This is a genomic window from Halocatena pleomorpha (genome assembly GCF_003862495.1).
GTDB lineage: Archaea > Halobacteriota > Halobacteria > Halobacteriales > Haloarculaceae > Halocatena > Halocatena pleomorpha.
On the sequence record NZ_RRCH01000004.1, the window covers coordinates 1 to 55,557 of the forward strand.

General features: G+C 59.4%; 60 protein-coding genes (1 of these 60 only partly in view). 32 read left to right on the forward strand and 28 right to left on the reverse strand.

Translation table 11 applies throughout. The features are described 5' to 3' along the window. The first annotated feature begins 250 nt into the window (after positions 1 to 250). The gene (locus tag EIK79_RS03355) at positions 251 to 619 is read left to right on the forward strand and encodes a hypothetical protein (RefSeq protein ID WP_124953734.1); all 369 of its coding nucleotides are present in this window, start codon (positions 251 to 253) and stop codon (positions 617 to 619) included. A gap of 145 nt (positions 620 to 764) precedes the next feature. On the opposite strand, the gene EIK79_RS03360 is transcribed toward EIK79_RS03355, so the two are convergent. Then, positions 765 to 1,397 (reverse strand): rubrerythrin family protein, encoded by a 633-nt coding sequence (locus EIK79_RS03360; protein ID WP_124953735.1) that lies wholly within the window; start codon positions 1,395 to 1,397, stop codon positions 765 to 767. An 80-nt stretch (positions 1,398 to 1,477) separates the two neighbouring features. Here EIK79_RS03360 and EIK79_RS03365 point away from each other — a divergent pair, with 80 nt between their 5' ends. After that, positions 1,478 to 1,924 carry a DUF6789 family protein gene (locus EIK79_RS03365; protein WP_233737916.1) on the forward strand — a complete coding sequence of 149 codons (447 nt, stop codon included), beginning with the start codon at positions 1,478 to 1,480 and terminating at the stop codon, positions 1,922 to 1,924. A gap of 150 nt (positions 1,925 to 2,074) precedes the next feature. Then, on the forward strand, positions 2,075 to 3,838 hold the full coding sequence (locus EIK79_RS03370; RefSeq protein WP_124953736.1) for a cbb3-type cytochrome c oxidase subunit I: 1,764 nt from the start codon (positions 2,075 to 2,077) through the stop codon (positions 3,836 to 3,838). A 21-nt stretch (positions 3,839 to 3,859) separates the two neighbouring features. Here EIK79_RS03370 and EIK79_RS03375 read toward each other — a convergent pair whose 3' ends face one another. Genes EIK79_RS03375 through EIK79_RS03390 form a run of 4 tightly spaced genes read right to left on the reverse strand, consistent with a single transcriptional unit; the run spans position 3,860 to position 6,964 of the window. Continuing rightward, the gene (locus EIK79_RS03375) at positions 3,860 to 4,663 is read right to left on the reverse strand and encodes a class I SAM-dependent methyltransferase (RefSeq protein WP_124953737.1); all 804 of its coding nucleotides are present in this window, start codon (positions 4,661 to 4,663) and stop codon (positions 3,860 to 3,862) included. Positions 4,664 to 4,667: 4 nt separating this feature from the next. Continuing rightward, positions 4,668 to 5,498: a deoxyribonuclease IV gene (locus tag EIK79_RS03380; protein ID WP_124953738.1), complete on the reverse strand. Its 831-nt coding sequence runs from the start codon at positions 5,496 to 5,498 to the stop codon at positions 4,668 to 4,670. A gap of 50 nt (positions 5,499 to 5,548) precedes the next feature. Beyond that, positions 5,549 to 6,367: a lipoate--protein ligase family protein gene (locus tag EIK79_RS03385; RefSeq protein ID WP_124953739.1), complete on the reverse strand. Its 819-nt coding sequence runs from the start codon at positions 6,365 to 6,367 to the stop codon at positions 5,549 to 5,551. 51 nt (positions 6,368 to 6,418) lie between these two features. Next, complete coding sequence (locus EIK79_RS03390; protein WP_124953740.1) at positions 6,419 to 6,964, reverse strand: hypothetical protein; 546 nt, start codon at positions 6,962 to 6,964, stop codon at positions 6,419 to 6,421. 180 nt (positions 6,965 to 7,144) lie between these two features. Between EIK79_RS03390 and EIK79_RS03395 the strand changes: the two genes are divergently transcribed. Both EIK79_RS03395 and EIK79_RS03400 read left to right on the forward strand, forming a co-directional pair. Then, on the forward strand, positions 7,145 to 7,768 hold the full coding sequence (locus tag EIK79_RS03395; protein WP_124953741.1) for an Ntn hydrolase family protein: 624 nt from the start codon (positions 7,145 to 7,147) through the stop codon (positions 7,766 to 7,768). Further along, positions 7,768 to 8,466: an archaeal proteasome endopeptidase complex subunit alpha gene (locus EIK79_RS03400; protein WP_124953742.1), complete on the forward strand. Its 699-nt coding sequence runs from the start codon at positions 7,768 to 7,770 to the stop codon at positions 8,464 to 8,466. The genes EIK79_RS03395 and EIK79_RS03400 overlap by 1 nt, the downstream gene beginning before the upstream one ends. 11 nt (positions 8,467 to 8,477) lie before the next feature. On the opposite strand, the gene EIK79_RS03405 is transcribed toward EIK79_RS03400, so the two are convergent. From EIK79_RS03405 to EIK79_RS03420, 4 genes are all read right to left on the reverse strand, one after another. Next, positions 8,478 to 9,338 (reverse strand): DUF7351 domain-containing protein, encoded by an 861-nt coding sequence (locus EIK79_RS03405; RefSeq protein WP_124953743.1) that lies wholly within the window; start codon positions 9,336 to 9,338, stop codon positions 8,478 to 8,480. A gap of 143 nt (positions 9,339 to 9,481) precedes the next feature. Beyond that, a complete protein-coding gene (locus EIK79_RS03410; protein WP_124953744.1) occupies positions 9,482 to 10,075 on the reverse strand; it encodes a DJ-1/PfpI family protein in 594 nt (197 codons plus the stop codon). Between the two features lie 308 nt (positions 10,076 to 10,383). Then, a complete protein-coding gene (locus tag EIK79_RS03415) occupies positions 10,384 to 11,544 on the reverse strand; it encodes a hypothetical protein (protein WP_233737919.1) in 1,161 nt (386 codons plus the stop codon). A gap of 411 nt (positions 11,545 to 11,955) precedes the next feature. After that, positions 11,956 to 12,222, reverse strand: a complete 267-nt coding sequence (locus EIK79_RS03420; protein WP_124953745.1) for a hypothetical protein — start codon at positions 12,220 to 12,222, stop codon at positions 11,956 to 11,958. Positions 12,223 to 12,619: 397 nt separating this feature from the next. Between EIK79_RS03420 and EIK79_RS03425 the strand changes: the two genes are divergently transcribed. From EIK79_RS03425 to EIK79_RS03435, 3 genes are all read left to right on the forward strand, one after another. Continuing rightward, positions 12,620 to 13,993, forward strand: a complete 1,374-nt coding sequence (locus EIK79_RS03425) for a geranylgeranyl reductase family protein (RefSeq protein WP_124953746.1) — start codon at positions 12,620 to 12,622, stop codon at positions 13,991 to 13,993. Positions 13,994 to 14,112: 119 nt separating this feature from the next. After that, a complete protein-coding gene (locus EIK79_RS03430; RefSeq protein WP_233737920.1) occupies positions 14,113 to 14,952 on the forward strand; it encodes an aldo/keto reductase in 840 nt (279 codons plus the stop codon). A 40-nt stretch (positions 14,953 to 14,992) separates the two neighbouring features. Next, the gene (locus EIK79_RS03435; RefSeq protein ID WP_124953747.1) at positions 14,993 to 15,178 is read left to right on the forward strand and encodes a DUF7333 family protein; all 186 of its coding nucleotides are present in this window, start codon (positions 14,993 to 14,995) and stop codon (positions 15,176 to 15,178) included. 10 nt (positions 15,179 to 15,188) lie between these two features. Here EIK79_RS03435 and EIK79_RS03440 read toward each other — a convergent pair whose 3' ends face one another. Next, complete coding sequence (locus tag EIK79_RS03440; RefSeq protein ID WP_124953748.1) at positions 15,189 to 17,027, reverse strand: IucA/IucC family protein; 1,839 nt, start codon at positions 17,025 to 17,027, stop codon at positions 15,189 to 15,191. Positions 17,028 to 17,209: 182 nt separating this feature from the next. On the opposite strand from EIK79_RS03440, the gene glnA2 reads away from it, so the two are divergent. Next, entirely contained in the window at positions 17,210 to 18,541 is a 1,332-nt protein-coding gene (gene glnA2, locus EIK79_RS03445; RefSeq protein WP_124953749.1) for a gamma-glutamylputrescine synthetase, read from the forward strand. A gap of 21 nt (positions 18,542 to 18,562) precedes the next feature. Here the strand turns inward: glnA2 and EIK79_RS03450 are convergent, their stop codons facing one another. Further along, on the reverse strand, positions 18,563 to 18,742 hold the full coding sequence (locus EIK79_RS03450) for a hypothetical protein (RefSeq protein ID WP_124953750.1): 180 nt from the start codon (positions 18,740 to 18,742) through the stop codon (positions 18,563 to 18,565). Between the two features lie 130 nt (positions 18,743 to 18,872). Here EIK79_RS03450 and EIK79_RS03455 point away from each other — a divergent pair, with 130 nt between their 5' ends. Genes EIK79_RS03455 through EIK79_RS03465 form a run of 3 tightly spaced genes read left to right on the forward strand, consistent with a single transcriptional unit; the run spans position 18,873 to position 20,506 of the window. Next, entirely contained in the window at positions 18,873 to 19,367 is a 495-nt protein-coding gene (locus tag EIK79_RS03455; protein ID WP_124953751.1) for a PUA domain-containing protein, read from the forward strand. Between the two features lie 39 nt (positions 19,368 to 19,406). Further along, positions 19,407 to 19,784, forward strand: a complete 378-nt coding sequence (locus tag EIK79_RS03460; RefSeq protein ID WP_124953752.1) for a nascent polypeptide-associated complex protein — start codon at positions 19,407 to 19,409, stop codon at positions 19,782 to 19,784. Beyond that, positions 19,781 to 20,506 (forward strand): tRNA (adenine-N1)-methyltransferase, encoded by a 726-nt coding sequence (locus EIK79_RS03465; protein ID WP_124953753.1) that lies wholly within the window; start codon positions 19,781 to 19,783, stop codon positions 20,504 to 20,506. Before EIK79_RS03460 ends, EIK79_RS03465 begins: the two co-directional genes overlap by 4 nt. Before the next feature lie 40 nt (positions 20,507 to 20,546). Here EIK79_RS03465 and hmgA read toward each other — a convergent pair whose 3' ends face one another. Further along, a complete protein-coding gene (gene hmgA / locus EIK79_RS03470) occupies positions 20,547 to 21,758 on the reverse strand; it encodes a hydroxymethylglutaryl-CoA reductase (NADPH) (protein ID WP_124953754.1) in 1,212 nt (403 codons plus the stop codon). Positions 21,759 to 21,782: 24 nt separating this feature from the next. After that, positions 21,783 to 22,313: a GbsR/MarR family transcriptional regulator gene (locus tag EIK79_RS03475; protein ID WP_124953755.1), complete on the reverse strand. Its 531-nt coding sequence runs from the start codon at positions 22,311 to 22,313 to the stop codon at positions 21,783 to 21,785. 67 nt (positions 22,314 to 22,380) lie between these two features. Here EIK79_RS03475 and EIK79_RS03480 point away from each other — a divergent pair, with 67 nt between their 5' ends. Continuing rightward, entirely contained in the window at positions 22,381 to 22,956 is a 576-nt protein-coding gene (locus EIK79_RS03480; protein ID WP_185715493.1) for a methyltransferase family protein, read from the forward strand. 272 nt (positions 22,957 to 23,228) lie between these two features. Then, positions 23,229 to 24,764: an amidohydrolase gene (locus EIK79_RS03485; RefSeq protein WP_124953757.1), complete on the forward strand. Its 1,536-nt coding sequence runs from the start codon at positions 23,229 to 23,231 to the stop codon at positions 24,762 to 24,764. An 11-nt stretch (positions 24,765 to 24,775) separates the two neighbouring features. Here the strand turns inward: EIK79_RS03485 and hepT are convergent, their stop codons facing one another. From hepT to EIK79_RS17905, 3 genes are read right to left on the reverse strand one after another with little or no spacing between them, the layout of a single operon-like run. Continuing rightward, positions 24,776 to 25,198, reverse strand: coding sequence for a type VII toxin-antitoxin system HepT family RNase toxin (hepT, locus tag EIK79_RS03490; protein WP_124953758.1), 423 nt, complete (start codon positions 25,196 to 25,198; stop codon positions 24,776 to 24,778). Then, positions 25,199 to 25,633 carry a type VII toxin-antitoxin system MntA family adenylyltransferase antitoxin gene (mntA, locus tag EIK79_RS03495; RefSeq protein WP_124953759.1) on the reverse strand — a complete coding sequence of 145 codons (435 nt, stop codon included), beginning with the start codon at positions 25,631 to 25,633 and terminating at the stop codon, positions 25,199 to 25,201. Positions 25,634 to 25,665: 32 nt separating this feature from the next. Further along, complete coding sequence (locus tag EIK79_RS17905; protein WP_185715494.1) at positions 25,666 to 25,833, reverse strand: hypothetical protein; 168 nt, start codon at positions 25,831 to 25,833, stop codon at positions 25,666 to 25,668. A 170-nt stretch (positions 25,834 to 26,003) separates the two neighbouring features. On the opposite strand from EIK79_RS17905, the gene EIK79_RS03500 reads away from it, so the two are divergent. The 7 genes from EIK79_RS03500 (at position 26,004) to EIK79_RS03530 (ending at position 33,537) form a co-directional block, all read left to right on the forward strand. Next, positions 26,004 to 26,429, forward strand: coding sequence for a hypothetical protein (locus EIK79_RS03500; RefSeq protein WP_124953760.1), 426 nt, complete (start codon positions 26,004 to 26,006; stop codon positions 26,427 to 26,429). 311 nt (positions 26,430 to 26,740) lie between these two features. Beyond that, positions 26,741 to 27,877, forward strand: a complete 1,137-nt coding sequence (nadA, locus tag EIK79_RS03505) for a quinolinate synthase NadA (protein ID WP_124953761.1) — start codon at positions 26,741 to 26,743, stop codon at positions 27,875 to 27,877. A gap of 6 nt (positions 27,878 to 27,883) precedes the next feature. Beyond that, entirely contained in the window at positions 27,884 to 29,380 is a 1,497-nt protein-coding gene (locus tag EIK79_RS03510) for an L-aspartate oxidase (RefSeq protein ID WP_124953762.1), read from the forward strand. Continuing rightward, positions 29,370 to 30,185, forward strand: coding sequence for a carboxylating nicotinate-nucleotide diphosphorylase (gene nadC / locus EIK79_RS03515; RefSeq protein WP_124953763.1), 816 nt, complete (start codon positions 29,370 to 29,372; stop codon positions 30,183 to 30,185). The genes EIK79_RS03510 and nadC overlap by 11 nt, the downstream gene beginning before the upstream one ends. An 88-nt stretch (positions 30,186 to 30,273) precedes the next feature. Continuing rightward, positions 30,274 to 31,509, forward strand: coding sequence for a potassium channel family protein (locus EIK79_RS03520; protein WP_124953764.1), 1,236 nt, complete (start codon positions 30,274 to 30,276; stop codon positions 31,507 to 31,509). Positions 31,510 to 31,564: 55 nt separating this feature from the next. Continuing rightward, positions 31,565 to 32,029 (forward strand): VanZ family protein, encoded by a 465-nt coding sequence (locus tag EIK79_RS03525; protein WP_124953765.1) that lies wholly within the window; start codon positions 31,565 to 31,567, stop codon positions 32,027 to 32,029. A gap of 122 nt (positions 32,030 to 32,151) precedes the next feature. Next, a complete protein-coding gene (locus EIK79_RS03530) occupies positions 32,152 to 33,537 on the forward strand; it encodes a bifunctional metallophosphatase/5'-nucleotidase (protein ID WP_124953766.1) in 1,386 nt (461 codons plus the stop codon). A gap of 6 nt (positions 33,538 to 33,543) precedes the next feature. Here the strand turns inward: EIK79_RS03530 and EIK79_RS03535 are convergent, their stop codons facing one another. Beyond that, positions 33,544 to 33,837: a DUF7536 family protein gene (locus tag EIK79_RS03535; RefSeq protein ID WP_233737921.1), complete on the reverse strand. Its 294-nt coding sequence runs from the start codon at positions 33,835 to 33,837 to the stop codon at positions 33,544 to 33,546. A gap of 136 nt (positions 33,838 to 33,973) precedes the next feature. Here EIK79_RS03535 and EIK79_RS03540 point away from each other — a divergent pair, with 136 nt between their 5' ends. Together EIK79_RS03540 and EIK79_RS03545 are read left to right on the forward strand one after the other, a co-directional pair. Continuing rightward, positions 33,974 to 34,930 (forward strand): succinylglutamate desuccinylase/aspartoacylase family protein, encoded by a 957-nt coding sequence (locus EIK79_RS03540; protein WP_124953767.1) that lies wholly within the window; start codon positions 33,974 to 33,976, stop codon positions 34,928 to 34,930. Next, positions 34,920 to 36,035 (forward strand): pyridoxal-phosphate dependent enzyme, encoded by a 1,116-nt coding sequence (locus tag EIK79_RS03545; RefSeq protein ID WP_124953768.1) that lies wholly within the window; start codon positions 34,920 to 34,922, stop codon positions 36,033 to 36,035. Before EIK79_RS03540 ends, EIK79_RS03545 begins: the two co-directional genes overlap by 11 nt. A 72-nt stretch (positions 36,036 to 36,107) precedes the next feature. Here EIK79_RS03545 and EIK79_RS03550 read toward each other — a convergent pair whose 3' ends face one another. From EIK79_RS03550 to EIK79_RS03560, 3 genes are all read right to left on the reverse strand, one after another. Beyond that, entirely contained in the window at positions 36,108 to 36,635 is a 528-nt protein-coding gene (locus EIK79_RS03550) for a hypothetical protein (protein WP_233737922.1), read from the reverse strand. Beyond that, on the reverse strand, positions 36,604 to 36,906 hold the full coding sequence (locus tag EIK79_RS03555) for a CopG family transcriptional regulator (protein WP_124953769.1): 303 nt from the start codon (positions 36,904 to 36,906) through the stop codon (positions 36,604 to 36,606). Before EIK79_RS03555 ends, EIK79_RS03550 begins: the two co-directional genes overlap by 32 nt. A gap of 78 nt (positions 36,907 to 36,984) precedes the next feature. Further along, positions 36,985 to 38,346, reverse strand: coding sequence for a tRNA(Ile)(2)-agmatinylcytidine synthase (locus EIK79_RS03560; protein ID WP_124953770.1), 1,362 nt, complete (start codon positions 38,344 to 38,346; stop codon positions 36,985 to 36,987). A 105-nt stretch (positions 38,347 to 38,451) separates the two neighbouring features. Here EIK79_RS03560 and EIK79_RS03565 point away from each other — a divergent pair, with 105 nt between their 5' ends. After that, positions 38,452 to 39,402, forward strand: coding sequence for a transcriptional regulator (locus EIK79_RS03565; RefSeq protein ID WP_124953771.1), 951 nt, complete (start codon positions 38,452 to 38,454; stop codon positions 39,400 to 39,402). On the opposite strand, the gene EIK79_RS03570 is transcribed toward EIK79_RS03565, so the two are convergent. Then, on the reverse strand, positions 39,403 to 40,386 hold the full coding sequence (locus EIK79_RS03570; protein WP_124953772.1) for a MinD/ParA family ATP-binding protein: 984 nt from the start codon (positions 40,384 to 40,386) through the stop codon (positions 39,403 to 39,405). Positions 40,387 to 40,468: 82 nt separating this feature from the next. Between EIK79_RS03570 and prf1 the strand changes: the two genes are divergently transcribed. After that, the gene (gene prf1 / locus EIK79_RS03575; protein ID WP_124953773.1) at positions 40,469 to 41,713 is read left to right on the forward strand and encodes a peptide chain release factor aRF-1; all 1,245 of its coding nucleotides are present in this window, start codon (positions 40,469 to 40,471) and stop codon (positions 41,711 to 41,713) included. Between the two features lie 138 nt (positions 41,714 to 41,851). Here the strand turns inward: prf1 and fer are convergent, their stop codons facing one another. Beyond that, the gene (gene fer, locus EIK79_RS03580; protein ID WP_124953774.1) at positions 41,852 to 42,241 is read right to left on the reverse strand and encodes a ferredoxin Fer; all 390 of its coding nucleotides are present in this window, start codon (positions 42,239 to 42,241) and stop codon (positions 41,852 to 41,854) included. Positions 42,242 to 43,039: 798 nt separating this feature from the next. Between fer and hisA the strand changes: the two genes are divergently transcribed. The 3 genes from hisA (at position 43,040) to EIK79_RS03595 (ending at position 45,270) form a co-directional block, all read left to right on the forward strand. Then, on the forward strand, positions 43,040 to 43,762 hold the full coding sequence (gene hisA, locus EIK79_RS03585) for a 1-(5-phosphoribosyl)-5-[(5-phosphoribosylamino)methylideneamino]imidazole-4-carboxamide isomerase (protein ID WP_124953775.1): 723 nt from the start codon (positions 43,040 to 43,042) through the stop codon (positions 43,760 to 43,762). A 90-nt stretch (positions 43,763 to 43,852) separates the two neighbouring features. Then, a complete protein-coding gene (locus EIK79_RS03590) occupies positions 43,853 to 44,809 on the forward strand; it encodes a ferritin family protein (RefSeq protein WP_124953776.1) in 957 nt (318 codons plus the stop codon). A gap of 65 nt (positions 44,810 to 44,874) precedes the next feature. Continuing rightward, positions 44,875 to 45,270, forward strand: a complete 396-nt coding sequence (locus tag EIK79_RS03595) for a hypothetical protein (protein WP_124953777.1) — start codon at positions 44,875 to 44,877, stop codon at positions 45,268 to 45,270. A 58-nt stretch (positions 45,271 to 45,328) separates the two neighbouring features. Here EIK79_RS03595 and EIK79_RS03600 read toward each other — a convergent pair whose 3' ends face one another. From EIK79_RS03600 to gatB, 5 genes are all read right to left on the reverse strand, one after another. Next, positions 45,329 to 45,748 carry a Rieske (2Fe-2S) protein gene (locus tag EIK79_RS03600; RefSeq protein ID WP_124953778.1) on the reverse strand — a complete coding sequence of 140 codons (420 nt, stop codon included), beginning with the start codon at positions 45,746 to 45,748 and terminating at the stop codon, positions 45,329 to 45,331. A gap of 158 nt (positions 45,749 to 45,906) precedes the next feature. Continuing rightward, positions 45,907 to 48,387 (reverse strand): DNA topoisomerase I, encoded by a 2,481-nt coding sequence (locus EIK79_RS03605; protein ID WP_124953779.1) that lies wholly within the window; start codon positions 48,385 to 48,387, stop codon positions 45,907 to 45,909. Positions 48,388 to 48,537: 150 nt separating this feature from the next. Further along, positions 48,538 to 50,061, reverse strand: a complete 1,524-nt coding sequence (locus tag EIK79_RS03610) for a S8 family serine peptidase (RefSeq protein WP_124953780.1) — start codon at positions 50,059 to 50,061, stop codon at positions 48,538 to 48,540. Between the two features lie 129 nt (positions 50,062 to 50,190). After that, entirely contained in the window at positions 50,191 to 50,817 is a 627-nt protein-coding gene (locus EIK79_RS03615; RefSeq protein ID WP_124953781.1) for an ArsR/SmtB family transcription factor, read from the reverse strand. 67 nt (positions 50,818 to 50,884) lie between these two features. After that, positions 50,885 to 52,357 (reverse strand): Asp-tRNA(Asn)/Glu-tRNA(Gln) amidotransferase subunit GatB, encoded by a 1,473-nt coding sequence (gene gatB, locus EIK79_RS03620; RefSeq protein ID WP_221621672.1) that lies wholly within the window; start codon positions 52,355 to 52,357, stop codon positions 50,885 to 50,887. Positions 52,358 to 53,192: 835 nt separating this feature from the next. On the opposite strand from gatB, the gene EIK79_RS18390 reads away from it, so the two are divergent. The 3 genes from EIK79_RS18390 to EIK79_RS03630 all read left to right on the forward strand — a co-directional run bounded on the left by EIK79_RS18390 (position 53,193) and on the right by EIK79_RS03630 (position 54,365). Next, complete coding sequence (locus EIK79_RS18390) at positions 53,193 to 53,354, forward strand: hypothetical protein (protein WP_221621673.1); 162 nt, start codon at positions 53,193 to 53,195, stop codon at positions 53,352 to 53,354. A 106-nt stretch (positions 53,355 to 53,460) separates the two neighbouring features. Continuing rightward, positions 53,461 to 53,799, forward strand: a complete 339-nt coding sequence (locus tag EIK79_RS03625; protein WP_124953782.1) for a hypothetical protein — start codon at positions 53,461 to 53,463, stop codon at positions 53,797 to 53,799. Positions 53,800 to 54,050: 251 nt separating this feature from the next. Then, the gene (locus tag EIK79_RS03630; protein ID WP_124953783.1) at positions 54,051 to 54,365 is read left to right on the forward strand and encodes a hypothetical protein; all 315 of its coding nucleotides are present in this window, start codon (positions 54,051 to 54,053) and stop codon (positions 54,363 to 54,365) included. Between the two features lie 188 nt (positions 54,366 to 54,553). Here EIK79_RS03630 and EIK79_RS03635 read toward each other — a convergent pair whose 3' ends face one another. Further along, positions 54,554 to 54,802, reverse strand: a complete 249-nt coding sequence (locus EIK79_RS03635) for a hypothetical protein (RefSeq protein WP_124953784.1) — start codon at positions 54,800 to 54,802, stop codon at positions 54,554 to 54,556. A gap of 143 nt (positions 54,803 to 54,945) precedes the next feature. On the opposite strand from EIK79_RS03635, the gene EIK79_RS03640 reads away from it, so the two are divergent. Further along, positions 54,946 to 55,557: the beginning of a heavy metal translocating P-type ATPase gene (locus tag EIK79_RS03640; RefSeq protein WP_124953785.1), read on the forward strand. Its footprint extends 1,677 nt past the window's final position; only the first 612 of its 2,289 coding nucleotides appear in the window; its start codon is at positions 54,946 to 54,948; its stop codon lies off the right edge, out of view.

Genomic DNA, 55,557 nt, shown 5'->3' on the forward strand with positions numbered 1-55,557 from the left:
GGGGGGAAGGAAATGACGTTGCCAGTGTTTCAGTTCTGGGACCGGCTGGGCGAATCGGTGAACATCTCGACGGTCGAGGATCGAGGCCGGATTTCGAAGGCTGAGCTGTACTACGTGATGGACGTAGGGAACGGTGTGTGGTGTCGCCAGAAGCCGAAGGCTTCTGGCTGCTAACCAGAATCTCCGATTCTGGTGATGTAAGCCCTGTCGGAGTACGGGCTGTGCGCACGCCAGCCAGATCGAAGAGATCTTGGCGACAGCCGGGCTTGGCCGGTCACAGACGGACTACGACGATTTGCCCAGCATTGCGAACGTCACACGGTATGAGGCAACGGGCGAGCTGGTCGTCACGGGCTGGTTCGACAATGGCGGGCGCGTCCGCTACCATGAGCAGCGCGATGGGACCGTCGTCCAGTCGGTGTACACCCCTGAAAACGATCGAGAGCCAACCGAGGTGACCGAACAGCCCGACGCAACGAGTGCCCCAGCCGCGCTGGTCGCACTGTTGGCGGAGTACTGCCACTATCGCCAGCGTGGTGACTTGGACGGATTACGGGCGTGTTATCCCGACGTGGCTCGTGTCGTGGACAAAGCGCCAGTCGTCCACGCCGACGACTGAGAACAACAGAGTCGGTGGAGGCGGTCGCGGTGCGGGGGCGGAGCGGGCAAGGTCATTCCCCGCGAGCGTCAGCGAGCGGCCTTTTTTGGTCCAGATTTTTTGCGTGAGGGTGGCGCAGCCACCCGAACGGAAAAAAGGTGGTGGTTCAGCAGACAGGCTTGGGATTCACGCCCATCGATTCGAGCTGGTCGGTGTACTCCTCGTAGGCGGTTTGAATCGCGCCCGAAGCGGCCTCTCGTGCCTGCTCTCGTTCCTCGTCGGTCTCACAGTACGCCTCTATGAGCGTGCCCGCCCGGTCGAGTTGTTCTTCGAGATCCGATTTCAGCTCCCGGAACGTCCCCGCAGTCTGGGGATCAGCCTGCCCGACGAAAAACGCAGTCACCTGTTCTTTGGATTTCTCCGCGGCGATCGTTCGTCCCACGAAGGCACCGATTCGTTCGACTGTCTCCTCTCGGTCGCGGAGATACGACTGGATCGCCGGAACAGTTCCGTCGAAATCGTCGTCGGGATCGTCAAGCAGTCCGCTGACCGTCTCATAATGATCCTGTTCTTCGCTCGCGCTGTCAGCGAACGCCTCAGCGGCCCTCCCGCTTTCGGCGTCGCGCCACGATTCGAACGTCTCCATCGCGGCGTGTTCGGCCGTCGCAACCGCACGGAGCACCGTCTCCGGTTCGAGTTCCCCCGCCGTGTCGGCGTACAACGCCTTCGAGGAACCCAGCCGCGACAGCGCGGTTTTGTTTCGATCTCGAACAGTCTCGATAAACGCCGAACCTGTCATACGACTCTCTACTTGGGCGTGTGATTTGTACCCTCTGGCACGCGCCACTCGTCTACCGCCGATCGGAAGTCAGTCTTTTGATGGCGGCCGTCGTTTTTCACTTCGACATGAACCGTCCGTCCAGTGCCGTTGCCGGTGGCGTCGCCGGTACGGCCATCTTGTCGTTGCTAATGATCTTGACCGAGGTACAAACACGGAGCCAGATCCGGATCTTCGACGTGATCGCCCGGTTTGTCGGACTGCCCGGCCACGCGGTCATCGGGTTCGTGCTGTTTGTGGCCGCCGGTGTGTTCGCGTGGCCGCTGTTATTCGTCGCACTAGAACCGTACATCCCAGGCGGTCCCGATCCCGCCCAGCGGGGGATCGTGCTCGCGGCCGTACTCTGGATCGTGTTCGTCATCACCGGTCGCGGATCCATCGGCTGGCCGCTCGTGATCGTGTACGCCGGACTGACCCTGATAGCGCATCTCGCGTACGGGTTCACTCTCGGCGCGGTGTACGCCCATTTCCGGAAACCTTCCACCTAAATACCGGTAGCCATCTGTTTTGTGCTATTCAATAGAACATTCACCACCATTCCTGTAGTGAATAATAATACGAAAAATCATCAATAACACCGATACCACCCACCTATTTCTATCGTGGAGACGTATCCTCCGGCACTGATTTCACCACATATGTTACCGACAGTTCCTTTCTCAGGTCTCGTACTCGTCGGTGGACTGCTACTCGCCGTCGCCGTGGTGTTCACCCTCCGGAACGGGTGGCCACCGACGCTTGCACTCCCGGACGGAGGGCATTTTGTCGGCGGCGAGGAAGCCGAACAACTGGAGACTGAGAAGCCTGGCGGCGTGTTCCGATGGTTCACCACCGTTGATCACAAGGACATCGGACTCCTGTACATCGTGTTTGCGACGGCGACCGCCCTCTGGGGTGGGACTGACGCGATGATGATCCGGACAGAGCTGTTGACATCGACGGCAGGACCGTGGGACCCAGTGACGTACAACGCCCTGTTCACCACCCACGGATTAACGATGTTGCTGTTTTTCGTCACACCGGCGTTTTTCGGGGTCGGGAACTACTTTCTCCCGTTGTTGCTCGGTGCGGACGACATGGCTTACCCCCGAATCAACGCGATCGCGTTCTGGGTCCTGCCACCGGCGTATCTACTCGTCCGTGCGGGACTCATCACTGAGGTGGTAGCGAAAGCGTTCGCAGCCATTGACATCCAACTCACGTCGTTGTTCGCACTCACGCCACCGGCAACGGGTTGGACGATGTACGCGCCGCTGTCGGTAGAGATGGTGAATCCACAGATCGATCTGCTGTTGCTCGGATTGCACCTGAGCGGGATCGCCACTACCCTCGGAGCGATCAACTTCCTCGTCACGATCTTCACCGAACGCGCTGCGGACGTCACATGGGCCAGACTCGACATCTTCTCGTGGACGATGCTCACGACCAGCGGTCTTATTCTGTTCGCGTTTCCGCTGCTGGGCAGCGCGCTGATCATGTTGTTGTTGGATCGGAATTTCGGAACGACGTTTTTCGTCGTCGACGGCGGTGGGCCGTTGCTCTGGCAACATCTGTTTTGGTTCTTCGGTCATCCTGAAGTGTACATTCTCGTGTTACCGGCGTTTGGGCTAGTGAGTCTCATCCTCCCGAAGTTCTCGGGGCGGAAACTGTTCGGCTTCAAGTTCATCGTCTACTCGACGCTGGCTATCGGCGTGCTTTCCTTTGGCGTGTGGGCACACCACATGTTCACGACAGGAATTGATCCCCGTGTCCGACTGAGTTTCATGGCGGTATCGTTGGCGATCGCCATTCCGAGCGCCGTGAAAACGTTCAACTGGATGACAACGATGTGGGACGGCCACGTTCGACTCACTGCGCCGATGTTGTTCTGTGTCGCCGGGGTTGGGATGTTCATCATCGGCGGCGTGACGGGGGTGTTTCTCGCGTCGATCCCGGTCGATATGCTTGTGCACGACACCTACTACGTGGTCGGTCATTTCCACTTCATCGTGATGGGGATCATAACGTTCGCGGCCTTCTCTGCGAGCTACTACTGGTATCCTATCCTCACCGGTCGGATGTACGACACGCTGCTGGCGAAAGTCCACGCGTGGCTCAGCATCGTCGGGGTGATCACCACGTTCGGTCCGATGCTCATCATCGGAATGGATGGGATGCCCCGCCGGTATGCCACCTATCCCTCGAAATTCGTAGAACTTCAACAAGTCGCCTCCGTCGGTGCGTTCATCCTGTTCACTGGCGTCATCCTATGGCTGTACAACATGATCCAGTCCTATCGCATCGGTCCGGTTGTGTTGGACGCTGATGTCTGGAATCTGAAACCGATCGACCAGTTCACGCCCGAATGGCAGTGGTTCGAAGAGCGTCTCGAAGAGCGCAGACAGAGGTTCCGGAACGAGTAGTCACGCTCAGCATCGCTCAGTCTACGTTATTTTTCCGACAGTGACGTAGAACGGAATCGTCTCTTGCCGTCGATACGTACCGTTTTGCATTGCATCGATGATCAACCGTCCCATCTCCCGCCACGAAGCCCGGAACGCGTCGTATTCGTCCGGACTCATGCCGCCAGCGAGCAACGTCTCCCGTTGCTGTGCGATCTGTGACCCGGTCGCTTTCCGCTTTGCGGCCTCGATCGCGTGTTGATCGTACGGTGGTTCGATCGTCTTCACGTGGTCGTACCGTTGCGTGTGAACGTCGGTCACTTCTCGTCCCGGTTGGCCGTGGCTCCGGAGGAGTTCAGGAACGGTTCCGAGCGTCACGTCGGTTTGTACACCTTGGATGTAGTGCGAACGTGCTTGTGTAGCCAGTTCACGTTCGAGGGACACCGTCGATTCGACGGTGACGGCGCTGTTGTCCGGTTCGATCGCGGCTACGAGATCCGTCGAACACCGAACGAACTCCGCGACTGCGCGGCTGGGATCGGGAAGGTTGATCAACAGCGCTTGACAGACCACGAGATCAGCGGTTCTCGGTTCGAATGGGAGAGCGGTCGCGTCAGCGCGCACTGCCGGCACGGTCGTCTCTTCGAGGAGTTTGCGATCCCGATCGACGCCGATGACCGTTCCGTCCGTTTCCTCCGACAGCACTGCCGACAACTCGCCCGTTCCACACCCTACGTCGAGGATCAGCTCCCGGTCGTCGAGCGAGAGCGGAGCCAGTGCTTCTCGCGAGCGATCCCACATACCGCGTCGTGTTTCTTCGAGATAGTCGGCGGAAAAGCGGCGCACGGTCTTACGTTCTGAATTCTCTGACTCGGTCGATGTTCCATCCGAACCCTTTCCCGTTCTCGGAAGGGGTTTCGAGCACGAACGGCAGGGATCGAAGTTCTGGATGGTTGACGATCGCCCGCATTCCTTCCTCTCCGATCTGTCCTTCTCCGATGTGGGCGTGTTCGTCCTTGTTCGTGCCACACTCGTGTTTCGAATCGTTGAGATGGATACACCGCAGGTGTTCGAGTCCGACGATGTCATCGAACGCCGCAACGGTCTCGTTCACGCCGTTTTCAGTCGAGAGATCGTATCCCGCTGCGAACGTGTGGGCCGTATCCAGACAGACATCCAGCTCCTGTTTCGAGCGGTCGAGAACAGCAGCAAGGTGTTCGAACTCTCCGCCCAGTTTCGTCCCACTACCCGCGTCGCTCTCGATGAGCACCGTCACATCGTCGGGAATCTCTAGTTCGTCAAGCGCGCTCGCGGCGTTGTCGAGTCCGTTTTCGACACCCGCTCCGGTGTGAGCACCCAGATGCACGTTCACGAACTCGATATCGAGCGTCTGTGCCGCATCGATCTCCTGTTGTAAACTGTCAATCGACTTCGCGCGGAGATCCGCTTTTGGTGTGCACAGATTCACGAGATAGGACGTGTGAATGACCCACGGTCCCGCGAGCTGTTCGGCAGTTCCGTTTTGGAACCGGGTCGCCTCTTCCGTGCCGATGTTTGGATCCTGCCACACCTGCGGAGAGTGAGTAAAGATCTGTCCGCAGTTACCACCGACGTCGAGTTGGTTCGTGACCGCGTTGTCGACGCCGCCAGCGATAGAGACGTGTGCTCCGATTCGTGCCATACTCGTGCTTTCAGGCCGGTGAGGATAGGGCTTTGGAGTTCGAGAGATCGCTACGCGATGGGATCCGTGGCGTTTTGGTTCCACATCTCAGCACCGAACTTTTCGGTGGCGATCTCCGCAGCCCGTTCCAGTTCTTCGTCGGTCCACGTTCCTACTTTGGCGTCGGCCCACCTTTCGAGCGCGTCTTCGAGCGCTCCCACCGCCCCCTGTCGGGAAATATCGCTATGTTCGTCGATCGCAGTGATGCGATCTGTGATCCGATCGAGCGAAACGTCCGGTGTGGCGAAACACGCACGGGTGCGTTCGGGCGTCGCGTGGTAGGTGAGCGATCCGTGTTGGATTACGCTGTCACGCCGTCGGTACTGGGCGTTGCCGCTGAGCTTCCCGCCTTCGTAGATGATGTCGTGTGCCGGGTGGATATCCCTGAGATAACAGGCTGGCTCATAGAGCGCATCGGCGCTTTCGTGGGCGAAATCGGCGGGGACACCCATCGCTGCGCAGCCGTCGAGCAGTGGCTGACAGAGCTGTTCGTAGCTCGCCATCAGATCACCCGGAAGTTCAGCAGCCGGTGCGATGATCGAATAGGAGATGTCGCCGTACTCGTCGTGGTAGATCGCCCCGCCACCGGTCGGCCGACGGGTGACCGTGATTCCTTCCCGCTCACAAAACGTCCAGTCGATGTCGTCGGAACGTTGGTGATAGCCCAACGAAAGCGTGGATGGCTGCCATTGATACACCCGAACCGTTCGCGGACCACCGTTGGCAGCGGTTTCTGCTGCCACTACATCGAGTGCCATGCACAACGGTCCGGGTAACGATTCTTCGCGGACTAACCGCCACTCCTGTCCGGTAGGGTCGATGTCGGTCATACCGGCCCTTCGGCGGGTACCGACAAAAGAGCGACCGTTCATCACAAACGATCAGTTGTTCACCAACGCACGTTCAGCCTGAGAGGTAGATCCTCTGGTTTCATCCTGATACACCCGATGTTCAACGACGAATGGGGACGTTCCGACGTTATTCGCTATCTCAGAATATTCCCCGACGCGCTCGGAGTGGTTTTGATAGGCCGACGTGGTCGCGACCGTGATGAAATACGCTCCCATATCGTCGCTCGCAGGTGTTTCGTACCCGAGTTCCTTGGCGATCTGACTCCACCAGATATCGATCACCGCGTAGTGTGATTCCGATTCGTCTTCGTCCACGAGACGGGCCATATCGTTGGCAAGCAGTCCGTCGAGGTTCGCCAAGAGTTCGTCGTCGTTGCGCAACAACTGTTGGACTTCCTCGTTCGTGAAGTCAAACGCCAGTTCGTTGTTGTCTACCACCGGTTCTGGGGTCGTCCCACGGGAACGAGACGAAACGGTGTACCGTCCCACGGCGATCGCTAAGCTGACGATGAGCACGAGTCCGAGTATCCCGCTGATAGTTTCTACCTGCAGTAAGACGCCGTCCCGCGCTATCATTGATTCGTATTTTACTGCAGTTGGTTTCTATATATACGTTATTATCTCACCGATATTCATAGTTACAAACGGAATACGCCCTATTCCATCACTCCTATCAGCTGATCAAGAGGCGATGGTGGCCCACGGCTAAGGAATGTTTTAGCGAGTGTTTATTCGGCACGAGTTCCAATTCGCCGTATGGAAACAGAAACGGGAAATGATGTGACCGTTCAGAAAACGGGCACGACGACGGTCGGTCTCGTCACCGCCGAAGGGGTGGTGCTCGCAGCCGATCGCCGGGCTAGTCTCGGTGGCCGGTTCGTCTCAAACAAACAGGCGGTCAAAATCGAGCAGATTCATCCGACCGCGGCAGTAACGCTGTCCGGTTCCGTCGGTGCTGGACAGGCGTTCATCCGACAGCTCCGGAGCACAGCGAATCTGTACGAAGCGCGTCGCGGTGAGCCGATGAATATGGACGCACTCGCTCGAACCGCCGGCCGACTTCTCCGGGGCACGCGGTCGATGCCCGTCTTAGGTGGCGTCGACGAAGAGGGTCCACGAGTGTTCCAGATCGATCCGGCTGGTGGCGTTCTTGAGGACACCTACACCGCGAGCGGCAGCGGCACCCAGCTCGCAACTGGCGCACTCGAACGACTGTACGAGGAGGATCTCTCCCTCGCGGAGGGCGCCTCAGTCGCTACGCAGGCGGTCGAGAGCGCGATCGAGCGCGATACCGCAAGCGGTAATGGTATCACCGTTGCGCGTATTACGTCCGAAGACGTGATGATCGATATAGACAGTACCAGCGAGGAGGTGCACTGATGCGGGGACAAGACGACCGTCAGGCGTACGATCGCGGGACGAGTCTGTTCTCCCCCGACGGTCGGCTGTATCAGGTCGAGTACGCACGCGAGGCGGTCAAACGCGGTGGTGCGAGTGTCGGCATACGAGCGACCGACGGCGTCGTGCTCGTCGCGGAGCGACGAATCCGATCGTCGTTGCTCGAAGCTCGGAGCATCGAGAAGTTGCATAAGATCGATGAGCACAACGGCGTCGCCAGCGCTGGTCACGTCGCAGACGCACGGCAACTCGTCGAAGAAGCCCGTCAGACCGCTCAGATCGAACAGCTCAGCTACGATCAGCCGATCACACCCGAACAGCTCACGGGCGACGTGAGCGAGCACGTCCAAGAGTACACGCAAGCGGGCCACACCCGTCCGTTCGGTGCGGCGCTCCTCGTCGGCGGCTACGTCGAGGGAACGCCGCAGCTGTTCGAAACCGACCCGTCGGGAACGTCGTATGAGTGGCAAGCGACCGCAATCGGCGGCAACAGCGACGAGATCGAGGAAGAACTCGAATCGGAGTACGATCCTGAAATCTCGCTCGATGCGGCGTCGTCGCTGGCTGTCTCAGTGCTCACCGAGGAGGAAGAAGACGATCCCGAAACCGTCGCTGTCGCCGTTATCGACGACGACGGCTACCGAACGCTCGATCGAGAAGCGATCGAGGACCTCCTATAAGGACGGCGAGTTCACCGCTCGAACACTGACACGACTGTTCCGTCTCGTCCGACGAGCAGTTCTAGCTCCTCCTCGTCGATCTCGGTCGTAACGCTCACGCACCACGGATCATCAGACAGGACCGTTTCTCGCCACTCTTGTCCCACGTTCCAGATCGGCCGATCGCGGACATCCTCGTCGTGAGCGTGATAAAAGGAGACGACTGCGGGATGATCGAGCACGGCCAGCGTTACCGGACAGTCGAGCGTGTATCCACACCCGGCACAGTCGAGGTGGAGCTGTACCCGGTCCGGATCGGTGGTTTCGGCGTCGTCAGCGTTCGCGTATCCAATGTGGGCGCTCGTTTTGCCACCACACTCCGGACAGCTTCCAGCACTCATCAGTGAGACACGATGGCGATAGAGCCGATCCAGTGCGTCCGGAAACGCCTCCTCAGAGTGGGTTCGGTGACCACTCGGCGGAAACGGCAGCCGGAGTAGTTTCCGTTCACACGACTGACACCGCATCGTGACAGTGTTGTCCGTCGCGGTGGCGACGAGCGCATGGTCCGCACAGAACGGACAGGGATCTTTGATCTCGACTGGGTCGCGGTCGACGCTCTCCGTGTACACTCCCGATTCGATCGCGCGGGCGATCCGGATTCCTGCGTCGGTGAGTGTGTAGCCCGCTTCGGTCTCACGGAGGTAGTGGTCCGTGAGTTGCCGGAGGTGGTAGGCGAACCCCGCCGTGGTGTCCGCACCGCTTGCTTCGGCCAGCTCCGAGAACGACAGCGTCACCGGGCCGTCCGCCTCCAGCAACGCCGCGAGTACCCGCGTTCGGATCTCGTTACCGAGGGGCTGGAACGCCTCGCTCGGGGGGGCTGTGTCGGCCATAACTGTACTATATTGTTGTTGAGGTTAAGCTCAATCTTTTTTGATGAGCTGATCGCTGTGCCACCTACGTGTCTGATACAGGGCGGAACGAGCGGCTAGCCACAGCGGATGATGATATTTGGTGGTGCAGCGTTCGGACACGGTCAGGCCGTCCAGCGATCGTACTCGATTCTCATTGCCACCCGGTCAGCCGTCGCTCCGTCCGCGATCCGTTCGACCAGTTGTAAAGAGAGATCGAGTCCCGACGTGACGCCGCCACACGTGAGCACTGATCCGTCGTCGACCACACGTTCCGATCGGCTCTCGACGGATTCGAACGACTCGCGCAGTTCATCGAGCGCGCCGGCGTGAGTGGTTGCTGGCCGACCATCGAGCACCCCGGCGTGGGCCAGAATCATACCGCCAGTACAAACCGACGCCACCGTTGTCCCTGTAGCGTGCAACCCGGCGACCGCCTCCGGAAGTTCACCGCGAGCGACTTGCTCGCGCGCACCGCCTCGGCCGTCGTTCCATCCCCCGCCCGGAACGATCACCACGTCCGGGTCGGTAAGCGTACCCTCCGGCTCGATACACAGCCCGTGGTTGGCTCTCACCGCGTCCGTCTCTGCCAGCGTCACAAGCTCCACCGTCAACGCCGCGTCCAATCGGGCTGCGGTGTCAAACACCTCATACGGACCAATCGCGTCCAACTCGTCGAACCCATCGAAGAGAACGATTTGGATCTTCGTCTCACTCACACGCGTCGATCATCCGGCGGCTCGAAATAACTTTGCATCCTCATAAAATTGGATAGAAAATTGGATAGTTATCGACGAATTTCTAACGCCGAAGCATCCGCAGTTAGCGTCGCAGCCCGCAGCACCGTCATAGCGGCGCAACGGGGTTTCGGTTTGATCAGCGCTCTCGGTAGGAAGCTCCTGTCGCCGTTTCGCACACCTTCTGTATCGCTTTCCCTACGAATTCATCGACCGGTTTTCCGTTCGACTTCCATGTGAACACGAAACACATCGAACGGCAGTCTCGCCGCGATGTGGCTGTTTCGGGTTCAGTATGGATGGAACGTGATACTCTGATAGGCGTTGGGTGCCCCGATGATCCCGAGGTTCGAGAGGAGCACGAGGAGAATGACCGTAATGGTGATGCTAAAGGAGGGCGGATCGAGGTGTGTATCACCCCACGCATAGAACAGCCGTTCCGTGAGTTCACGGAAAAACGCACCGGCAACGCCGAATATGAGTGCCCAGAACGTTGCGTACACGAGTGGGTTCACCGGTGTACTCTGCATCTGAAAGAACACGGCATGAGCTGCGACCGAAGCGGGCAGCGTGATGTGGTGCGTCACGGGTGTTCCGGAACGATCGGTATCAGGGCGCAGTCCATAGTTGTTACAGAGAAAGAGCAACGTCGCCGCAGAAATACCGAACATCACCCACGGACTCTGTGTGATAATAGTGATGTATCCGCTGATGAGACCGACGAGTCCCCCGATAAAAAGCACCTCTCCCCAGTTGAACTGCCAGGGAAGGTGTGGCTCTGCCTCATCGAGATCGAACGAGAGCCACGACGTCCCTCCAACGGTCGACCCAACACGCCTAGCCACCTCCTGCCGATCACCGACGAGTGAATAGCCGAAGGCGGCTCGGTGGACGAACGCCGACAAAACGATGACCCAAGCGATGTGTGCGAATCCGAGACTCATCTGGGTGCCGGTCACGAAGTCCGTTCCCATCTTCAACAGTTGTCCACCAGCCCCGAACACCGCACCGACGGCGAGCACTTTCGGGTTGGTCCCCGTCGGAATCAGGATGTTCTTCGCAGGATGGTATCCCCACCCATCTTGTTCCTGTAGTTCGGGGTGGTATTTTGCTGCGTACGCGTGTGCTGCCGCCCCCCCAGCGAACGCTACGTGTGGCCCGAACAACGGACCGAACGCCGCGACGTACAGCGAAGTTGAGGCACCTTCGAGACCGATCGCTGTGGCGACGGCACCGGCAATAACCATGAACCCACAAAAAGCGAACGCCGGGAGTGCGCCGATCGACGCTCCGAAAGCACCACCACCAAGCGCGGTGATCACGGCGATTGCGACGATCAGTATGGTGCTGTATCCGCTCTCCGATGGCGGTGCAGACGGATCGATCGGTGGAGCCTGAAGCGGAAACAGTAGGGTCGGTAGATCCAACGTTCCGATGGCTTCGAGTGGCATCTACGGCACCTCCGTCGTCGATAGCTCGCCTTGCGGACTGTCCATCTGTCTTCTGTAGCGTCGTCTGGTTTCGATCATACTGGTTGCGTAGTTTCGATCCTTGATTGCGGATGCTGTGTCCTTCCTTCCTGAGCGCCAAAGCGCAAGCAGTGGGATACAGTGCCGCCGTTGGCGCATACGTACCGCCTCGGCGTCTCTGGTCTGAACTCTGTTAGAATGTTGATCGAACCCGCATTTATTTTTTGGAAGAATCAAACAAATGTTTGATATCGGGAAAATGACGATTCTCTGGGTTCCGATCGCAGGCGCGGTTGACAAACGCCTCTCAGCGCAGCCTCAGGACAAGTGTGTCAATTTCGTGTTTGCGTAGCGCTGCTGTCGGTCAGAATAAGCGGTCGGTCGAACGATCAGTCACGCGTAGAGTTGCTGATCAGGATCTTCGAACTGGAACCGGAGCGTGTCGCCCGGTTCGACGTGGCTGTCGCTTGTCAGTCGTTGGGGCGTTTCGGACGATTCACGAACAGCGACGGTGTCTGACCGGAGTCGATCGCCTTTGAGCAGCGCTGGCCGTACCTGTGGCCCACACTCCTGTGACAACGCCTCGACCACGTCGATAGTGGTCGCGCGCTCGGAGACGTGGACGCTCGATTCCTCGACGCCCGTGCGCAACGTTAGCACACCATTCAGCTTGACCCGCACACACATACCACCATCCTCTGCACTCCATCGGGAAATAATTTACTCACAGCTGAAGTAGTCATTTGTAGCGGCTCAGTCGTCACTCCACGTAGATGGCGTTCGGTCGCTGTTCTATGGAAGCTATCGATCATATAAAGTTATATTCAATTATAAAATTATTGGGTGAGAACCAAGAACAGAGTCAGTTGGTCGTACTTCCTACTTAATGGCTCGTTGGGGGCATTCTCGCTCTGATGGAGTGTATACTCATATTCACACTACTATCAACTTATCTATGTTTATGATTGATAATACGTTCGAAACGTAAGGTTGGGCAAAGGGCCACGAACAGGCTGTATACGACCGATTTTTATGGAGAGACACGTAATCGGGATACATGTCTGCGGAAGCCTACGATGTGGTCGTCGTCGGCGGTGGGACGGCGGGTGCGTTCGCTGCAGCGGCCGTTGCTGACGAGGGTCACTCGGTTGCACTGTTAGAGCGCAAATCCGAGGGTGACGCCGGTCACATCGCGTGTGGCGATGCGATAAAGGGAAAAAGTTCATTTCCGAACACGATCGACTTGGAGTATCTCCGTGAGGAGTCGTTTACCAACGACACCATCACCCATGCCCGGTTTGAGAACCCCCAGAGTGGCGAGTCGATGGATATCGGCTTCGGTGGTGTGACGGGGGCCGTCGTTGATCGTAAACGCTACGGTGAGGTACTGCTTGAGGAAGCGTCTCGGATCGGTGCGGACGTGCGGTACGAGACGGTCGTTCACGATGTCATTCAGGATTCGGCTGTTCAAGGCGTCAAAGCCACTCGAAACGGTTCTGTGACCAACTACGAGGCCGACATCGTGATCGACGCTGCGGGAGCACTCTCGTTGTTACAGGACAAGGCCGACTTTTCCGACGCGTCGTTCGACACCAACGTGGATTACTCGCAGTTCTGTTCGGCCTACCGCGAGGTCATCGAACTCGAAACGCCGGTCGAGTGGACTGACACGCTCGTGTTCAAGCCAACACAAGAGTTGGGTTATCTGTGGTATTTCCCGCGATCAGCGACGGAGATCAACGTCGGGCTGGGCTTCCAGATGAACAAGCCCCCGATGAAGCTCGTCGAAGTGCTCAAAGACGATCTCAAAGAACGAGCGGAGTTTGCCGGTGCACGAGTTAAGGATAAACTCGGAGCGGCGCTCCCGACCCGACGACCGTATGATTCGGCGGTCGCGCCCGGTTATCTCGCGGTCGGTGACGCCGCTGGCCACGTCAACCCGATCACGGGCGGTGGCATTCCGGGCGCGGCAAAGGCCGGCCACTGGGCTGCACAGGCCGCTGTCGAAGCGATTTCTGATGGCGTACCCGACGATGAGGACGCGCTCTGGGAGTACAACCACCGTGTCATGACCGACTTCGGGAAGAAGTTTGCCGCGATGGATCTGTACAACATCTGGGGTGGTGCGACCGATCTTGACGAAATTCTCGATGTGATCACGAAACTCCCGGCTGGTCACTTCGCTGAAACGGTCGCCAAGAGCGGTTCGACATCGATGGGGCTCGTTACGAAAGTCAAAACCGCTGCAAAGACGGTCGGTCACTGGGATATGTTGTACGACCTCTGGCGAGTGAACAGAAAGAGCAGTGAACTCAAAAACATCTACAACGACTACCCGACGAGTGCTGACGACTTCGACCAGTGGATCGAAACCCGAGATGAGCTACTAGAGGAAGTGTACGAGATTACCGGTGCTGAGTCCAAATACTGAGGCGTTCGTTTCGAACTGTACCGATCGGTCGAGATTCCCCGCTGTGTCTGTCGATTCCGTGGTATGAGGGTGCATTCGCGTCCACAACTCCTTTTGAGTCGTCCGCCGTACGCTCGTGTATGTCTGAAGAGTCGAATATCTCCCCCGAGAGCGTCGATGCCACAGACGGGATGCCGATGCTCGGACTGGGAACGTGGCAGAACGACGATCCTGAACAGTGTGTCGAGACCGTACGAACCGCGCTTGAGATGGGGTACCGGTATATCGACACCGCTCAGGCCTACGACAACGAGACGAGCGTCGGTGAGGGGATTCGAGCGTCGGCTGTCGATCGAGACGAGGTGTTCCTTGCGACGAAGCTCTGGTACGACCAGCTTGACCGCGATACCATTGTCGAATCGGCTCAGTCCAGTGTCGATCGGCTCGGTGTCGATACGATCGAGCTATTGTATCCTCACTGGCCAGCCGGCTCGTACGACGCCGAGGAGACCATGGACGGGTTTGCCGAACTCGTCGACACGGGCGTTATCGAACGGATCGGCCTGAGCAACTTCACCCCCGAACTGATCGACGAGGCTCGTTCGGTCTCAGATGAGCCGATTTTCGCCCTTCAGGTCGAGTGTCATCCCTTGCTTCAGCAAGAGCAGCTGCGGGAGTACTGCGCGGACGCCGGTATCGAACTCGTCGCGTACTCGCCGTTGGCTCGCGGGGCCGTCTTCGACGTACCTGAAATCGAGGAGATCGCACAGAAACACGGCGTCAGCCAAGCCCAAGTGAGCCTCGCGTGGTTGGGGGAACACGGTATCACCGCCATTCCCAAAGCGACCGGTCAGGAGCATCTTCGCGACAATTTAGCGGCAGCGACGCTCGAACTCGACGCGGAGGACGTTCAAGCCATCGACGACATCGACCGGGAAGAGCGACAGATCAATCCTTCGTTCGCTCCCGATAGCTGGTAACACCCTGAACCGTTATCTTGGTCTCGTTCAAACGGCTCGTATGGAGTTCGATCAGCCCAAAGCGATCGGATCGTTCCTTGTACTACTGGTCGCCCTACTCGGTGGGACGTTCAGCAGCCCGATGCCGACCAACATCTCGATGATGGTCAGCGTCGGTCTCATCGTCTTCGGCGTCCTCACGTTCTATATCGGCGTCAGACACGGTGAATTCCGCGCGACACGGTGATCAATTCCGGTCAGCCATTCTCGTTTTCAGCGACAGTGTGCAACGCGTTCGACACCGTTCCGTGTCCAGTCACTTTCGGACGCGTGGTGTAGTCGTCGTAGCCGTGATCGAGGATCCGGTTTCGGTTGAGACAGAGCTTCGTGAATTCTGGTTTGAACAGATCGAACGTCTCGAACCGCGCTTGGTGCTGGGGAAATCGGGCGTGATAGGTCTCGATCGCTGCCCTGACCTGAGTCCAGAACTGCTGTTCGTTGTACCCCTCCGCCCGTTCAAGCAGATCGGAGACGTATCTGAAGACACAGATGAACAAGGTTCCGAAGATGTGCTGGCAGAGGTCTTCGGGCGGCAGTTGGTGCAGGATGTGGTGTTTGTATCGGTCGTCGGTTCGGAGATCCGAATCGAGTATCTCGTCCAACTCGGTAAGCTCTCGGTCAGTGATAGCGACTTCGTCTACGAAGTCGGTGAGCGCAATCCGACTCGGAACCCCGTTTTCGAGTACGAGCACCACGTTCGTTCCGTGGGGCATGAACACGGTACCGTACCGGTACAGATAGTGACACAGCGGGAACAGCAGCACCTTAAACAACTCATCCAACCACGCCCGCAGTGAGAGCGGAGAGCGCTCGACGAACTCCGTGAGGACCGGCGTTCCGTCGGTGTCTTCGTGGAGCAACGCAGCCAGCGTCACCGGTCGCTCGCTCGGTTCGAGCATCCCTTCGACGCTTTCGCGCCAGACACAGCCCAGCAGTTCGTGGAACTGATACGGTGCCGCATCGAGTTCCGAGAGCGTTGGATGGTCGTAGTGGACGCTTGCGATCTCGCCGGGCAACAACAGTTCACACTCCTCGCGGAGGAATCGATCCCGATCACGCACTTCCTTGACGAACGCCGTCACTTTCGGGGCGGCTCTGGCTTGCTCGCTGAGAATCCCGCGGTAGACGTTCGTGTTCAGAATGCGAAGCGGGAGTTTGACGTGGTGCTTCTCGGGAACGTCGACGTTTGTCAGGGTTCGGATCGACTGCTGTGGGAGGTACTCGTCCGGTCCCTCACCGACCGAAACGATGGCGTCAGTGGCGATCTCGCCCGCGAAGAACGGGACGATACTGTGAGACCACTGCCAGTCGTGGACGGGCAACAAGTAGTAGTTCGCCGGATCGAGTCCCTGCCCGACCAACCGATCGACGAACACCGTGTACCGGTCTCCGAGTTCTTCGCGGAGTAGTGACTCGTGATCGATCGCATCCAGCGCCGAGAACGTCGCCCGATCCCGTCGCGCAGCGATCCACGACAGCGTCTGTGGTTGTTTCATTTCGGGTGCGTAGTCGAGATACTCGTCGTAGCTGAACCCCACCCGCCCTTTGTTGTAGGTGAACCACGGATGGCCCGTCATCTCCCCTTCGATGGCCGCGTATTCCATGTCGACGATCAGCTCACTGTCGTCGCGCGCAGCGGTTCGGGCTGCTAAATGGGCGTCCGCGAGCAGCGTGTTGTTGTACTCGCGGATGAGATACCCCAGCGTTCGATCAGAGATCCCGACGTGTGTTTGTGCGTCTACCAACAGCCTCACAGCGTCGTTCGGTTGGATCCAGTTGCCGTCATCACGCCGGTACACCGAGTCTGGAAGGACTCGATAGCTGTCGAACAGTCGTGCTTGGGCGTCGAACCGGTACTCCACCCCTGTCTCTAATGAGAGTCGGTAGCGCGTCCGCTCGGGATCGGTCTCGATCGATTCGATCGGTTCCGGCTCGATCAGCTCCTCGTACATGAACTCCGACAGCATCTTTCGGAGGAGCTGACGGTTCACCGTGGTCCAGACCTCCGAATCGAATGTGTGCTCTGGTGTTTCCATGAATGTGTACTGGGTGTGTCGCCGTGCCTGCCAGCGATCGTTGCAGTAACCTCACAGCCGGTATTGTAAAATGTATCGGATTTTCTGGTTATTATTACTGCTGTCCTAGTGCATCAGACAGCTGGGCTGTCACACTATGTGTATCAGAAACGCCTAACGTACTGTCCTCGTTCGTCTGTCACATGACTACGGGCTCGGACATCGCCCAGCGGTGTGAGACTGAGGGCATTGATCTGGTACGGCTGTTGTTCGTCACCCCAAACGGGAAGATCCGCGCGCAATCAGTCGCCAGTACCGACGTCGCTGCCGCGGTCGATACAGGCGTTCCTGCGTCCAAGTTGGTTCACGCCTACAACGCACTCGGATTTCGGGACAAAAGCGGCCGGTTCGACGCCGCCGGTGAGGTGTTGTTGTGCCCGGATCCGGAGACGTTCCGAACACTGCCGTACGCGGAGCGATGCGGTGGGCTGTTGTGCGACGTGCAGACGCTGGACGGCGACCAGTGGGCCGTCGACCCGCGGAGCACGCTTCACTCACTTCTCAAGCGGCTGTCATCGACGGGACTCGCTCCATCAGTCGCGTTCGAGAGCGAGTTCCATCTCTTCGTCGAAGACGGGGATGAACTCGTTCCGGCAGACGGACGCGGCGTGTACGACACCGAGTCGACGCGTGATACTCACGAATTTGTGCTAGCTGTTCGAGACACGCTCAGCGAACAAGGGATCGCCGTCCGGAAGTACTACCCTGAGTGGGGTGCTGGAAAACACGAGGTCGTCGTTGATCACGGGCCAGCGCTCGCCGCCGCCGACAAACACGTACTGTTCAAAGAGACGGTCAACAGCGTCGCGGCGAACCACGGGTATCAAGCCACGTTTCTTCCCAAACCGGCGACACATTCGACGAACGGCTGTCACATTCATCTCTCGCTGTGGGATGGATCGACCAACCAGTTCGCCGGTTCGGACGGGATCAGTCAGACAGCAGCGTCGTTCATCGCGGGTGTACTCGAACACGCTTCCGGATTGACTGCTCTGACAGCGGGGACGGTCAATTCCTACGCCCGGCTTCGTCCACAGGTTGGAGCCACAGCGTTCACGTGTTGGGGGTACGGCAACCGGGAGGCGTTAGTGCGGATTCCGGGCCACGCCCCGAACGACACCGACGCCGTCCGCATCGAATACCGGGCTGCGGACAACACTGCTAACCCCTACATCGCCTTGATAGGGCTGCTCGCTGCCGGTCTCGACGGGATCGATCGGGAGCTGACGCCTCCAGAACCAGTCGACAGTGATCCCGGAGCCATGTCCGCAGACGAACGGGATCAACGGACGATCGAACGGCTTCCGACGACGCTGAACGAAGCCCTCACCGCCTTGGCAGACAACGATGTGTTGCGAACAGCCCTCGGGGAAGAACTGAGCCGGACGTATCTCGACGTGAAACGAAGTCACTGGAAGGCGTTTACCGAAAGCGCGGCCACGTGGGAGCGTGACCGGCTCAAAAGCGTGTACTGATCGTATTGGAACCGTTCGACGCTACACGCCCGCGTTCTCTTCGGAGAGTCCCACGATGAGCGCACCCGCCGCCATAGCGAGCGAAGCGACGCCCGCAAACGCCGACGGAATGGCGTTCGTCATGGCAATACCGATGATCAGGGCGGTACTGGCGGCTAGAAGGAGTCCCCCAATTCCTAATCGTTGCTTCTCCGTTTTCATCACCACTAGCTATCACCCACATCACCATAAGCGCCATCAAACTGAGCGAAACAATTGGATCGTTCGTGATGGTTTGGTACTCCTCTTTCCGTGTCGAGAGGGTTTTCATTCGGGGGATCAGAGGGGGGGTATGGATCGGGGAGAACGCGAGCGGCTGCGGACCATTGCCGATTACCAGTTCGGGAGCGGTGCGGGACGAGCGTTGTTTCCGGCTGACGAAACGCTGTCGGTGGTCCGAACCACTTCCGGACGACCCCAACAGATAATGTGTGACGGTGGTCCCCACGACGGTCGGCGGATCGTCTCGTACGGCGTGGATGGTCGATTCACACTCGGTATCGAGGGCGGCCATCGACTGTTTGAGGCGTTCGGCCGGCCGGCCGTAGCGGTTGGAGACGAAAGCATTCCGTTCGTCACGGACGGGAAAAACGCGTTTGCGAAGTTCGTCCGCGAGGTAGACGAGGATATTCGCCCCGGCGATGAGGTGCTCATTACGTGCTCGGAGACGCTGCTCGCCGTCGGTCGGGCCGAACTGTCCGCCACTGCCATGCGGGATTTTCACACGGGTGTCGCCGTTTCGGTCCGTGATAGTTTCTCGGAGCAAGCGGTCCGATCGGAACCATAGAGCAGTACGCTTTTGCCGTTTCCGCCGTTCGAAGTACGTATGTTTGGTGGAGGCGGTCTCGATCCGCGCAAGATGCAACAGATGATGGAACAGATGGGAATCGAAACGTCGGATATCGACGCCGAGGAGGTCATCATCCGAACGGCAGATGAGGATCTCGTCTTTACGTCGCCAGAGGTACAGCGCATTTCCGCGCAGGGCCAGGCGACGTACCAGATCGTCGGTGAACCTGACACCCGCGACACCTCGGCCGACGCCGACGCTGACGCCGACGCCGACGAGGGTGGTCGTGAGGAGATTCCCGACGACGACGTTGAGATCGTCGTCGAGCGGACGGGCGTCAGCACGGAACAGGCCCGTGAGGCGCTCGAAGCCGAGGACGGTGACCTCGCGGCTGCGGTGTCCCGACTGGAGTGATCCTGCTCGTCTACGAGGATCGGGAGTACCTCCTCGCACCGGGTGAGACGCTCGAAACTGATCTCGGTGTTCTGGAGGTGCCGGACGATGTCTCGCCCGGCGACACTGTCGAGACACATCTCGGCACAGCGTTCGAGGCACGCGCGCTCCGTGGTCCGGATCTCTTCGCGCATTTCGAGCGTACCGGGGCACCGATGATGCCCCGCGACATCGGATTAGTGATGGGCCACACCGGCGTCAGTGGCGGTGACCGGGTACTCGACGCCGGGACGGGCACAGGCGTGTTGAGCGCCTATCTCGCCCGGTCGGGGGCATCGGTGCTCACCTACGAGACAGACCCCGACTTCGCTGACGTTGCCCGCGAGAACATGGCGGTGGCCGGGGTTGAGAACGCTGTCGACGTTCGCACCGGTGACGTAACCGAGGCGATCGACGAGTTGTGTGCCGGCGAGCCGTTCGATCTTATCACGCTTGACACCCGCGACGCGCCCAGCGTCGTCAGCCGAGCGCCCGATCTGCTCGTTTCAGGGGGATTCGTTACCGCGTACGTTCCGTTCGTCGAAGGGACCCGCGACGTGGTCGAGACCGCTCGATCGGCTGGCTTCCAGGATATCGAAACGTACGAGACGATCCAACGAGCGATGGATATCGACGAGCGTGGAACCCGCCCGTCAACGGCCGGCGTCGGCCACACCGGGTATCTCGTGTTCGCACGAGCCTGAACCACTGTGGGCCGTTCGCTCGATTGCTCTCTTCACAGCATCAGCGTCCCAGTTGCTCGTGAGCAGACGCGAGGTTGTCAGCGGCGAGCGCGCCGAGCAACGAGAGTTCACCCGCGAGCGCACCGACAGCGATGCGTTCTGCAAACGCGTCGGCGTTCGTTCCGGGCGGGTCCCCGCCGCCGCGCACCCCGAGGATGTCGAGCGCTTCCGCTTGGGTTGGGAGCTTCGTCCCGCCGCCGACCGTCCCGACATCGAGGCTGGCAATCGTCACGCTTGCGTACAGTTCGTCCCCGCGCACGTCAACGGTCGTGATGGCGTTGCCACCCTCCACGACTTGGGCAGCGTCCTGTCCGGTTGCGAGGAACACGGCGGCGACGACGTTCGCCGCGTGGGCGTTGAACCCCAAACTCCCCGCCTTTGCGCTACCGACGAGGTTTTTGCGGGTGTTGGCTTCTTCGATTGCTTCGGGTGTCGTGCCAAACCGGTCTTCGACCTGCTCGCGGGTGAGCACCACGTCCGCGCCGACGGTCCGTCCTCGACCCTCGACCGCGTTGATTGCGGCGGGTTTTTTGTCGGAGCAAAGATTCCCCGAGAGCGCCACGAGATCCGCGGGGGTTTCTTCTTCGAGCAGCTCACAGGCCGCTTCCGTTGCGATGGTGGCCATGTTCATCCCCATCGCGTCTTTGGTGTCGTAGCCAAACCGGAGGAACACCGAATCACCGACTACGTACGGCGTCACATCCAGCAGCTCGCCGTGGTTGGTTGTCTCGGCCGCGGCTGCCGCGAGCTCCGCCTCGTGTTCGCGCACCCACGAGGCGACCGTCTCGGCTTCGTGAACGTTCTCGACACGAAACACGGGTGCACGCGTCATTTTCGACTGAAACACGCTGGCGTTGGCCCCGCCAGCGGCTTGGATCGCTGAACAGCCCCGGTTCACCGAGGCGACCAGCGCCCCCTCCGTGGTGGCGAGCGGGAGATACGCCGTTCCGTTCGCGCTCGACCCGTCGACAGTGAGCGGTCCAGCCACACCGACGGGAATCTGAACCGCTCCGAGCATGTTCTCGATGTTCGATTGAGCGTCACCGGCGTCGAAGGCGTACGCACCGAGCGCGGAGAGGTCGGCGTCGGTCTCTCCCTCGACGAGCCGACGGCGCGCCTCAGCCGCCGTGTCGGCGTCCGCGTGTGCTTCGAGTTCGTGTAGCGCGAGGTCCCCCGACAGCACCCGATCCGCGAGCGTTTCTGGCGTAGACATACCGGAATTCTATCTCCCGAGTGACTAAGACCCGTTGTTGTCCCCGCGTCGGACCAACGACTGCAACTGAGACAGAGAACGCTGAGACAGCAGATCGACGACTACTGCCGACTGGTCGTAGACACGCTTGAGCCGACGCACGCGTTCGAGATCGCGCTCGGCACGGTCGGCGTCGCTCGCTTCGAGCAACTCTTCGGCGTCTTCGAGCGCCCGAGTCATCGTCTTGATCTCCCGGCGGATCTCTTGCTGGAGAAACTGCTGGAAAACGTACCACAGATCCGTTTCTGCCTCGAAATACGCCCGTTTGCCTTCGCCCGGAATGCTGCGGCGGTAAACCATGTGAAACCGTTCCAGCGTCCCCATGGCGTTGCTCACCGTCGATTTCGCGTAGCCGCTTCGATCGACCAGCCCGTCTAACGACAGTGGCTCCGGCTCGAAAAACAGGATGCCGTACAACCGTCCGTAACTGCGTTTCAGTCCGTAGATCTCCGCCGAGCGCTCGATCGCTTCGATCACCGTCTCTCGGGCTTCTGTCGTCTCATCCGTGGTTCCCATGCCCGATCGTAGCGAGCGAAAGACGTAAAAACATTACATTCGGAATATTCAGTAAATGACGAATATAATGGTCGATTCCACCGCGCTCGGTGCGCTCACGATCGCGGTCCTCCTCGAAGGATCGGTTATTCTGGGGCTTCTCGTAAGCATCCTGTCCGAAGATCGTCGGTTCTGGCCCCCCGGCAACGTTTCGTGGAAATTCTGGTACTACTGGGGTGGCTCAGCGATCACGTTCGCGGCGCTTGCTGTTGTCGGTTATCTGGACGCGGGAAGCTTCGTGTTCACGACGCGGCTCTGGGACTGGATTGGAACCGTTCTCCTCGTGCTCGGAACGGGGTTTGCGGGCTGGTCGGGCTATCTTTTTCGCACCCGAGAGAGCTTCGGGCTGGCAGGGGAGTTGCACACCGGTGGGCCGTATCGGTACTCGCGGAATCCCCAGTACGTCGGTATGGTCGGGATCTTCACAGGGATAGCGCTGATCGTGAACGCAACGCTTCTGTTCGTCGGATTTCTGCCGGTTTTCGTCTGGCTGTGGCTGTTGCCGCGGGCAGAGGAGCCGTGGCTTCGGGATCAGTTCGGTGAAGAGTATGAGGCGTATCGTGAATCAGTGCCTCGTTTCCTCGGAATCCGGTCGCTCAAGTGACGAGCGGGCGGTCGGTATCAGTACGTCTCACAGCAACCGAGCTTTGAGAAGCGCTCTGGGGTCGTCGTGAGCAGGGGCATCGTCAGCGAGTGCGACGCCACTGATGCGGATGTCTTCTAGTGATCTGAAACCGAGTTAGTTTGTGCGTCGACCGGTGCTAATCACTGCCGAACATTATAATACAGACATGAAACTTTGTGTATGTGAAATTATCGGCACTGTTTGTCGTCGTCATCCTCTATGTTTTTACTTGTTCCCGCCGCCGTGGTGGTATGACCGATTCCGCAGACCTGATCGTTACCAACGCGGAGATCCACACGCTCACTGATCCCGATGAGCGCCACGAGGCGCTTGCCGTCCGGGACGGCGAGATCGTCCGCGTCGGTCGGCGCTACGAGATCGACTTTCTCGAAGGAATCGACACAACGGTCCTCGATCTCGATGGCCGTGTTCTCCTACCGGGATTCATCGACGCCCACACCCACATGGAGCAGCTTGGTCGTCGGCTCGTTCACGCTGATCTCTCGGCGGCGGCGTCCGTCGAGGACGCCGTTGCGCTGTTGTGCGAGGAACGCGAGCGAACACCGACGGGGTGGGTGCTCGGCTACGGCTACGATGAAAGTGCGTGGGACGAGGGTCGTCTGTTGTGCCGTGAGGATCTCGATCGGGTGAGTGAGGAGCGCCCGGTCGTCGCGTTCCGGGAGGACCTCCACACGGGGAGCCTCAACTCTGTCGCCCTCGACCGCTACCGATCCGACATGCCGGTTGACGACGTTCAGCGGTCGGGAAGCGAGCCGACGGGTGTCGTCGTAGAGGACGCGCTCGCCGTTATCCGCCAAGAGACGGCACCCAGTAGCGAGCGAATGCACGATCTCATCACGGCGGCCCGGGATCGTGCCCACGAACTCGGTGTCACTGGCGTCCACGACATGGTGCGCCTGTCGACTGCTCCCCGTGTGTACCGGGAACTCGACCTGGCGGACCGGCTCGATCTCCGAGTGCGGATCAACTACTGGAGCGATCACCTCGACGCACTCGACGAACTCGGGAGCGTCACGAATCACGGCAGCAAGTTCGTCAGCGTCGGCGGTGTCAAAAGCTACACGGACGGGAGTTTTGGTGGTCGAACTGCCCAACTTTCCGAACCGTACGAGAACGGAGACACCGGTCAGTGGGTCACAGATCCTGAGCGGCTCCATGAGATCGTTACGCGCGCGGATGACGGGGATCGCCAGTGCTGTGTCCACGCGATCGGTGACCGCGCCGTCGAGGCGGTGCTCGACAGCTACGAAGAAACCGACGATCCCAGTGGCAGCCGTCACCGCATCGAGCACGCTGAACTCCTGTCACAAGCGTTGCTCGAACGGCTTGCCGAGATGGGCGTCGTCGCCTCCGCCCAGCCGAATTTCCTCAAATGGGCGCGCGAGGACGGACTGTACGAGGACCGTATCGGGCGTGAGCGCACGCGACAGACCAACCAGTACCGCGCGCTCCTCGATGCTGGGGTTCCGCTGGCGTTTGGCAGCGACTGTATGCCGCTTGATCCGCTCTTTGGCGTCGAGCAGACCGTCACGGCTCCCGCCGAACAGCAACGGCTCACCGTCACCGAAGCCCTCCGGGCCTACACCGCTGGCGCGGCGTACGCCGGCTTCGACGAACATCGGCTGGGCACCATCGAATCCGGGAACCGCGCTGACCTCGTCGCGCTCGACCAGTCACCGTGGGACGTCGCCCCCGACGCGATCGCCGCTATTACAGTTACTCACACGATCGTGGACGGTCGGATCGTCTACGAAAACACTGAGTGATACATGACAGATTACTGTTGTTGGAACCACTGAGCGAGTTCCTGCTGGTACTGCTCGAACCATCGGAGGTCGTTGTGGAGAACGTCGTACACGATGTCGTGGTCGACATCTCCGTACCGATGCGCCAAGATATTTCTGAACCCGACAGCTTCTGCTAGTCGCTTTTGTGTCTCACGCGAGATGATACCGGCGTTTCCGAGTGCTTCGATGTTTTGTTTGGATGTTCCGCTTTGAGATAGATCCTCAGCCGCACGTATGTGTTTTGCAATATCAATACACGCTTGGACTAGATTCATACATGTCCGCTCGACAGCTCGCTGAATGATCACATCGGATTTATACTCCTTTTTCGGCAGTCCCTGCATCTCTCTCAGATCGTTGGTGTATTCGTTAATGTGGCGAAGTTTGGTAACAACGATCTCTTCGTCGACCATCTATACGTCACCACGGGCGATTCGATCGATAAACGCCTTCCGCTCTTGTTTGCGCTCTTTCTCTGTCGCCTCATACTGTCGTGTAACCCGTTTTCGATACTGTGTGACGGCGTCCTCGGTGCCGACGATGAGCCGTCCGTTTCGAACTGCGGCGGACGCAACGGCGATTGGAAGAGTGTCTATATCGCTGACATCAACGAACGTGTCGGCGTATTGTTGGAGTTCTGCATCAATGCGGTTACGGCGCCGAAACCGCTCATGATCGTCCAATGATCTCGGAAATCGAAGGGCAACGTCGACATCCGACGAGTCGCTCGCTCTCCCCCGAGCAGCCGATCCGAACAGAAGGGCAAAGTCGATGTCCGTCCGAGCGAGGTAATCCCGCATCCCCCCGATATCGATATCATCACGGACTGGTTCGGGCGTGTTCGACATGTCCTACTGTTGGTGCTCGTCAGTAATATATATTACAGCGAGTGCTCCGAGAGCACGGAGTGCTCGCGTCGACCGACGTGACCCACACGGTCGTGGACGGTCGGATCGTCTACAGCTAAGGCGGGAGTGTTTTGTGGACAACTCGACCGTATTTTTGCTCCAGTGCCGGGAACGGTCTTTGTGACTGGCTGTGAGATCATGATATACGGAGTTCGTCCTCCTGTCGAATCAAATACATTGGGGGCAACCGTTCAAAACCGGCTTTTTTCTTACAGAGGGTGAGTCACACGAGGCCAGATGAAGCTCCCGTACTCTCATCGATTTTTCGATACGAATAATTATTTATAGATGGGGACTAAATAAGACTGCCATGAGTTATGCAAACTCATCAGTTCTCTTCGGCCGCGACCGACAGCTGACACGACGGTTTCTCGTTCTCGCTGCTGTTATTTTCGTTGCGAGTTTTGTGGTGTACACGAGTTTTCCGGTGTATGAAGGTCTCCCGTTGACGTTTCTGTTGATTGTGCCCTCGATCCCGATCATGGCAGGCACTCTAGCACTCGTCAGCGCCTACCTCAATGACGGTCTCCTCGTGAGTGCCCTACTGCCAGTCATGGCCGTGCTCGGACTGGAACTCTCACTGGGTATCTGGCTCTATTTTGATCTAGTTCCTAGTTATGACCCAGCTGGAATCAGTTTCGTACCGTTACTCATCACAGTTGCCTTCGGAATTGGTGTCGGTGTCGCCGCGGTTGGAGCTGGCATACGACGGGTTGTCGCTCACATCAGCTCATAAACTAGAATCAGAGAGGTAAAGTGTTCAATGCTGACCGCGAGGACGTTGCTCTCGCCGTCACCCCCTAATATCTGAAACGCCGGTGTGAGACCGACACGTTGTTAGCTTTACACCAAGCGACCGGGACCACGAATAGATGACAGCGGTCACCCCTGTACAAAGCGATTGGCTCATCATTTGCACTCACAACAGAAGATTTATGCAGATGAAACAACAGGTATACTGGGAAGGATCATCTACGATCCCTGCTTTTGAAGAAAAAAGTTTATCAATACGTCCCATCCTTGAACTAGTAACTTCGGTGCCGACCAATGGCAGAAATGGAAACTACGGGGTTCGAGACGGAACTCAGTCTGTTCAAATACGACAACCTCGAACGCCTCCCGCCGGCGTACCGTGATCTGTCCGAGGCAGACCGGACCGATCGCATTGAGGCAGCTCGTTCAGAACTGGGTGACGACGTGATCGTTCTCGGGCACAACTACCAGCGTCGAGAGATCGTCGAACACGCCGATTTCATCGGTGACTCCTATGAGTTGAGCAAGCGCGCGGCGAACGCTGACGCGCCGTACGTGGTGTTCTGTGGGGTGACGTTCATGGCCGAAAGCGCCGACATCATCACCGACGACGACCAGACGGTGATCTTGCCATCAATGGAGGCGTCCTGTCCGATGGCAGGGATGGCGGAGGCCCTACAAGTCGATTCGGCGTGGGCACAGATCACCGACGTGGTCCCCGATGCTGACATCATCCCGATCACGTACATGAACTCGTATGCGGATCTGAAAGCGTTCTGTGCCGAACAGGGCGGGCTGGTGTGTACCTCCTCGAACGCCCACCACGCTTTCGAGTGGGCGTTAGAACGCGGCGACAAGGTGCTGTTTCTCCCGGACAAACATCTCGGGGAGAACACCGCCCACCGGATCGGGTTGGCGGACAGCATCGTGGAGTGGGACCCGTGGGATCCCGAGAATACGACCACTGACGAGGCAATCCAGGCGGCCGACGTGGTCCTCTGGGACGGCTACTGTCAAGTCCACGAACGGTTCCGCGTTGACCATATCGAGTCGGTGCGCGAGGCGAATCCCGACGCCAACGTCATCGTTCATCCCGAATGTCGCCGGGAAGTCGTGGACGCTGCCGACGTTGCGGGGAGCACGTCGACGATCTGCGAGACGGTTGCGAACGCCGATCCCGGCGAGACGTGGGCCATCGGGACAGAAATCCACCTTACCAACCATCTCCAACGGTGGCATCCCGACGTGAACGTGTTGCCGTTGTGCGGCGATGCGTGTATGGACTGCAACGCGATGCGCCAGATCGATCCCAACTATCTGACGTGGGTGCTCGAAGAGTTGGTTGACGGCCGTGAGCGGAACGTCATTTCGGTCGCACCCGAGGAGACGGAACTGGCACAGGTCGCACTCGACCGGATGTTGGAGGTGTGACTGCGGATGTCGCTGTCCATTGAATCGACGACTGACGTGTTGGTCGTCGGCAGCGGAATCGCGGGTTGTGCGACAGCACTCGCTGCTGCCCGCGAGGGGGCACAGGTCACACTCGTCACGAAGGCGACCGAACCCGAGGACGCAACGTCGTGGTGGGCACAGGGCGGGATCGCTGTCACACGAACGGATCCCGCCGCATTCAAACAGGATATTCGCACGGCCAGCGACGACACCGCCGATCCCGAGGCCGTTGACGTGCTCGTCGAGAACGCCCGCGGTGCCGTCGAGAACGTGCTGTTCGAGACGCTCGATGTGTCGTTCGACGCCGCCGACGGTGACTACGAGTACGGGCGCGAGGCTGCCCATTCGGAGCGGCGCATCCTTCACGTTGATGCGAGCACGGGCCGTCACATTCTCGGTCCGTTTCTCTCACATCTCGCGTCACTTGATGCGGTCACCATCCACCAGGATACGGCCGCACTTGATCTACTCACCCACGAAGGACGCGTTCACGGGGCGTATCTCGAATCCGACAGCGACGTTGCACCAATCTTCGCGGGAACCACTGTGTTGGCAACAGGAGGCATCGGCGCGCTCTATCCCGAATCCACGAACCCTGACGGCGCAACCGGTGACGGAATCGCCATGGCAGCGCTCGCGGGTGCTGACATGCGGGACATGGAGTACGTCCAGTTTCACCCGACGGTCTGTACCGCGGGCGAGCCATTCCTCGTGAGCGAAGCTGTTCGCGGAGAGGGCGCACTGTTGCATAACGCCGACGGCGAGCGGTTCATGTCCGACTACCACGAGGACGCCGAACTCGCGCCACGGGATGTTGTCGCGCGTGCGGTTGCCCGCGAGCGCGAGCGAACTGGGACGGTGACGCTCGACGTGTCGCCACTCCCCTTCTCAGAGACGTTTCCGGATCTCGTGGCGCTGTGTGACTCTCACGGCGTCGATTGGCAGTCGGGAATTCCGGTCGCTCCTGCCGAACACTTCCTCTGTGGCGGGATCGCCGTCGACAGCGACGGCCGGACCTCTCTTGATCGGTTGTTTGCGGTGGGTGAGTGTTCCCGGACCGGTGTCCACGGCGCGAACCGATTGGCCAGCACGAGCCTGCTCGAAGGGTTGGTATGGGGATTGCGCGCCGGGCGGGCCGCCACCGGTTTCGATCCCCAACCGATCGAGGCTCCCGACCTGCTCGATCGGGATCCAGCGCTCCCCGCGCAGTTCGGAGCGGAGAAATCGGTGCGACTCCACCGGGTGATGGCCGAGCACGTGGGACTCAAACGGACTCCAGCGGGTCTCAAACGCGCGACGGCGGCGCTACGGCGACTGAAGGGTGAAGTCGACGCCTACACCCGGACTCGAACGTCGCGTGATCTCTATGAACTCCGGGGAAAAAGCGTGACCGCGCTGCTCATCGCCCGCGCCGCAGCCACCAATCCCACATCGACCGGCTGTCACTACCTCACGGAGGAATCCGCTGCCAATGCTGATTAGACAGAGCCAGATCGAAGCGTGGCTGGCTGAGGATATCGGTCATCACGACGTGACGAACGACGTGCCCGGCGAGACGACCGGTCGACTGGTTGCGACGGAACCCGCCGTCGTCGCCGGGTTGGACGCCGCAACTGCGGTGTTCGAACAGCTCGATGCCGAGCTGTCTGTCCGATCGACTGTCGATCCCGGAACAGCCGTCGATCCCGGAACGACCGTGTTGACGGTGACCGGACCGGCCACAGGGGTGCTTCGAGGCGAGCGCACCGCGGTCAACGTCGTGGCCCACGCCTCGGGCGTTGCAACACGGACACGCGCGGCCGTCGACGCCGCCCGAGCGGTGTCTCCCTCGGTCCGGATCGCCGGTACGCGAAAGACGACACCCGGTCTACGGGGACTCGAAAAGCGTGCTGTCGCCGCTGGTGGCGGTGACACACACCGCCTTGATCTCTCTCACATGGTGATGGTGAAAGACAACCACATCGCTGAGCTGGGACTGGAGCAGGCGATTGAACGGCTGAGTGAGCGGGCGTCGTTCGCAACCCAAGTCGAGGTAGAAGTCGAAACGCCGGCCGATGGCGCGCGCGCCGCAGACGCCGGGGCTGATGTCGTCCTGTTCGATAATATGGTTCCCGAGGACGTCGAACAGGGGGTTTCGACGCTTCCGGCCGACGTGGTGAGCGAGACCAGCGGCGGGATCACGATCGATACGGTTCCCGACTACGCGGCGACAGGTGTCGATATCATCTCCATGGGATCGCTGACCCACAGCGCGCCTGCGTGTGATTTCTCGTTCCGGACCGAGTAGCTCCGATTTGGTTGATCGTTTTGCTGATCTCGCTTTCTTGCCCGGCTCGTCAGTATCCTTTTTCGCGTCGGCTGAGAGAACTACACGCATGGCGGATGATCGGGACAAAAATGGGGATCGAACCGGCGTCGAGCCGGGTGCGGTCGAATACGAGCCGGTCAGTGTGAAAGATCTCCTCTCGGAGATGAAAGACACGGCGGAGCTACTGATCGATCTGTCGTACTCGTCAGTGCTGTTCGGGAGCCAGTCGGTCGCCCAAGAGGTGTTGGCGCTTGAACAGCGGATGGACGTGCTCCAAGTGAAAGCGCGGATGAGCCTCCTGATGGCGGCCCGAAACCCCGCCGACGCGGAGGCCCTCGCGCCGGTACTTGGCGTCGTGGCGGCAACCGAGAAGATCAGCGACGCGGCGGGTGACATTGCAAAGATCGTCACCGAGGAAATCGGGCTGCCCGACGCCGTTCGTGGGGCGCTGCCTGAAGCGCTCGAAACGCTGGTGAGCGTTGAACTCGCTGCGGACTCGGCTCTTGTCGACCGAACGCTTGGTGACCGCAACCTCGAAACAGAAACCGGCGTGCGGGTCATTGCGCTCCGCCGGAAGGGTGAATGGCTGTTAAATCCCGACCGACAGACAGAACCCAAAGCCGGTGACGTGTTGTTGCTCCGCGGTCCCGAGGAAGGAATCGATACGGTGTACAACGAAGTGACCGGTCAGGAGTATCCCACGCCAGATCCTCCCGAGACGGCGATCGAGGATGTCGGGCGCGCTGTCGACTCTATCGTGCTCATGAAGAACATGAGCGAGCTTGCGGTCGATCTGGCGTACGGAGCGGTGCTGTTCGACAACCGAGCGGTCGCTCGGGAAGTCCGAGAGCTCGAAATCGAGGTGGACGCGCTCCAATCGCGGTTCGAGGCGTGGACGCTTCAGGCGGCGGGCCGTGTCGATGACGCCGTCAGCCTCCGTGGACTGGTGCATCTCGCCCAAGCCTCGGAAGTCATTTCGGACGCCGCCCTCGAAATCAGTGACGGCGTGCTCCGGGGGTTAGACACTCACCCCGTGGTCACCGCCGCCGTCGAGGAGAGCGTCGAGATCATCATCCGACTGGAAATCGATTCCGACAGCACGCTCGCTGATGAAACGCTTGGCGAGCAGCTGGTGAGCACCAAAACCGGAATGCGAGTGATCGCTGTGCGGCGGGGGACCGGCGCGTCTGCCGAGTGGATCGTTTCGCCCGGTCCCGATACGCGGCTCAAGGCCGGCGACGTGATCATCGCAAAAGGAACCCGAGCGGGGAGCGATCGGCTCGAAGCAATGACGAAGGGATGATAACTTGTACAGGCTAATATAAAAAATATTTATCTGATAATATTTGATACTCCGTATGCATGAAAAACGACAGTTACCTCTCGCGTCGTCGTGGGTTCGGTACGGGTTGGTGGTGGTGATCGCCGGTGTCATCTGTGTGTTCACGGTGGCCGACGCAGCGACAGTCGGACTGGAAGCGGACGGCGGTACGGTCTCACACGGACCGTTCGGCATCGATATCGGCCCACTCGGGTGGTTCGAGACGGCCACCTACGCCCACGGAATGGCGTACGCGGGCTTGACCGCGTCGCTGGCGTACGCGTTCGTCGTACCCACCGGCCGCGCGAGCCAGCGACGACTCGCCGGATGTGTCGTCGTTGCCGTTGTGTACGGGACCGTGTTGGAACTCCTCCAAGGGAGTGTCCCCAGTCGCAGCGTAGAAACCGTCGATTTTCTGGCGAACACGATCGGCGCGTCGATGATGGGACTGTGCTGGTGGTGGCTCACTGGCGTCACCGAGTTCGTTCCTCGAAGCGAGTGATCACTGGCGGCTCCGTGGTTGAAACGTCAATCCATATGGCGATATTAAATATAGATGCTATGTTTGTTTGTGTGATCGATCAACCGAACGGCTTATCGTCGTATCGTTAGCAGACGATACCGATGACAGTTCGTGTGGTTCAGTACGCTGACATCGAGGCGACGTACGACGATCCAGAGCGGATCGCCCGTTTGGGGAGCGCGATCGCCTCGCTTCGGGACGAAGCCACCCTTCTTGTCGGTGCTGGCGACAACGTCGCACCCGGCGCGCTCGCGCTCCGTACCGAGGGTCAGCAGGCGCTCGCGTTTTTCGACACGATCGAGCCGGCTGTCGACACGCTGGGCAACCACGATTTTGATTACGGACGGGACGCACTGCTGTCGGTGGTTCGCCAGTCGCCACAGACGTGGCTGTGTGCCAACGTGTTTGCCGGTAACGAGCGATTCGGCCACGACGCCGGGATCGTTCCGTGGACGGTGATCGAACGGGCTGGCCACCGCGTCGGGTTGTTCGGGCTTGCACACCCCAAAACGCCGGAGAAATCTCCCGGAGCGCGATCGCTGTCAGTAACGGATCCGATCGCGGCCGCGGACGACGCTGTCGCGGCGCTTCGTGACCGATCCGTCGATCACGTCGTTTGTCTCTCTCATCTCGGTGAGTCTGAGGATCACGGGCTCGGGGAGGTTGACGACCTCGCGGCAGTCGACATCGACGTGATCTGTGACGGCCACACGCACGATCGGCCCCGAATCGATCGCGTTGACGGCACGCTGGTGGTACGAACGTCCGGCGAGGGCGCTGATCTTGCCGAACTGCGGTACGAGGGGGAATGGACAGCCACCCGCCACACCGTCGCGGCATTCCCACCAACGCCAGCGATCGAGCGGACCTTTCGAGAGCTGCGAACCACAGCCGGGGTGGACGAGACCGTTGCCACGGTTGACGAACCGATCAGTCGATCGATGTCGGATCGGTTTCACGGCGAATCTCGGCTCGGAAATTTCGTGACCGACGCCTACCGGTGGGCCACCGGCGCAACGATCAGTCTCCAACACAGCGCCGGAATGCGTGGAGGCCCGGTGCTGTCCGGCGACGTGACGATTGCGGACCTCATCAGCGTCGTCCCGTTCGATATGGACGTGGTGAAGACGACCGTTCCGGGAACGACCCTCCTCGACATCTTCGCCTCCGGTGGAGACATTGTCTATCCCGCACAGCCTGCGTTCTGGCACGTCCACCTGAGCGGCGGCTCGGTGACGTTCGATTACGCGCGGCGGGAGCTAGCCACGGCGACCATCGACGGCGAGCCGATCGATCCGTCGGCGTTCTACCGGATTTGCGCGCCCGAAAACCTCGTACGTTCATTCGACATCGAAGCGGAGACCGAATCGGTCGGAGTCCAGTACGAACTGCTCGCGTCGTATGCCCGAGCGCAGGGCGTCGCACCGACACTCGACGACCGAATCACGCGCACGGGGCTCGCGTCAGTGAGTGTATCAGACGATTGACTCCGGTCACGCCGCCCGCCGGACGGCTCGATACGCCGACACGACTGTGAGCACAATCGTGACGAGGAGAGCGGTTCCGAACGCGAGGACGAACGCCAGCGCGAGAAAGAGGAACGGTCCACCGACACCGTCTGGGGCCGGGCCGCGGAGTTCGAACACCCGAACGACGTACATCAGCGCGGCGAAGGCGACACCCACCCCGATCCCGATCTTGCCGTTTCGGGCGACGCGAAGCGCGTCGAGAAACGCCGCTGTCCCCGAACGATCGGCTGTCTCGGACTCGTCGATACTGTCGTCCACGCCCGACAATTGGGCGAGCGAATAGAAATCATCTTCGCAATGGTACGTGGTATGCTGCTCAATATTTCCCCGACGGAGTGCGAAAATCGCCCTTGAATCGAACGGTCTAAGGGTATGGATTTACCGAATATACACAATGACGACGCTCGGCACCGCAACCGCGTGTCCCAACGAAATCGCAACGGGACGGCTGTCTGTCGGCGAGGCCCGTGATGGCAGCGACGTCGGCCTTCCGGTTGCGGTGATCAACGGTGCGAACGACGGCAAAACCCTGTACATTCAGGCAGTGAGCGACGGCGACGAACTTAACGGCCTCGGGGTCATCCAACGGCTGGTTCCCCAACTCGATCCCAGCGAGATCTCCGGACAGATCCTCATCGTTGGGATCGTCAACTACTACGGCTTTCACGTCGCTGAACACCGCAATCCGATCGACGATACGAAACTGAACCGGGCGTATCCGGGCGACCCCAACGGGATGTCGACCGAGCGCATCGCACACGCTACGTTCAACGCCGTGACGCGGGCTGATCTCGCGCTCGATCTCCACCAAGGCTCGACCAGCCGTATGATCGATGAAACCCGCGTCAGGTGTGGATCGCGCCACCGGCTTCACACGGAGTGTCTCGAACTCGCAAAAGTGTTCGACTGTGGATTCATCCTCGATCAGAAGGGACCGGACGGACAGCTCGCGCGAACGGCACCCAACGACGGGGTTCCCACGATCGATCCCGAGTTGGGCGGCTCCGTTGGTTGGGATCACGACAGTATCGAGCGCGGTCTCCGTGGCGTGTATCGGGTGCTCAAGTACTACGGGTTTTTAGACGGCTCGATCGACATCAACCCACAGACACGCGCAAACGCGTTCGAACAGTACGGCTCGCCGGTGGGTGGTTTGGTGACGTTTAAACCTGCTCTCGGTGAGCGGGTCGAAAGCGGTGATCCCCTTTTCGACGTGACCGATCCGTTCGGTCGGGTCAAATCCACCGTTACCGCTGATTCGGCCGGCGTGTTCTGGCGCACGCGACGGCTGCCACAGGTTGCAACCGGAGAGTACGTCTGCTCACTCGGCACCAATCTCGATGAGTACTGACCACTCTGCCCCTGACCCTGACGCCCTTCGCCTTCGCTGTTCGTCCTGTGGACGCACGTACACCGATCGCTGGCGGTGTGCGTGTGGCCATCCCCTCGATATCGACGCTCCGCTTCCTGACACAGCGGAGATCGATCCCGAGACGATCGATCTCACCGCTGGGCTATGGGGATTCGACGCGTTGCTGGCCCTTCCTGCACGACAGCGGGTCTGCCTCGGTGCGGGAGCCACACCGCTGGTCACTGCGCCTGAACCGTGGTCATGTCAGTTCATGCTCGAATACGTCTCCCCCACCGGCAGTTTCAAAGACCGGGGGGCGGCAGCGGTGCTTTCCCGTGCGGTCGAGTTGGGCGTCGATCGCGTGATTGAGGACTCCTCAGGGAACGCGGGCGCGGCTATCGCCACTTACGCCGCTCGCGCTGGCCTCGACTGCACGGTGTACGTTCCTGCCAGTGCGCCGTCCGCGAAGGTGCGCGCGATCGAGCGAACGGGCGCGTCGATCGTCCGCGTCGAAGGATCGCGCCAGGACGTGACTGACGCGTGCGTCGCGGCGGTCGAACGGGGTGAGGGATGGTACGCGAGCCACGCGTGGAATCCGTTCTTTTTCGAGGGCACGGCGACCATTGCCTACGAGATTGCTGCCCGCCGGGGCTGGTCGGCTCCCGACGCGCTCCTCATGCCACTGGGCCACGGCACGCTGTTTCTGGGCGCATACCGGGGCTTCAGACGGCTCGATCAGATGGATCTGATCGATGAGCTACCGCGACTGCTCGGCGTTCAGGCCGCCGGCTACGATCCTATCGCGCGCGAACTGCACGGCGCGGCAGACGGCGACACGAACGACGCCGCCGACGGCATCCACATCCGTGAGCCAGTCAGAAAGAACCAGATCATGGACGCGATCGCGGCGACCGATGGTGACTGTATCGCGCTCGGTTCGACGGCGGTCGAAGCCGAACTCGGCGCGCTCGGTCGCCACGGCTTTTACGTCGAACCGACCAGTGCCATCGCCCCCGCTGCGCTCGAACGGTACCGCGAGCGCGGCGTACTCGATCCTGACGACGATGTCGTCGTTCCGCTCACTGGCAGCGGATTGAAAAAGTAACTCCAGTCTGAATCGTATCAGTAGCTCTAACAGTCTTCCAATTTCTCGATCCGATCAATGCGGTCACCGCTCTCACTCGAAGAGTGATCGTGCATAGCGGTAGATCGGTGCGCCGAGCCAATCGCGCTCTGTTGCTATCGTTTCGAGTGCAGAGCGAACTTCCGATTCGGTGAGAACGCCACGGTCGCAAAGGCTTCGAAGAAGCACCGGAGAGAGAACGACGTCAGTCTCTACGAGCGCCTCCAACTCAGGGAGTGCCCTGAAATCGTCTGTGACGAGAATAGACGCATTGGTGTTTCGAACGACAGCGATACAGCTTGCCTCGCCAGTGTCGATGCGATTTGATAGTAGCTCCGGTGCCGTCACATCGCGTACTGTAACGTGGTCCATTCGTTCGAGTACGGCTGTCGCACCGCGTCCGTGTGGGTCATCATACGCTGCAGTGTTTTTGAGTTCGTCTACGACCCGAGTTGTAGTGGTGATGTCGAACTCCGAGAAGACGAGTTCTAAGCAGTCTCCGACCGCGATCGAAACGAATGCACTGGTATCAACGACGACCATCTTACGCTCACTGTTCTCCGAGTGTGTCCGCGAGTTCATCACTCCGATCGAGCAACCGCTTCGAAGATTGTACTGCTTTCGCGTCCTGACGACCGATGATCAGTTCCAACGTCTCGACATCAATCTCGTCGGTGAGATACAACTCCACCACAGACTCGCGGAACTCTTCGTCTGATTCGATGTCTGCTATATACTCCCGAAGCGCCTCAATGAGAAGCTCGGTACGGTTCTTGTGCGTTATTTCGCTCGCAACATCGGCGTGGGTGATGAGTTCCTCCGGAAGCCGGAAGTTCACTTTCTTCGTGCTCATGTATGTACATTGTACCCACAGCACCAAAACGATAGCGACGGTCGAGCCTCCCGTTTTGCCCTGTTCTGCCCTGTCAGTCTACCGTTCGGGGTGTATGGGCGCGTCGAAGCCGCCACGGATCAGCGGTTTAGCGACGTGGCGGCGGGCACACGGCGGCACCTCATACCACCCAGATTCAAGATCGCGCTCGATCTCCCGTTCGGCTTTTTCAGGCGCGTTCGTGCCACAGTCCCGGCAGCGATAGCCCTGTTCGCGTCCGGCGCTTTCCATCCGGCGGCCGCAGTCGGGACAGGTCGGCGTGACGCGTTCGGTTGCTCGGAGCGAGCGAACGGCGAACTTCTCTAGCTTGAGTGTCCCTTCCGACACCTCCCCACAGACTGTGATGCGATCGCCCGGTTTGAGTGCGCGCACGTAATCACGGAATCGCTTCGTCGGCGCGAACGCCACACACTCGATCGTTCCCGAATCGTCTGTGAGTGTCGTAAACACGTGTCCTCCCCGCTTCGTTTCGGGTGGAGATCCAACCGACCCTTCGACCCGATACGCGCGACCGTCTACGACGGCGTCGAGGTGTTCGACGTCGTGGAGGTGCGTGTCGGTGCCTTGGTTCGTCACGAACGTCTCACGCGTTGCCACTGGCTCGCTGTCGATCGCCGCGGCAACGCTCACACAATCATCGGGATCGTCTCCGCGGACGCCGTACAGAATCGGACAGGGAGTGTGAGGAACACACACCAACTCCCGTTCTTCACGGTCCACCGTGTCCCACACCGCCGGATAGCCCGCTTCGGCCGCTCGATACACCGATTCGGCGTCGACATCGCGGGGGGTTCCCCAGCGCTCCCGGTCGCGGTAGGAGATACACTCGTACGTCCAGTCGGTGAACCCTCCTGCGCTCTCTCGATCCGCGACAGTGGTGTCATCGGTGTGTAACGCCCGCTGCCGTCCGATCCACGCACCGATGGCGGCGAGCGCGCCGATCCGGCCGCGACCGTTGCCCCAATAGTTCGATCGGTAGCCGGTGACATCGAGAACACGCTCGGCGTCGGAGATGGTGAGTCGTTCGCCAAGCGCGGCCCGGGCGAACGCGAACACGGCATCAGTAGCGTCAACACTGCTCCACTCGGCAGTGTCGGGTGCGATGACCATCCCCGGATTCGTGTTCGGGTCGTCGACCTGTGCCAGCTGGTCGATGCTCTCACTCACGATCGGCACCGCGGTTTCCGGATCAAGCGTGGTGGACAACGCGACTGCGGCGTTCCCACGAGTTTTGTGCTCGACAGCAGGATTCAACCGAACGAGCAAGGACCGCTCGTCCGGTGTCGAGCGATCGAGCGCACGCTCACGCTCACGAAAGCGTCGTGCGACCGTGTGAGCGACGTAGGTGGTGCACATCCCCGTCTCACGGGAATCCGTATCGTCGATCCCGATAATCGTCACGAGAGAGCGTTTCAGGCCAGCGTTCAAACGGCTTTCGCCAGCCGATCGAGACAGATATCTACAACGACACAACGCATATATGGTCAGAATCGCCTATAATCATCTATGTCTCGGTCTGCACTGGTCGGGAACGTGATAGCCATGCTTGAGGACGCGGGCTTTCTCGTGAGCGACCGGTGTGCTGTGCGCCCAAAGAGTTTCGATGTCGCAGCACGTCGGGGAAAGGAGATAATCCTGGTAAAAATTCTTGGAAATATCGATTCGTTCGACACCCCGATCGGGATGGAGATGCGTCGACTCGGGATGTATCTCGACGCGACGCCGATCGTTATCGGCTTGCGAACCCGCGATGAAAAGCTCGATCCGGGTGTCGTCTACTTCCGACACGGCGTTCCGGTGCTCAGCCCGGATACGGCGATGGATCTGTTCGTCGAGGAAGTTCCGCCGCTCATTTATGCCGCTCCCGGCGGACTGTACGTGAACATCGACGGCAGCGTGCTGGCTGATGCTCGTAAGGATCGTGACTGGAGCCTCGGCCGACTCGCAACGGAACTCGGCGTCTCACGACGCACGGTTTCGAAGTACGAGGACGGAATGAACGCGAGCGTCGAGGTTGCCGTCCAACTCGAAGGTCTGTTCGAGGCCCCGCTTACGGATCCGATCGATGTGTTCGATCCCGAGTCGATCCACGACGACGACGACCCTGACGACGCTGAGATTGATCCTGACGACGAGCAACTTGTCACCGTTCTTACGCGCGTCGGGTTCGATGTTCATCCAACGCGACGGTCGCCGTTCAAGGCGGTCAGCGAAGACGACCGTGAACGGATCAAGATGCTCACAGGACACTCGGCGTTCACCCGCACCGCTAAAAAGCGCGCGAAAATCATGAGCTCCGTTGGAAACGTTACACAAACGACATCAGTATACGTGGTTGAGGACACCAACCGCGAATCAGTCGAGGAAACGGCGCTCATCCAACGCGAAGAGATCGAAGCCATTGATGACAGCGACTCGCTCCGCGATCTCATCCGCGAACGGGCAAAGACCGATTGATCACTCGAAGATGCGTCGAAGCCGGCCGAGCGCGCTCGCTCGCTTTTCCTCCTCACGTTGCTCGGTGAAAAACGACTCCGTCTCCGCTTGTTCTTGGTCGTATGCGGCTGTCGCTATCGGTCCGCTTTCGCTGTCGGTCTCTGCCGTCGTTTGCTCGCTTTCGGCGGCAGTGTCTGCTGGTTGCGGCGTCCCGTCCGCTGGACGGTCATCACCAGCAGAATCCGGTTCCGGTTCCGGTTCCGGATCCGGAGCAGGTGCTGCCTGTGTCGCGTACGCTCCGTGAGTCTCTTCGAGTTGGTTGACGCCGACTAACGTCCCCGCCAGATCCGAGAAGGCAGCCGCTGCGGGACTGGCAGTCCGCGCAACGATGTGTGTCATGGTGATCGTATCGTCTTTTGGAACCGCAGCGAGCACCTCATCACCCAGTTCGTCGATCAGCTCTCTGGTTTCCTCGTCCTCACGTGCTTGGTTGACAACGACTCCCTCAACGGTTCCCCCGACTCGGGCAGCGAGTTCTCCCGTCTTTGCCGCGTCTCTGATCGCCACGACATCCGGCGTCGTGACGAGCACGACGCCGTCAGCAATACGCAGCGGAGAGATCACCTCATTAGAGAGTCCGGCGCTAGTGTCTAACAGGATGACATCGTACTCTTCCGTTAACGGTCCCGTCGTGTACTGCAGTCGGGAGGGATCGGCGGCAGCGTACTCATCGAGGGCTTGCGTGCCGGGAATGACCGAAAAGCCCCTCTCTGTCTCATAGGTCGCCTCACTGATGCCAGCGTCTCCTGCGAGAACGTTGTGAATCGTCGGACCGCCGTCGGGTTGAATTCCGAGCACTGGTCCGAGATTCGACATGCCGAGATCAACATCTAAAGCCACCACATCGTAGCCGGCAGCCGAGAGCGCGGTTGCGAGATTGCTGACGGCAGTCGTTTTTCCGACACCGCCTTTCCCGCCCCCAATAGCGAAGACCCGCCCACTCATACATCCTTTCTCAGGGGGTGGGACACTAAACTCTTCCCTCGGTGCAAAGGGTACTTACGCCTCATCCATCTATTTCCCCCCAATGAATGATGACGACCAGTCGGATCGACGGAAATACGAATTCCGGAAGGTGATCGAGGAACTCACGGAATATTCGGGATCTGGCACACAACTCGTGTCAATCTACGTCCCCCCCGATCGCCAGATCAGCGACATCGTCGCTCATGTAACCCAAGAGCACAGCGAAGCGTCAAACATCAAATCGAAACAGACGCGAACGGCGGTACAGGACGCCCTCACCAGTATCAAGGATCGACTCCGGTATTACGACAACCCGCCGGAAAACGGAATGGTATTGTTCTCGGGGGCGATCGACGCCGGTGGCGGCCAAACCGATATGGTAACTCGGGTGCTCGAACATCCTCCCCAGCCGATCGAGTCGTTTATTTATCACTGTGACTCCGATTTTCTCACCGAGCCGCTTGAGGAGATGCTGGGCGATAAGGGACTGTTCGGGCTGATCGTCCTCGACCGGCGGGAGGCGAACGTCGGCTGGCTCAAAGGGAAGCGAGTCGAACCTGTCAAGAGCGCCTCCTCGCTCGTGCCCGGCAAGCAGAGAAAAGGCGGTCAGTCAGCCCAGCGGTTCGCCAGACTCCGGCTCGAAGCCATCGATAACTTCTATCAGGAAGTCGCAGGGATGGCAAACGACCTGTTCGTTCCCGAACGCCACGAAATGGACGGCGTACTCGTCGGTGGTCCCTCGCCAACCAAAGACGAGTTCTTAGACGGCGAGTATCTCCACCACGAGCTACAGGACATCGTGCTCGGGAAGTTCGATGTCTCCTACACCGACGAATCCGGGTTATCGGATCTTGTCAACGCCGCCAGCGACGTGCTGGCCGAAACGGAAATGATGAAGGACAAGTCCCAGATGGACGAGTTCTTCAAGGAACTCCACCAGGGGGAGCTTGCGACCTACGGCTTCGAGTCGACCCGACAGAACCTCCTGATGGGTGCTGTCGACCGATTGCTGTTGAGCGAAGATCTCCGGAAAGACGTGATCACTTACGTCTGTGAGAACGATCACGAACAGCGCGAAGTCATCGATCGCCGTAAGAACACGCCGGACCACGAGTGTGAACAGTGTGGGGCTGTCGTCTCTGCCGAAGCCGCTACCCGAGAAGATATCATTGAGCACCTGATCGACATCGCAGAACAGCGCGGCACCGAAACGAAACTCATCTCTACGGACTTCGAGGAAGGCGAACAACTGATGAACGCGTTTGGCGGCATCGCTGGCATCCTGCGGTACTCTACCGGCATCTGATAGTGCCTGATTGCTGCCGTATCCACTGCCGACTGTGCTCTTCTACCCTTGGTTTTATGGGTGATGGTATGGATAGCAATGAATAGAGAAACGGAAAATAAGCCCGATGCGGCGTGGTGTTCGTACGGCCGGCTCAGATCAGATAACGCGGTTCTGGAGGTAATCGAGGTGTTTCGCGTTGTAGACGATCTTCACTTCGTCGGCACCCGGCGATCCGATGCAGGTCAGTCGCACATTGCGGTCCTCGACTTCCTCATCGGAGAGGATCTGCTGCATGTCCATCTCGATCTCTCCTTCCTTGAGGATGGCGGCGCAGTTCGCACACGCACCGGCCCGGCACGAGAACGGCCAGTCGTATCCTTGAGCCTCTGCGGCTTCAAGAATGTACTCGCCTGGGTTTACGTCGATCGTGCCGTAATCCTCGTCGTCGAAGTCCTCCTCCGCGGCCTTCTCAAACAGCTCGTCATCTTCCAACGACCACCCCTGGTCGTCAAGCACTTCGTAGTTTAGGTATTCGACAGTGGGCATCATCGGCGCTTTGATGGCCACAATGTTAGGCCTTGCTGTTGCAGTCTCAGCATATGTGCCGGTCAAAAATGAAGGAATCCGTATGCGCGACTGTTGCCTGTAATATTTTGAATAATAGGTAATTATTTCACGCTGCCAAGTAGGTCCCCTGTTGGTGACGGCTGCACCCGGCTTTAATAGAGAGATGCTTCTTGTCTATAATCTCGACAAACAACAAAATAAATAGCGTGTGATGCATTATATATTTCACAAACTGTGAATATGACAAACAAGTTATGTTGTTTCGTTATATAAATGGGGGTGCGAATACGATTCTGGGACAGAGGAGTGACACCGATGCTGTTTTCATAGATGATGGAATTGAATCCGAGGTTGTTCATAACGGACGAGTCGCCTACAGAGCAGTCAGATTCGGAGCATTGCGTTCTTGGCGACTGTTCTTTCAAGGAGAGAGTCCCGCCGTTCACGGCGTTGACGAGAGGCGATGCGTCTCGTTCGCACAGCAGAACGCTTCGCGTTCTGCGGACGGGCGTGAATCCGACATGGACGTTCGTTTCCGCCGTCGCTGGCTGGCCCCCAAACGTTTCGCCCATGCCGTGACAAACGTAGTATCACGGGTTCCGCCATCTCCCCACCGGTAGGCCACCGGGGGAGACGGGCCCCACTCCACCCATTCGCGAGCGTCCCGACAGCCGGCGCTCTGGCGACAGCTGATCGAACGATTTGTATTCTGAGTGGTTCTCGGTTCACGACGACCGTATCCGTCCCGTTTAACCCGTTGCTCCCCGAGGCGCGAGTATGTTTCCGGAGTTCGAAGTCATTCCCGCAGTCGACGTTCAGGAGGGTCAAGCTGTCCAACTCGTCGGCGGCGAACGCGGGACAGGGCGGACGTACGGCGATCCGACCGACGCTGCGACACGGTGGATCGACGCCGGTGCGTCCACGTTGCATCTGATCGATCTCGATGGCGCATTCGAGGGGACCCGACGGAACGCCGACGCGATCGCGGCGATCGCCACCAGTCCCGTCGACGTTCAAGTCGGTGGGGGAATCCGCACAGCGGCAGACGCGATCGGACTCCTTGAGCAGGGAATCGATCGCGTGATTCTCGGAACGGCAGCGGTTGAAACGCCCGAGATCGTCGCGACGATCAGCGAAGACCACCCCGGATCGGTGATGGTGAGCCTCGACGCGAAAGACGGCGAGGTCGTCGTCTCGGGCTGGACCGAAGGCACTGGACTTGATCCTGCGACGGCGGCCCAACGCTACGAGGAACTGGGCGCGGGGGCCATTCTGTTCACCGATGTAGACGTGGAGGGGCGACTCGACGGCGTGCGAACCGATCGGGTTGAGCGCGTCGTTGAGCACGTCGACATCCCGGTCGTCGCAAGTGGCGGCGTCGGATCGATCGCGGACATCCGTTCGCTCGAACGTGCCGGTGCAGCGGCTGTCGTCGTCGGCACGGCGTTGTATGAAGGCCAGTTTACACTCGAAGACGCGATGGACGCCGTGAACGAGTGAATACGCTGTAGAGTGAACTATTTTCGAGTGGACTCCTGTTTGAGACGAGTGTTTAACCCGTCCGATACATAATACACCACTGTCACACAGATGACACAGGTCCAAGACGAAACCCGAACCCACCGACTCGATCCATCGTCGTTCGCGGGCGGCTACTTCCGGAACGCGGTGTATCGCCACTGGGATCCCTACGAAGACATTCCCGAGGAACTCCTTGAACAGGATCGCCAGCGCCTGATCGCCCACGAGATGACAGAACCGGCGTTCGACGGTCTCCGCCGGACCCTCGCGCTGTTCGGCGCAGGCGAGGAGTCCGTGACGGAGGACCTCACGCCCCTGTTGATCGTCACCGAGGACGTGAACAAACAGATGTTTCTCACGTCGCAACTGTACGAGGAGGCGAAACACACCCAGTTTTTCGATCGGTACTGGCGGGATGTGATCGATCCGGTCGCAAAAGAGCGTGGCTTCGAGGTGACCGCTCCCACGGATCAGCGGTATTTCAACGACGATTACGTGGCGCTGTTCGAGAAGACCGAGCAGGCGATGAACCGCCTCCTCACGGAGGATTCACCGACCAGTCGCGCGCGAGCGTACTGCCACTACCACCTCATCGTCGAGAGCGTTCTCGCGCAGACCGGCTACTACGGCATCCAGTCGAGTTACAGTCCGACAGGGGCGGATCTCCAAGGCGGCGATCCCGTCCATCTCGAAGGACTCATCGAGGGCATCACTCGCGTCCGGAGCGATGAAGGCCGTCACGTCGGCTTCGGTATGCACGAAGTCCAGCGGCTCATCGCAGAGGACGACGTCGATCCCGAAATCGTGCGGTCGACCCTCCAAGAACTGTTGGGACACGTTGTCGGTTCGCTCGATTACGGTGACAGCGCAGGCGAACGACCCGTTGACGCCACACCGCTGATCGAGTACGCCACGGAGAAGACCACCCGGCGCATCGAGATCATTACCGACGCCGACGCCGATCTTCCACCGGTTGAGGAACTCGTCCACGTCGAAGGTGGACGGGATCTCTCGGCTGACACGTGATCGTTCTCCGAAATCGGTGGCGGTAGATAACAAATTATTTATGCAAACTGTAGTGTATTTTATTAATGATTGATTTGAGTGCTGCAGCGAGTGACGCGACCACCCGGCGACTCCTTCGTGACGTTTTGATGGGCGTTCTCGCCGTACTCACGCCGGCTATATGGATAATCAGTGAATTGACGGTCGTGTGGCCGTGGGTCGGTTACGGCGTAGGCAGTATCGTAGTCGGATACGCCGTCTCGTGGACGGCTGTCGGCTATCGGATCGGCGCGTGGTTCACACGGATTAGCTCAGGTGGGCGGTTTCTCTGTATCGTCGTCGCCGCGGTCTGTATCTGGGGCGGGATTTGGACAACCGATCCGGACGTTCCGTCGATGATGAGTTTCGTTTGTGGTGGCGCGTCTCTCCTCCTTGGAATTTCAGTCGTTCGTCTCTGCAATCGAGTGGTGGCAGGATATTGACCTCCTCCCGCGCGGATTCATGGGCCGCCGGACGTGCTGGCTCGAACCGTGCGATCGATCAAAACTCCACGTTCGAGGTTGACGTGAGATCGAGATCGTCGGTTTCAGCGGGACCAAGGGCGACGAATTCATACGCGTCGTCGGTGAGATACACCCCATCGTTTTCGATCGTTACATCGAGTGCGTTGAGATACGCCCCTTCACACGGCCCGTACGTACACTGGCCGGTGTCGGCGTCGAACATCGCGCCATGGTTGGTACAGACGATCTCGCCGTCGCGCAGTCCGGCTCCAGAGCCTTTGTCTAGGCGAATATGTGTAAGATGCTGACAGTAGTTCAACCAACTGGTGATCGTTCCGTTTGAACGGACCAGTATGCCCTCCGTTCGCTCGTCGGTCGCCACCTCCCGAACGGTGAACAGCACTGTCGTCTCTTCTGGAACCTCATCTACTGGCGCGATGCGCTCACCGACAGTCATTACGGTGTCATTCGATCCGAATAGAGTTCAACGCTCTGTCTTGTATTGTTATCTGTAGTGAATATTCAGAACGGTGTTGTGTCGGACTAAAAGGTATTGGAAGAAGCAAACGAACCCTCGGCTGATCCGGTGGCTCCATCGATACGTTTCCAGTTCACTCAAGCGGTTGCTTGTGCTTGCCATTCCCTGATTCGGTCGGCGCTCACACCAGACACTTCGCTCGCTACCTCCTCAGCGGCTGCGTCTTGAAGCTCTTCGACCGTTGTGATGCCGGCCGATTCGAGCTTTTCGACGGTTTTCTCACCGACGCCATCGATGTCCTGAAGGGTCGAGACGGCGTGACGGTCCTGATACTCCTCGTAGTTGCAGATCGGACAGCCCAGTTCCCATGGTTCTTCGTCCTCGTCTTCGTCGTGGACTTCGAGATGCGGCAGCTCATGGTCTTCACACACCGTGTCAGTGACGACGATCTCACCGTGACGAGGCAGCGGCAGCGAGTACTCACAGTCGGGATACCGGGTACAGCCAACGAGCCGTGAGCCGGTTCGGAGCTGTTTGATCGCCAGTTCACCACCGTGCTCTTCTCCACACGCGGGGCAGTTGCCGATGATCCGGTCTTCGGTTGCGTCGGCCGCGTCCGCAGCACACTGGGGGCAGCCGTGGACGAACGTGTCTCGTCCAGCCAACATCTTCACGTGGTGCAACTCGTGTTCATCACACGTCTCGTCCATCACTAGCGGCTCACCCTTGTTTGGCAGGGGGAGCGTGTACTCACAGTCGGGATAGCCGTCACACCCGATGAAATACGACCCATACCGGGACCGTCGGACTAACAACGTTTCTCCACACACCGGGCACGGTCCCAACGCTTTGTCTGCTTTCAACGCCTCGCGGAGATGCCTGCCGATCTCCTCGTGGGATCCATGTAGCTCCTCGAACACCCGTTGTAACATTTCACGCGACTCGTCGGTCACCGACTCCAACGACGCCTCGCCCTCCGCGATCGCCGTCATATCCCGCTCCAACTGGGCGGTCATCTCCTCGCTCACGATTAGGTCCGCAAAGTCCTCGGCGGCTTCTACGACGCCCCGCGCCAACGCCGTCGGTCGAGGCGGATCGTTTTCTATGTACCCCCTATCATATAATTTCTGCAGAGTGTTATGTCGGGTACTTTTCGTTCCTATCCCAACTGACTCCATCGTTTCGATGAGCCGCGATTGGCCTCGGCGGCGGGGCGGCTGGGTCTGTTTCTCTTCGAGTCGGACGTTGGTGATGTCGAGTCCGTCCCCTTCTTCGAGTGGCGGAACGTAGTTTTCGCTGGTGGAGCGGTAGGGGTACACGTCGTGGTAACCGGGATCGACGAGCCGTTTCCCGTTGGCTTTGAGCCGACAGTCGTTTGCGATGGCGACGACTTTGAGATGCTTCCACGTTGCGGGTTCGGCCAGCGTCGCAAAGAACCGACGGACAACGAGTTCATACACCCGCCATTCGTCTTCGTCGAGATCATCGGGAAACTCTCCGGTGGGATGGATCGGTGGGTGATCGGTGGTTTCGGTGTCTCCCCGACTGGGTTCGAGGTCCTCCAATTCAAGCAGCGTTCGGGCGTCCTCACCGAAACTGTGGTGGTCAGCGAACGCATCGAGCAATGCTCGGTGATCGAGATCCTCTGGATACACAGTGTTGTCGGTTCGTGGATACGTGATGTACCCCGCCGTGTACAACTCTTCTGCGATACTCATCGCCCGCTGGGCAGAAAGCCCGATCGAGCCTGCCGCACGGATGTACTGCGTGGTGTTGAACGGAGTGGGTGGCTCGTCCGTGCGGGTGCGCCGCCGAACGGAATCGACGCGCGCCTCGGTCGCCTCAGTCAACTGCTCGTTGATCGTCGTCGCAGTCTCTTCGTCCCAAATCCGTTCCTGTTCGGTGCCGTCCTCGCGGTAGAAGTATTGGGCTTTGAACGGCTCGTCGTCAATGAGGTCGGCAAACAGTTCCCAGTACTCCTCCGGATCGAACGCTTCGATCTCCCGCTCGCGGTCGACGATGAGTTTGAGCGTGGGTGATTGAACCCGGCCGACGCTGATGAAATCGTTGCCGAGCTGCTTGGCCGATAGTGAGAGAAAGCGCGTGAGTGACGCCCCCCACAACAGATCGATGATCTGTCTTGCTTCCCCTGCCGCTGCAAGATCGAAATCGATCTCCTCGGGGGACTCGAACGCCGATTGAACCTCCTCGTCGGTGATTGAGGAGAAGCGAACGCGTTGGATCGGCCCACTGATCTCCTCGCGGACGAGCTCGTAGGCTTCCTTGCCGATGAGTTCTCCTTCTCGATCGTAATCCGTGGCAATGATCGCGGTGTCCGCGTTCCGCGCCAGCGACCGGAGTGCGGCGACGATGTTCTCTCGGGTTTCGGTTTTCACAACCTCCGCGTCGACGAGTTCGGACGGCTGGACGTCTCGCCAATCGGAATACTCCGAGGGAAAGTCCAGTCCGACCACATGCCCCGACAGTCCGATACAACGACGTCCACCCCACGAATACACGTTCACTCCGTTGTGGCGCTCCGTCGTCGCACTGCCGTCGCTCAGAATCTCCGCGATGCGCCGGGCAGCGTTGTCTTTCTCAGTGATGATCAGTTCCACTGCGCTCTCCCTCCGTTGTCATTCTGCTAGGCCAACCGCTGCCCTAACTCTTTCGACACTCCCCACGAGAAACCGCACGATGGCGGCGGGATGTTTATGATCTATTGTCACATTCGCCGTGAGTCATCGCAAGGAGGTGGGTAGGGCGTGTCACTTCTCATTGCTCTGGGAGTCGATCGCTCGGGTGGCGTTCACCATCCCGTAGCCGGATCGCTCATCGATTCCGTTTGCGCCCACATCCTCGGCCGTGAGAAACAGCGTCGTTCGCACCTCTGTGGGGGTTGCTCCGGGGTTCGCTGCGAGAACGAGCGCGGCAGTTCCGGCTACGTACGGCGTCGAAAATGACGTTCCGTCTTCGACAGTGATGCCGTCGATCGCCACCAAGTCGGGCGCAACCACGTCAGCACCACGGGCGCTAAACGATTTCACTGCTCCGTTGTCGACTGCACCAACGGCGATCACCCCCCGCGCGGTAGCCGGTGCTGCCCGGCCCCCGCGCGATCGGTACTGTAACTCCTGATTGGCGAACAACTCAAGCCGGTCCATCGTAGCGGTGTCGGATTCGGATCGGATTGACACGTAATACTGCCCTTCGGGGACTGTCGTTTGAAGGTGTTCGAACGGCCGGCCGTCGTGGCCCGTCGCCTGTGCGACGACTGCATCAGTGCCGGGCTGGGCGCGGAGGAGATACAGATCGTAGTTCGTCTCAGTTGTGGGCCAGCTGTCCCATCGGAGTGTGAGCCGTACTGATCCACTGAGTGGTTCACCGTTGTTTAAGGGATTTATCTGCGTGTCATTCCGGAACGACACCCAGCTGTCCGTGGATCGATTGCCCGACCAGTACCGTTCGGCGTGGTTCCCGACGGAGGTGATGAACACTGTCTCCGAGGCGGCCTGTTGGGCGATCCGAGTGAGATTACTGGTTCTGTTTCCGGGGTGGGCGTAGTAACTGCCAGCGTCGACGATAATGTCGGCTCCTGAGCGCTGAAGCCATTTTACGGCGGCCGCATACTCTTCGGCTGTCGTTGTCGTCCCGACTGCAGCGAGCTGCAGCGTCGCGTTCGGTGCGGTGTCAGCGATGACGCTCGCTACTGCTGTCCCGTGTTTCCCGTCTCCGTTCGGATCAATCGTGGCGTAGCCACGGACCTGCGACGCGACGGCTGGGTGACTCGGTCGGAAATCGCTGTCGATGATGCCGACCGTGACGTTCTCTCCAGTGAGTCCACGCTGGTGAAGGCGCTCCGCAGCGATCTCGCTGACGCCTGACGCGATACGCCCGTCTCCGGCGGTTGTTGGGTCCGTGATCCGTATCCGGTCTGCGTGTGAGGATTTGAGAAACGGCCGAACGTCCGACATCGCCATCGAACCGTGGGCGTACCGTTGTCCGTTCTCGGTGGAACGGTGATTGAGCACGAATGATCCGGAATAGTTCTCGCTGTGTGCGCTCGGTATGGTTCCGCCATTGATCGGTACGACGACCTCGACCTCGTTGTCGAGGGTCGGTGGCGGTTGATACGGTTCCCGGTCGATGTGGTGTTTTAGACTCTCGATCACGTCGACCGACGATTCTGCTGGTCGATCGAATGCGAGTGAGGAATGAGAGAACGGAAACACGAACGACGCACAGAAAAGTAGGGTGATCACGCCAACTGCGGCTTGCTCGCGTCGGATCATCGTCGTCGACGCTTCCCCTGTTTCGCTCCTCGATCTTGCCTGTGTCCGTCTGTAGGGTGTTCATCCTGCCCCAACGGACGTGATACACGAATGACGCCCCGTCTGGATGGTGATTCGAGGGCGTTCATCTCATCCTGTGATCAGTTCACGGAGCGCCTCCCTGTGCTGTACCACGATCACGAACAGGAGTACGAGCACTCCTCCGGCGAAAAAGATCACGCCGGGCGGGACGCCGAGTGGTGAGAGTCCCACTGCTCCACTGTTTCCTAGCGCGTCCCCAGCGCGCGGGAGCTGTTCCCCCGTCGTCCTGTCGATCGTCGGCGTGACGATCCACTGAACGAGGAGGCTCACGATCCCGAGCAGTCCGATGACCGACATCAGCCCCCGAAGCGAGTCGAGAAAACTGTGTTTTCGCTCCTCTCGGCCGACGAACACCACGAGTGGTTCCTCGCTCGGCGCGTAGACGCTCATCTCTCGACCTTTCTCCGAATAACGCGTATCAGCAACACGGACAGCGTCCACTTGTTTTAGCTTCGAGAGATGGTGACGGGCGTTCTGTACCGAGGTATCGACGCGAGTCGCCACCTCTGAAGCGGTTTGTGGTTCCTCATGCAGTGCTGTGAGGATTGCACGTGCGGTGTCCGAAGAAAGCGAAGCCAACAAGTCTCCTGTATCATCGCTGTCCAGCCACAACGTCCGAGGATCACCGTTCTGCTCCGAACTAGCGTTCGTGCCAGTCGGCAACAGCCCTGACATTGAATTCCAATAACCGCTGGAAATACAAATAGTTGCGGTAAGTATTTCCGCCCACGTCAGAACGCCATTAAATGAGTTGTTCTTCTAGCAGTTCATTCACAGTTTGTGGGTCCGCACTGCCGCCAGTAGCGGCCATAACCTGTCCGACGAGGTAGTTGAGCGCGCCGTCTTCGCCAGCGTGGTAGTCCTCGACTGCCTCTGGATTGTTCTCGATGGCGTTTTCGACAGCACTCGCTACCACATCGTCGTCTGTTTTTCCGAGTCCTTCGCGCTCGACGATCTCTTCGGGTGTGAGATTCTCGTCTAGCATCGTCCGCAGAACGATTTCTTCCGCGTTTTTCTCGGTGATCTCGTCGGTCCAGACGAGTTCTAACAACCGGACGAACGCCTCGCGGTCGACCGACGAGAGCGTCATGTCGCGGTAGTTCAACTCCCCGAGAAGCAGGTCAGCAACCCATGTGGCCACGAAGTCGGGATCGAACGTATCAGCCAGTGACTCATAGAAGTCAGCGATCCGCTTTGTGGAGGTGAGTTTCGAGGCGGTCTCTTCGCCCACGCCGTATTCCGCTCTAAACCGCTCTCTGCGCGCGTCAGGCAGTTCGGGAATCTCGATCTCGTCTTTCCACGACGCGACGCGAAGCGGCGGGATGTCGGCTTCGCGGAAGTACCGATAATCTTTCTGGGTTTCTTTCGATCGCATCGACACTGTTACGCCCCGATCCTCGTCCCAGTGGCGGGTTTCCTGTTCGATCGCCCGGCCGCGTTGGATCGCGTTGCGCTGGCGGGTGATCTCGTAGGCCAGCGCCTTCTCGGCTCCTTTGTGGCTGGAGATGTTTTTCACCTCGGTCCGGTTCGCTGACGCGAGCGTCTCCGCATCGATTGTGCCGTCGTCTGTCTCGCTGGTCGCTACTAACGAGATGTTGGCGTCGACGCGCAACGACCCGTCGCGTTCGGCGTCGAATACGCCGAGATATTCGAGTACCTCTTCCAGTTTTGCGAGGAACGCCCGCACTTCCTCTGGACTACGGAAATCTGGTCGTGTGACGATTTCCATCAGGGGCATTCCGGCGCGGTTGTAGTCGACTTTCGTGTACTCCGCACGTTCGATGCTTCCCCCTTCGTGTTTTAGACTCCCTGGGTCTTCCTCAAGGTGGGCGCGTTCGATTCCGATCACACGGCGGGCTCCTGAAACAGAGAGTTCGAGGCTGCCGTCCTGACAGATCGGATTGTCGTACTGGGTGATCTGGAAGTTCTTGGGCAGATCTGGGTAGTAGTAGTTTTTCCGGTGAAATCGCGTTTGTTCGGGAATCTCGGCGTCGAGCGCCTTCCCGACCATGACGGCCATCTCGACCGCCTGCTCGTTCACCACCGGTAACGCTCCCGGAAGGCCGAGACAGACCGGACAGGTGTGTGTGTTCGGATCGGCGTCGGCGCTATCGGTCGAACAGCCACAGAAGATTTTCGACTCGGTTTCGAGTTGGACGTGCACCTCCAACCCCATAACCGCGGCGAGATCGCGCGTTCGCGTCGCTTGGCTCATTATTGAGTGCAACCGGCCGCGCGCGCTAAAGGCTATCGCACCACCACCTTTTTTCCGCTCGGGTGGCTGCGCCACCCTCACCGCGCGAGACGGTCGCTCACTCCGTTCGCGCTGCGACTCGCTGGTTCCCACTCGCTACCGCTCGCGGGAACGCAAAAAATCTGGACCAAAAAAGGCCGCTCGCTCCGCTTTGCTACGCTCGCGGTGACTACACCTGCGTCTTCCGCCGCCGCGACCGCCTCCGCCCCGCCACCGCCTCCGCTTGCCCCTCCGCTATTCGGAGTGATCCCCTTGAGGGAAAGCTAATTTGGAAGACAATAGCGTCCGATCTCGATGTTCGTGCAATCCATCGAGCAACCGCTGATGGGATTAATTGTTAGTGTGATATAACACTTTTATTCCATCAGTACCTTTATGTGTGATGGGGCAAGGAACGATAGATGAGAACGCTTGCGTGCGCCATGGGGCGTGTGCGTTCATGTTGAACGCGCCGGGTGTATAGGGCACCCGACGCTGGGGTTCTCACGACAGAGAAACCCATGACTGGGAACGAAGCAGAGACATGTAACGGTGTCGAATCGTATCAGAAACGTGACCAGCGCCAGCGATGTCCCCGCTGTGGGCGGCCAGTCCGTACCCGCCTCGACCATCGGATCGGTTGCCCATTGGGACGGTGGTGGCGATGACCCACCTTTTTTCCGCTCGGGTGCGCTTCGCGCACCCTCCCGCAAAAAATCTGGACCAAAAAAAGCCGCTCGTTTGACGAGACGGTCGCTCACTCCGTTCGCGCTGCGACTCGTTGGCTCCCGCTCACTTCGTTCGCGGGGGGCAGGAGATGACATTGCCAGTGTTTCAGTTCTGGGACCGACTGGGCGAATCGGTGAACATCTCGACTCTTGATGATCGGGACCGGATTTCGAAAGCGGAGTTGTACTACGTCGTGGACGTGGGGACAGGAACATGGTGTCGCCAGAAGCCTTCGGCTTCTGGCTGCTAACCAGAATCTTCGATTCTGGTGATGTAAACCGTGTCGGAGTACAGGCTGCGCCCACGCCACCCAGATCGAACAGATTCTAGCAACCGCTGGGCTGGGCCGGTCACAGGTGAACGACGACGACCTACCCGGGATTGCGAACATCACGCGCTATGAAGCGACGGGGGAAATGGTCGCCACCGGGTGGTTCGAGAACGGTGGCCGGGTGCGGTACCACGAACAGCGCGATGGGACTGTGGTCCAGTCGGTGTACACGCCCGAGGACGAGCAGGACCCGACCGCGATAACCGAACAGCCCGACGCAACGAGTGCCCCAGCCGCGTTGGTCGCACTGTTGGCGGAGTACTGCCACTATCGCCAGCGCGGCGATCTCGACGGCTTGCGGGCCTGTTACCCCGATGTGGCTCGTGTCGTGGACAAAGCTCCAGCCATCCACGCCGACGACTGAGAACAGCAGAGTCGGCGGTCGCGGAAGCGGAGCGGAGGTGGGGCGGAAGCGGTCGCGGGCAAGGTCACTCACCGCGAGCGCCAGCGAGCGGCTTTTTTTAGTCCAGGTTTTTTGCGTTCCCGCGAGCGGTAGCGAGTGGGAACCAGCGAGTCGCAGCGCGAACGAAGTGAGCGACCGGCTCGCGTGGTGAGGGTGGCGCAGCCACCCGAGCGGAAAAAAGGTGGGCTGGTATCGCCAGCGCGGTGATCTCGATGGACTGCGGGCCTGTTACCCTGACGTGGCTCGTGTCGTGGACAAAGCGCCAGTCGTCCACGCCGACGACTAAAAACACAAAGGCGGCGGAGGCGGTCGCGGTGCGGGGGCGGAGCGGGCAAGACGCAGCACCGCGAGCGTCAGCGAGCGGCCTTTTTTGGTCCAGATTTTTTGCGGGAGGGTGGCGCAGCCACCCGAGCGGAAAAAAGGTGGGCTGGTATCCCCAGCGCGGCGATCTTGATGGACTGCGGGCCTGTTACCCAGACGTAGCACGCGTCGTCGGTGAGCCGCCAGCTGTCCACGCCGACGACTAAAAACAACAGAGTCGGTGGAGGCGGTCGCGGCGGCGGAGACGGTTGCGGCGGCGGAAGCGGTCGCGGCGGCGGAAGACGCAGGTGTAGTCACCGCGAGCGGTAGCGAGCGGCTTTTTTAGTCCAGGTTTTTTACACGAGGGTGGCACAGCCACCCTCGTGTAAAAAAAGTGGGTGAGTAGCGCCCCCTTTCACTCCCCGTCGGGTTTGTCACCGGTTTGTACCGACTGTGGCCCTGTCCGGTCTTCCATAAACCCACCACGGAACGCGAGCCACCCCAGTACCGACATGAACAAGATCGGTGGGAGGATCATGATCGCCCAGAGCGGACTCAGCCCCCACTGTAACAGAAAGACGACGCACATGAGTCCTAACGCCAAAAACGGAACGATAGCGAGTAACGCCCGCTTCCCCGAGATCCCCCGGTCGTTGCCATCCATACTGTCGATCAGACGAGGACGGACAAAAACGCCCCGTTCACAGTGAGTTATTAATTCGTGTCCTATATATTAATAGAGATTATTTCTAAAACCGGGATTCATAACAGCTGGATTAATAACTCTGCGTCGATTTTCAGTAGATAATGACTGATGGAACGACGGATACTGTAGGGCAGTTTCACGTGCCGGACATGGATTGTCCATCGTGTGCCCAAACGGTCGGGTCCGCACTCGACGACGTATCGTCGGTAGCGGAGTACGAACTCAATCCGACGACCGGGCAGGTGTCCATCACCTTCGACGGATCGCCGTCGCCGGAGTCAGCCGTCGACGCGATCGAGCGCGCGGGATACACCGTTGATCACGACAGAGAGCTTCGGAGTGAGCCGGTGTGGCGCAGTTCCCGTGCGATCAAAACCGGCGTCAGTGCTGTGCTCGCGGCGCTCGCACTCATCGGATTCGTCGTTCCGGCGTTCGACGCGACGCTGGTGACCGTTGCCGGACAGTCGTTTTCCGTCTCTGATGTGCTGTTTCTCGGGTCGGTCGCAGTCGGTGGCGAGGTCATCCTATCAAGTGGCTACCGGTCACTCCGGACGATGTCGCTAGATATGGATCTCCTGATGAGCACCGCCATCCTCAGTGCGCTGCTTATCACGATGCTTACGTCCCGCGAGCTGTACATCGAAGCCGCGTCGTTGGCGGTGCTCTTTAACGTCGCAGAGTTGCTCGAACGCTACTCCGTTGATAGAGCGCGC

Bases quoted from the DNA above. Each gene is read 5' to 3' on its own strand.
- EIK79_RS03545 (WP_124953768.1), top strand. From the start codon at position 34,920: ATGAGTACTGACCACTCTGCCCCTGACCCTGACGCCCTTCGCCTTCGC.
- EIK79_RS03435 (WP_124953747.1), top strand. From the start codon at position 14,993: ATGGAGTTCGATCAGCCCAAAGCGATCGGATCGTTCCTTGTACTACTG.
- EIK79_RS03360 (WP_124953735.1), bottom strand. From the start codon at position 1,397: ATGACAGGTTCGGCGTTTATCGAGACTGTTCGAGATCGAAACAAAACC.
- EIK79_RS03475 (WP_124953755.1), bottom strand. From the start codon at position 22,313: ATGGGAACCACGGATGAGACGACAGAAGCCCGAGAGACGGTGATCGAA.
- EIK79_RS03610 (WP_124953780.1), bottom strand. From the start codon at position 50,061: ATGATCCGACGCGAGCAAGCCGCAGTTGGCGTGATCACCCTACTTTTC.
- hmgA (WP_124953754.1), bottom strand. From the start codon at position 21,758: ATGTCTACGCCAGAAACGCTCGCGGATCGGGTGCTGTCGGGGGACCTC.
- EIK79_RS03425 (WP_124953746.1), top strand. From the start codon at position 12,620: ATGTCTGCGGAAGCCTACGATGTGGTCGTCGTCGGCGGTGGGACGGCG.
- glnA2 (WP_124953749.1), top strand. From the start codon at position 17,210: ATGACTACGGGCTCGGACATCGCCCAGCGGTGTGAGACTGAGGGCATT.
- EIK79_RS03365 (WP_233737916.1), top strand. From the start codon at position 1,478: ATGGCGGCCGTCGTTTTTCACTTCGACATGAACCGTCCGTCCAGTGCC.
- EIK79_RS03480 (WP_185715493.1), top strand. From the start codon at position 22,381: ATGGTCGATTCCACCGCGCTCGGTGCGCTCACGATCGCGGTCCTCCTC.
- mntA (WP_124953759.1), bottom strand. From the start codon at position 25,633: ATGTCGAACACGCCCGAACCAGTCCGTGATGATATCGATATCGGGGGG.
- EIK79_RS03525 (WP_124953765.1), top strand. From the start codon at position 31,565: ATGCATGAAAAACGACAGTTACCTCTCGCGTCGTCGTGGGTTCGGTAC.
- EIK79_RS03390 (WP_124953740.1), bottom strand. From the start codon at position 6,964: ATGATAGCGCGGGACGGCGTCTTACTGCAGGTAGAAACTATCAGCGGG.
- EIK79_RS03485 (WP_124953757.1), top strand. From the start codon at position 23,229: ATGACCGATTCCGCAGACCTGATCGTTACCAACGCGGAGATCCACACG.
- EIK79_RS03630 (WP_124953783.1), top strand. From the start codon at position 54,051: ATGGACTGCGGGCCTGTTACCCTGACGTGGCTCGTGTCGTGGACAAAG.
- EIK79_RS03370 (WP_124953736.1), top strand. From the start codon at position 2,075: ATGTTACCGACAGTTCCTTTCTCAGGTCTCGTACTCGTCGGTGGACTG.
- EIK79_RS03440 (WP_124953748.1), bottom strand. From the start codon at position 17,027: ATGGAAACACCAGAGCACACATTCGATTCGGAGGTCTGGACCACGGTG.
- EIK79_RS03385 (WP_124953739.1), bottom strand. From the start codon at position 6,367: ATGACCGACATCGACCCTACCGGACAGGAGTGGCGGTTAGTCCGCGAA.
- EIK79_RS03600 (WP_124953778.1), bottom strand. From the start codon at position 45,748: ATGACTGTCGGTGAGCGCATCGCGCCAGTAGATGAGGTTCCAGAAGAG.
- EIK79_RS17905 (WP_185715494.1), bottom strand. From the start codon at position 25,833: ATGATCTCACAGCCAGTCACAAAGACCGTTCCCGGCACTGGAGCAAAA.
- EIK79_RS03500 (WP_124953760.1), top strand. From the start codon at position 26,004: ATGAGTTATGCAAACTCATCAGTTCTCTTCGGCCGCGACCGACAGCTG.
- EIK79_RS03550 (WP_233737922.1), bottom strand. From the start codon at position 36,635: ATGAACTCGCGGACACACTCGGAGAACAGTGAGCGTAAGATGGTCGTC.
- EIK79_RS03590 (WP_124953776.1), top strand. From the start codon at position 43,853: ATGACACAGGTCCAAGACGAAACCCGAACCCACCGACTCGATCCATCG.
- hepT (WP_124953758.1), bottom strand. From the start codon at position 25,198: ATGGTCGACGAAGAGATCGTTGTTACCAAACTTCGCCACATTAACGAA.
- EIK79_RS03395 (WP_124953741.1), top strand. From the start codon at position 7,145: ATGGAAACAGAAACGGGAAATGATGTGACCGTTCAGAAAACGGGCACG.
- EIK79_RS03565 (WP_124953771.1), top strand. From the start codon at position 38,452: ATGTCTCGGTCTGCACTGGTCGGGAACGTGATAGCCATGCTTGAGGAC.
- EIK79_RS03450 (WP_124953750.1), bottom strand. From the start codon at position 18,742: ATGAAAACGGAGAAGCAACGATTAGGAATTGGGGGACTCCTTCTAGCC.
- EIK79_RS03380 (WP_124953738.1), bottom strand. From the start codon at position 5,498: ATGGCACGAATCGGAGCACACGTCTCTATCGCTGGCGGCGTCGACAAC.
- EIK79_RS03520 (WP_124953764.1), top strand. From the start codon at position 30,274: ATGGCGGATGATCGGGACAAAAATGGGGATCGAACCGGCGTCGAGCCG.
- EIK79_RS03635 (WP_124953784.1), bottom strand. From the start codon at position 54,802: ATGGATGGCAACGACCGGGGGATCTCGGGGAAGCGGGCGTTACTCGCT.
- EIK79_RS03415 (WP_233737919.1), bottom strand. From the start codon at position 11,544: ATGCCACTCGAAGCCATCGGAACGTTGGATCTACCGACCCTACTGTTT.
- EIK79_RS03430 (WP_233737920.1), top strand. From the start codon at position 14,113: ATGTCTGAAGAGTCGAATATCTCCCCCGAGAGCGTCGATGCCACAGAC.
- nadC (WP_124953763.1), top strand. From the start codon at position 29,370: ATGCTGATTAGACAGAGCCAGATCGAAGCGTGGCTGGCTGAGGATATC.
- EIK79_RS03540 (WP_124953767.1), top strand. From the start codon at position 33,974: ATGACGACGCTCGGCACCGCAACCGCGTGTCCCAACGAAATCGCAACG.
- EIK79_RS03570 (WP_124953772.1), bottom strand. From the start codon at position 40,386: ATGAGTGGGCGGGTCTTCGCTATTGGGGGCGGGAAAGGCGGTGTCGGA.
- EIK79_RS03510 (WP_124953762.1), top strand. From the start codon at position 27,884: ATGTCGCTGTCCATTGAATCGACGACTGACGTGTTGGTCGTCGGCAGC.
- fer (WP_124953774.1), bottom strand. From the start codon at position 42,241: ATGCCCACTGTCGAATACCTAAACTACGAAGTGCTTGACGACCAGGGG.
- EIK79_RS03405 (WP_124953743.1), bottom strand. From the start codon at position 9,338: ATGGCCGACACAGCCCCCCCGAGCGAGGCGTTCCAGCCCCTCGGTAAC.
- EIK79_RS18390 (WP_221621673.1), top strand. From the start codon at position 53,193: ATGACATTGCCAGTGTTTCAGTTCTGGGACCGACTGGGCGAATCGGTG.
- gatB (WP_221621672.1), bottom strand. From the start codon at position 52,357: ATGAGCCAAGCGACGCGAACGCGCGATCTCGCCGCGGTTATGGGGTTG.
- EIK79_RS03455 (WP_124953751.1), top strand. From the start codon at position 18,873: ATGGATCGGGGAGAACGCGAGCGGCTGCGGACCATTGCCGATTACCAG.
- EIK79_RS03460 (WP_124953752.1), top strand. From the start codon at position 19,407: ATGTTTGGTGGAGGCGGTCTCGATCCGCGCAAGATGCAACAGATGATG.
- EIK79_RS03400 (WP_124953742.1), top strand. From the start codon at position 7,768: ATGCGGGGACAAGACGACCGTCAGGCGTACGATCGCGGGACGAGTCTG.
- hisA (WP_124953775.1), top strand. From the start codon at position 43,040: ATGTTTCCGGAGTTCGAAGTCATTCCCGCAGTCGACGTTCAGGAGGGT.
- EIK79_RS03595 (WP_124953777.1), top strand. From the start codon at position 44,875: ATGATTGATTTGAGTGCTGCAGCGAGTGACGCGACCACCCGGCGACTC.
- EIK79_RS03555 (WP_124953769.1), bottom strand. From the start codon at position 36,906: ATGAGCACGAAGAAAGTGAACTTCCGGCTTCCGGAGGAACTCATCACC.
- prf1 (WP_124953773.1), top strand. From the start codon at position 40,469: ATGAATGATGACGACCAGTCGGATCGACGGAAATACGAATTCCGGAAG.
- nadA (WP_124953761.1), top strand. From the start codon at position 26,741: ATGGCAGAAATGGAAACTACGGGGTTCGAGACGGAACTCAGTCTGTTC.
- EIK79_RS03615 (WP_124953781.1), bottom strand. From the start codon at position 50,817: ATGTCAGGGCTGTTGCCGACTGGCACGAACGCTAGTTCGGAGCAGAAC.
- EIK79_RS03530 (WP_124953766.1), top strand. From the start codon at position 32,152: ATGACAGTTCGTGTGGTTCAGTACGCTGACATCGAGGCGACGTACGAC.